The sequence below is a fragment of the Acidobacteriota bacterium genome (genome assembly GCA_033549365.1).
GTDB lineage: Bacteria > Acidobacteriota > Aminicenantia > Aminicenantales > Saccharicenantaceae > JAWSUF01.
The window spans coordinates 1-57,671 of the sequence record JAWSUF010000006.1; the positions used below are offsets into that span (position 1 = coordinate 1).

General features: G+C 59.1%; 48 protein-coding genes, 3 tRNA genes, 1 other RNA gene and 1 pseudogene (1 of these 53 running past the window's edge). 28 read left to right on the forward strand and 25 right to left on the reverse strand.

The genetic code is table 11. The features are described 5' to 3' along the window. Positions 1-384, forward strand: a 384-nt coding sequence (locus SCM96_09700; GenBank protein ID MDW7760899.1) for an ATP-binding protein, incomplete at its 5' end; no start/stop codon positions are given. 452 nt (positions 385-836) lie between these two features. On the opposite strand, the gene SCM96_09705 is transcribed toward SCM96_09700, so the two are convergent. Beyond that, positions 837-1,691, reverse strand: a complete 855-nt coding sequence (locus SCM96_09705; protein MDW7760900.1) for an ABC transporter ATP-binding protein — start codon at positions 1,689-1,691, stop codon at positions 837-839. Positions 1,692-1,983: 292 nt separating this feature from the next. Here SCM96_09705 and SCM96_09710 point away from each other — a divergent pair, with 292 nt between their 5' ends. From SCM96_09710 to SCM96_09725, 4 genes are all read left to right on the forward strand, one after another. Continuing rightward, the gene (locus tag SCM96_09710; protein MDW7760901.1) at positions 1,984-5,268 is read left to right on the forward strand and encodes an efflux RND transporter permease subunit; all 3,285 of its coding nucleotides are present in this window, start codon (positions 1,984-1,986) and stop codon (positions 5,266-5,268) included. Then, positions 5,265-8,351, forward strand: coding sequence for an efflux RND transporter permease subunit (locus SCM96_09715; protein ID MDW7760902.1), 3,087 nt, complete (start codon positions 5,265-5,267; stop codon positions 8,349-8,351). Before SCM96_09710 ends, SCM96_09715 begins: the two co-directional genes overlap by 4 nt. 1 nt (position 8,352) lies before the next feature. After that, a complete protein-coding gene (locus SCM96_09720) occupies positions 8,353-9,588 on the forward strand; it encodes an efflux RND transporter periplasmic adaptor subunit (protein MDW7760903.1) in 1,236 nt (411 codons plus the stop codon). A 96-nt stretch (positions 9,589-9,684) separates the two neighbouring features. Further along, positions 9,685-10,752: a D-cysteine desulfhydrase family protein gene (locus SCM96_09725; protein MDW7760904.1), complete on the forward strand. Its 1,068-nt coding sequence runs from the start codon at positions 9,685-9,687 to the stop codon at positions 10,750-10,752. Positions 10,753-10,762: 10 nt separating this feature from the next. Here the strand turns inward: SCM96_09725 and hflC are convergent, their stop codons facing one another. Together hflC and hflK are read right to left on the reverse strand one after the other, a co-directional pair. Continuing rightward, positions 10,763-11,707, reverse strand: a complete 945-nt coding sequence (hflC, locus tag SCM96_09730) for a protease modulator HflC (protein ID MDW7760905.1) — start codon at positions 11,705-11,707, stop codon at positions 10,763-10,765. Next, complete coding sequence (gene hflK, locus SCM96_09735; GenBank protein ID MDW7760906.1) at positions 11,704-12,684, reverse strand: FtsH protease activity modulator HflK; 981 nt, start codon at positions 12,682-12,684, stop codon at positions 11,704-11,706. Before hflK ends, hflC begins: the two co-directional genes overlap by 4 nt. Before the next feature lie 140 nt (positions 12,685-12,824). Between hflK and tadA the strand changes: the two genes are divergently transcribed. From tadA to nifJ, 10 genes are all read left to right on the forward strand, one after another. After that, positions 12,825-13,319, forward strand: coding sequence for a tRNA adenosine(34) deaminase TadA (gene tadA / locus SCM96_09740; protein ID MDW7760907.1), 495 nt, complete (start codon positions 12,825-12,827; stop codon positions 13,317-13,319). Positions 13,320-13,457: 138 nt separating this feature from the next. Then, positions 13,458-13,549, forward strand: a tRNA-Ser gene (locus SCM96_09745). Between the two features lie 109 nt (positions 13,550-13,658). Continuing rightward, positions 13,659-14,714, forward strand: a complete 1,056-nt coding sequence (locus SCM96_09750; protein ID MDW7760908.1) for a homoserine dehydrogenase — start codon at positions 13,659-13,661, stop codon at positions 14,712-14,714. A gap of 78 nt (positions 14,715-14,792) precedes the next feature. Then, positions 14,793-14,884 (forward strand) — tRNA-Ser (locus tag SCM96_09755). Positions 14,885-14,982: 98 nt separating this feature from the next. After that, the gene (gene rocD / locus SCM96_09760; protein ID MDW7760909.1) at positions 14,983-16,194 is read left to right on the forward strand and encodes an ornithine--oxo-acid transaminase; all 1,212 of its coding nucleotides are present in this window, start codon (positions 14,983-14,985) and stop codon (positions 16,192-16,194) included. A gap of 98 nt (positions 16,195-16,292) precedes the next feature. Further along, entirely contained in the window at positions 16,293-17,510 is a 1,218-nt protein-coding gene (locus tag SCM96_09765; GenBank protein MDW7760910.1) for a DUF6600 domain-containing protein, read from the forward strand. A gap of 63 nt (positions 17,511-17,573) precedes the next feature. Continuing rightward, entirely contained in the window at positions 17,574-19,139 is a 1,566-nt protein-coding gene (dnaX, locus tag SCM96_09770; protein ID MDW7760911.1) for a DNA polymerase III subunit gamma/tau, read from the forward strand. Beyond that, the gene (locus SCM96_09775; protein ID MDW7760912.1) at positions 19,136-19,447 is read left to right on the forward strand and encodes a YbaB/EbfC family nucleoid-associated protein; all 312 of its coding nucleotides are present in this window, start codon (positions 19,136-19,138) and stop codon (positions 19,445-19,447) included. The genes dnaX and SCM96_09775 overlap by 4 nt, the downstream gene beginning before the upstream one ends. A 1-nt stretch (position 19,448) precedes the next feature. Continuing rightward, positions 19,449-20,054, forward strand: coding sequence for a recombination mediator RecR (gene recR, locus SCM96_09780; GenBank protein MDW7760913.1), 606 nt, complete (start codon positions 19,449-19,451; stop codon positions 20,052-20,054). A 78-nt stretch (positions 20,055-20,132) separates the two neighbouring features. Continuing rightward, on the forward strand, positions 20,133-23,648 hold the full coding sequence (gene nifJ, locus SCM96_09785) for a pyruvate:ferredoxin (flavodoxin) oxidoreductase (GenBank protein MDW7760914.1): 3,516 nt from the start codon (positions 20,133-20,135) through the stop codon (positions 23,646-23,648). Between the two features lie 9 nt (positions 23,649-23,657). Here nifJ and SCM96_09790 read toward each other — a convergent pair whose 3' ends face one another. Then, the gene (locus tag SCM96_09790) at positions 23,658-25,010 is read right to left on the reverse strand and encodes an insulinase family protein (GenBank protein MDW7760915.1); all 1,353 of its coding nucleotides are present in this window, start codon (positions 25,008-25,010) and stop codon (positions 23,658-23,660) included. After that, positions 25,007-26,359, reverse strand: coding sequence for a pitrilysin family protein (locus SCM96_09795; GenBank protein ID MDW7760916.1), 1,353 nt, complete (start codon positions 26,357-26,359; stop codon positions 25,007-25,009). The genes SCM96_09790 and SCM96_09795 overlap by 4 nt, the downstream gene beginning before the upstream one ends. A gap of 131 nt (positions 26,360-26,490) precedes the next feature. Here SCM96_09795 and SCM96_09800 point away from each other — a divergent pair. From SCM96_09800 to SCM96_09835, 8 genes and pseudogenes are all read left to right on the forward strand, one after another. Continuing rightward, a pseudogene (locus tag SCM96_09800) lies at positions 26,491-27,762 on the forward strand (sigma-54 dependent transcriptional regulator). A gap of 29 nt (positions 27,763-27,791) precedes the next feature. Then, an RNA gene (rnpB, locus tag SCM96_09805) (RNase P RNA component class A) lies at positions 27,792-28,177 on the forward strand. Positions 28,178-28,271: 94 nt separating this feature from the next. Continuing rightward, positions 28,272-28,436 (forward strand): hypothetical protein, encoded by a 165-nt coding sequence (locus SCM96_09810; protein MDW7760917.1) that lies wholly within the window; start codon positions 28,272-28,274, stop codon positions 28,434-28,436. Positions 28,437-28,508: 72 nt separating this feature from the next. After that, positions 28,509-28,585: transfer RNA gene (locus SCM96_09815), tRNA-Met, on the forward strand. A 121-nt stretch (positions 28,586-28,706) separates the two neighbouring features. Continuing rightward, a complete protein-coding gene (locus SCM96_09820; protein ID MDW7760918.1) occupies positions 28,707-29,138 on the forward strand; it encodes a response regulator in 432 nt (143 codons plus the stop codon). Positions 29,139-29,266: 128 nt separating this feature from the next. Continuing rightward, positions 29,267-30,652, forward strand: a complete 1,386-nt coding sequence (locus SCM96_09825) for an aminopeptidase P family protein (protein MDW7760919.1) — start codon at positions 29,267-29,269, stop codon at positions 30,650-30,652. A 22-nt stretch (positions 30,653-30,674) separates the two neighbouring features. Further along, entirely contained in the window at positions 30,675-31,505 is an 831-nt protein-coding gene (locus tag SCM96_09830; protein ID MDW7760920.1) for a nitrilase-related carbon-nitrogen hydrolase, read from the forward strand. Between the two features lie 6 nt (positions 31,506-31,511). Further along, on the forward strand, positions 31,512-31,997 hold the full coding sequence (locus SCM96_09835) for a transcription termination/antitermination NusG family protein (GenBank protein MDW7760921.1): 486 nt from the start codon (positions 31,512-31,514) through the stop codon (positions 31,995-31,997). Here SCM96_09835 and SCM96_09840 read toward each other — a convergent pair. From SCM96_09840 to SCM96_09860, 5 genes are all read right to left on the reverse strand, one after another. After that, complete coding sequence (locus SCM96_09840) at positions 31,994-33,553, reverse strand: hydantoinase B/oxoprolinase family protein (protein ID MDW7760922.1); 1,560 nt, start codon at positions 33,551-33,553, stop codon at positions 31,994-31,996. The genes SCM96_09835 and SCM96_09840 overlap by 4 nt on opposite strands. Beyond that, the gene (locus tag SCM96_09845) at positions 33,550-35,580 is read right to left on the reverse strand and encodes a hydantoinase/oxoprolinase family protein (GenBank protein MDW7760923.1); all 2,031 of its coding nucleotides are present in this window, start codon (positions 35,578-35,580) and stop codon (positions 33,550-33,552) included. The genes SCM96_09840 and SCM96_09845 overlap by 4 nt, the downstream gene beginning before the upstream one ends. A 13-nt stretch (positions 35,581-35,593) precedes the next feature. After that, positions 35,594-35,812 carry a zinc ribbon domain-containing protein gene (locus SCM96_09850; protein ID MDW7760924.1) on the reverse strand — a complete coding sequence of 73 codons (219 nt, stop codon included), beginning with the start codon at positions 35,810-35,812 and terminating at the stop codon, positions 35,594-35,596. A gap of 5 nt (positions 35,813-35,817) precedes the next feature. Continuing rightward, complete coding sequence (locus tag SCM96_09855) at positions 35,818-36,201, reverse strand: RidA family protein (protein ID MDW7760925.1); 384 nt, start codon at positions 36,199-36,201, stop codon at positions 35,818-35,820. An 89-nt stretch (positions 36,202-36,290) separates the two neighbouring features. Further along, complete coding sequence (locus SCM96_09860) at positions 36,291-37,745, reverse strand: aminoacyl-histidine dipeptidase (protein MDW7760926.1); 1,455 nt, start codon at positions 37,743-37,745, stop codon at positions 36,291-36,293. A 99-nt stretch (positions 37,746-37,844) separates the two neighbouring features. On the opposite strand from SCM96_09860, the gene SCM96_09865 reads away from it, so the two are divergent. Genes SCM96_09865 through SCM96_09875 form a run of 3 tightly spaced genes read left to right on the forward strand, consistent with a single transcriptional unit; the run spans position 37,845 to position 40,347 of the window. Continuing rightward, on the forward strand, positions 37,845-38,783 hold the full coding sequence (locus SCM96_09865; GenBank protein MDW7760927.1) for a zinc ABC transporter substrate-binding protein: 939 nt from the start codon (positions 37,845-37,847) through the stop codon (positions 38,781-38,783). Continuing rightward, positions 38,764-39,531 (forward strand): metal ABC transporter ATP-binding protein, encoded by a 768-nt coding sequence (locus SCM96_09870; protein ID MDW7760928.1) that lies wholly within the window; start codon positions 38,764-38,766, stop codon positions 39,529-39,531. The genes SCM96_09865 and SCM96_09870 overlap by 20 nt, the downstream gene beginning before the upstream one ends. Positions 39,532-39,543: 12 nt before the next feature. Continuing rightward, a complete protein-coding gene (locus SCM96_09875) occupies positions 39,544-40,347 on the forward strand; it encodes a metal ABC transporter permease (GenBank protein ID MDW7760929.1) in 804 nt (267 codons plus the stop codon). On the opposite strand, the gene ftcD is transcribed toward SCM96_09875, so the two are convergent. The 3 genes from ftcD to SCM96_09890 are packed head-to-tail and all read right to left on the reverse strand — an operon-like array spanning position 40,337 to position 44,825. Continuing rightward, positions 40,337-42,028, reverse strand: coding sequence for a glutamate formimidoyltransferase (ftcD, locus tag SCM96_09880; GenBank protein ID MDW7760930.1), 1,692 nt, complete (start codon positions 42,026-42,028; stop codon positions 40,337-40,339). The two genes, SCM96_09875 and ftcD, sit on opposite strands and share 11 nt — an antisense overlap. Further along, positions 42,025-43,491, reverse strand: coding sequence for a pitrilysin family protein (locus tag SCM96_09885; protein ID MDW7760931.1), 1,467 nt, complete (start codon positions 43,489-43,491; stop codon positions 42,025-42,027). The genes ftcD and SCM96_09885 overlap by 4 nt, the downstream gene beginning before the upstream one ends. Next, positions 43,488-44,825: a pitrilysin family protein gene (locus SCM96_09890; GenBank protein ID MDW7760932.1), complete on the reverse strand. Its 1,338-nt coding sequence runs from the start codon at positions 44,823-44,825 to the stop codon at positions 43,488-43,490. Before SCM96_09890 ends, SCM96_09885 begins: the two co-directional genes overlap by 4 nt. Before the next feature lie 145 nt (positions 44,826-44,970). Here SCM96_09890 and SCM96_09895 point away from each other — a divergent pair, with 145 nt between their 5' ends. Next, positions 44,971-46,227, forward strand: coding sequence for an adenosylhomocysteinase (locus SCM96_09895; GenBank protein MDW7760933.1), 1,257 nt, complete (start codon positions 44,971-44,973; stop codon positions 46,225-46,227). A gap of 13 nt (positions 46,228-46,240) precedes the next feature. Here SCM96_09895 and SCM96_09900 read toward each other — a convergent pair whose 3' ends face one another. From SCM96_09900 to asnS, 8 genes are read right to left on the reverse strand one after another with little or no spacing between them, the layout of a single operon-like run. Then, positions 46,241-47,014 (reverse strand): tetratricopeptide repeat protein, encoded by a 774-nt coding sequence (locus SCM96_09900; GenBank protein ID MDW7760934.1) that lies wholly within the window; start codon positions 47,012-47,014, stop codon positions 46,241-46,243. Between the two features lie 11 nt (positions 47,015-47,025). Continuing rightward, positions 47,026-48,021, reverse strand: coding sequence for an NAD(P)H-dependent glycerol-3-phosphate dehydrogenase (locus tag SCM96_09905; GenBank protein ID MDW7760935.1), 996 nt, complete (start codon positions 48,019-48,021; stop codon positions 47,026-47,028). Next, a complete protein-coding gene (gene plsY, locus SCM96_09910) occupies positions 48,018-48,611 on the reverse strand; it encodes a glycerol-3-phosphate 1-O-acyltransferase PlsY (GenBank protein ID MDW7760936.1) in 594 nt (197 codons plus the stop codon). Before plsY ends, SCM96_09905 begins: the two co-directional genes overlap by 4 nt. Continuing rightward, positions 48,608-49,165 carry an RNA 2',3'-cyclic phosphodiesterase gene (gene thpR, locus SCM96_09915; GenBank protein MDW7760937.1) on the reverse strand — a complete coding sequence of 186 codons (558 nt, stop codon included), beginning with the start codon at positions 49,163-49,165 and terminating at the stop codon, positions 48,608-48,610. The genes plsY and thpR overlap by 4 nt, the downstream gene beginning before the upstream one ends. Continuing rightward, entirely contained in the window at positions 49,162-50,457 is a 1,296-nt protein-coding gene (locus tag SCM96_09920) for a competence/damage-inducible protein A (protein ID MDW7760938.1), read from the reverse strand. Before SCM96_09920 ends, thpR begins: the two co-directional genes overlap by 4 nt. Further along, the gene (locus tag SCM96_09925) at positions 50,454-50,903 is read right to left on the reverse strand and encodes a phosphatidylglycerophosphatase A (protein MDW7760939.1); all 450 of its coding nucleotides are present in this window, start codon (positions 50,901-50,903) and stop codon (positions 50,454-50,456) included. The genes SCM96_09920 and SCM96_09925 overlap by 4 nt, the downstream gene beginning before the upstream one ends. Beyond that, a complete protein-coding gene (rimO, locus tag SCM96_09930; protein MDW7760940.1) occupies positions 50,900-52,225 on the reverse strand; it encodes a 30S ribosomal protein S12 methylthiotransferase RimO in 1,326 nt (441 codons plus the stop codon). The genes SCM96_09925 and rimO overlap by 4 nt, the downstream gene beginning before the upstream one ends. 42 nt (positions 52,226-52,267) lie before the next feature. Then, positions 52,268-53,560 carry an asparagine--tRNA ligase gene (gene asnS / locus SCM96_09935; GenBank protein ID MDW7760941.1) on the reverse strand — a complete coding sequence of 431 codons (1,293 nt, stop codon included), beginning with the start codon at positions 53,558-53,560 and terminating at the stop codon, positions 52,268-52,270. 334 nt (positions 53,561-53,894) lie between these two features. Here asnS and SCM96_09940 point away from each other — a divergent pair, with 334 nt between their 5' ends. Then, on the forward strand, positions 53,895-54,437 hold the full coding sequence (locus SCM96_09940; protein ID MDW7760942.1) for a DUF4416 family protein: 543 nt from the start codon (positions 53,895-53,897) through the stop codon (positions 54,435-54,437). A 75-nt stretch (positions 54,438-54,512) separates the two neighbouring features. Here SCM96_09940 and SCM96_09945 read toward each other — a convergent pair whose 3' ends face one another. The 4 genes in view from SCM96_09945 to SCM96_09960 are tightly spaced (at most 56 nt apart) and all read right to left on the reverse strand, a layout consistent with a single transcriptional unit that may run on beyond the window. Next, positions 54,513-55,304: a dihydropteroate synthase gene (locus tag SCM96_09945; protein MDW7760943.1), complete on the reverse strand. Its 792-nt coding sequence runs from the start codon at positions 55,302-55,304 to the stop codon at positions 54,513-54,515. 14 nt (positions 55,305-55,318) lie between these two features. Next, on the reverse strand, positions 55,319-56,473 hold the full coding sequence (locus tag SCM96_09950; GenBank protein ID MDW7760944.1) for a cysteine desulfurase family protein: 1,155 nt from the start codon (positions 56,471-56,473) through the stop codon (positions 55,319-55,321). Between the two features lie 56 nt (positions 56,474-56,529). After that, positions 56,530-57,432 carry a hydroxyacid dehydrogenase gene (locus SCM96_09955; protein ID MDW7760945.1) on the reverse strand — a complete coding sequence of 301 codons (903 nt, stop codon included), beginning with the start codon at positions 57,430-57,432 and terminating at the stop codon, positions 56,530-56,532. Then, positions 57,429-57,671 carry the final stretch of an alanine--glyoxylate aminotransferase family protein gene (locus tag SCM96_09960; GenBank protein MDW7760946.1) on the reverse strand. The gene runs 903 nt beyond the window's last position, so only the last 243 of its 1,146 coding nucleotides appear in the window; the start codon falls outside the window, past its right edge — the gene reads right to left on this strand; the stop codon is at positions 57,429-57,431. Before SCM96_09960 ends, SCM96_09955 begins: the two co-directional genes overlap by 4 nt.

A 57,671-nucleotide genomic window follows, 5' to 3' on the forward strand; every position in this document is an offset into this window, starting at 1 on the left:
GCCTGCCGGGAAGGATACCGGGCCCAATACTACCGGATGCCCCGCCTGCTCCAAGCCCTGGCCGTCGCCCGCGTCGACGGCCGGTACGGCAAAATCCTGGTCCATCTGCTCAAGCTGGACGTTTTGGTGATCGACGACTGGGGCTTGGCCCCGCTGGACGATCCCAGCCGGCGGGATATGCTGGAAATCCTGGAGGATCGCTACAACTGCCGTTCGACGATCATCTCGAGTCAACTGCCGGTGGCGGCCTGGCACGAGATGATCGGCGACCGGACTCTTGCCGATGCCATTATGGACCGGCTCGTCCATCAAGCCTACCAATTCAACCTGAAGGGAGAATCAATGCGGAAAACGACGAAATCCTTGACCCAAGCCGGCCACTAAGGTACAAGATTGATGCCCGCCGTCGCTTCGCTCCGATGCCTGGCCGGCTTCCCTCGGAACACCTGGCCGAGATCATCGGAATATGCATCCTTTTGAGAATCTCAGCAAATAATTAAGCAATAATCATGCCATTTGAAGAGCACAATGCAATTGTATTATTATCATTGATATAGCAGGAATCCCTTTAAGTATGCTTTTTGGCAATATGTTACAGTAATCATTCTTTTTTGAAGCAGTGAGAAAGCCTTATCCTGCAGATATTAAATGATATAAACCATTTTCAATGTGTAAATATGGCATGTAACCTTGCTCCCTGAGTGTTACATGTTACACATATTTCCATTATCTTCTTTATTATTAGCCATATACGCAGTTTTTGTGTAACATCTCTTGTTTTCTTTCTCTTTCGCCATCCAGAAACAAATGGAATTGCCTGATCTCCTGGCCATCTTTCATATATTCGCAGTATTTGGCGCGGGGTGTTTTTCTATGATTCTCCCTTGGTCCACTACCAAGACTCTATTGCCCATTCGAATGACATCGGCATTGTGAGCAATAATGATACATGTCTTGTCCGCATATCCATCTGCTAAAGCGCCGTAGATCATTTCCTCTGAGCCGCAATCCAAATGCGTTGCCATCTCATCCACAATAATGACATCCGATTTCTTTATGTACGCACGGGCAATCGCGATTTTCTGTTTTTCTCCCCCTGAGAGCTTTTTCCCCGTTTCTCCAATCTCCGTATCAAATCCTTTCTCCAGCTTCATGATGAAGTCATGCGCACCGGCTTTTTTGGCCGCCTCGACGATCTCCTCTTCCCCGGCATTCGGATTGCCGTATCGGATATTGTTCCTGATAGTGTCATTGAAAAGAAAGCAATTTTGGGAAACCGTGCCGATTCTTTCCCTCAAGCTCGAAAGCGCCAAGGAGTTGATATCGTGGTCGTCAATGAATATCTTTCCCCAATCAACGGGATAAAGTCCCAATATCAGCTTGATGATCGTGCTTTTTCCCGATCCGTTCGGCCCGGCGAAAACGACGTTCTCTCCGGGATGGATGATGAAGTCGAAGAGCTCCTTGACCCTGTCCAAGGCGCTCAAGGCCGGCTGGATTGTCAGGCCCAGCGAAGCCACAATTTGGGTGGGGCCATAAAGCTTCCCGAGATACGCGACAAAGGCCACATAGCCTCCGATGGTGAAGTTGTCCCTGATCATCTCGCCTCCTCCGTACCAGAGAACAACAAAACCCCCCAAAGCCCCGAGCAAGGCAAGCCCTTCGCCGGAGAAAGACGAGATGGAGAGCATTGCGCTTTTTTCTAAGACATCCCGGCTTGCGATCCGGAGGCCCCGGGAGTACTGCTAACGTCAATTTCCAATGCAGATGAAGCAGAATCAGCAAACAGAAGATAAACTCAAAGCCTTGAGTGGGGATGATCTTGGATAGGGCCAAGTTCCAAACGTGACAAGCTGGGGCGTTTTGTGTTATACATTTTTTGATCGAGAGTCTCAGGGATATCGAGGTGATGATGCAACTCTCCGTGTTCGAGCGTCTTTGTATTGAGAGAAGGTCCGGAGGCGGCCTCCGGGCGAAAACGACATGAGACTGGCCCGAACCGCCATCGACCGCCCGGTGACGACGATGATGTTTTACATCGGCGTCATCCTGATCGGGTTTGTCTCCCTGCGCCAGCTCAGCGTCGATCTTCTGCCGGATATCAGCTATCCCCGGCTGTCCGTTCTCACGCGTTTTCCCGGCGTCGCGCCCGAGGAGATCGAAACCATGGTCACGGCGCCTCTCGAGGCCGCCGTCAGCCGCGTTCCCGGGCTGCGCAAGGTCGAATCCCTGTCCCGGGAGGGCGTGTCCTTCCTGACCCTCGAGTTTGTCTGGGGCACGGACATGGATTTCGCCATGCTCCACACCCGGGAAAGGCTCGACGCCGCCCGCTACGGTCTTCCCGAGGGCGCCGAGACGCCGACCCTTATCGCCCTGGATCCCCAGACACGGCCCATCATGGTCGCCGCCGTAAGCGGCCGGGCCTCCCTCCTCGAACTCAAGGAATTCTCCGAGGAGCTCGTCAAGCCGCGCCTCGAACAGCTCGACGGCATCGGATCGGCCGAAGTCGTGGGCGGCGCGGTCCGGGAAATCCACGTCGAGGCCGATCCCGGGCTTCTGTCCCTCTACGGGCTGACCATCGACCAGGTCGCCTCCCGTATCGACGCCTTCAACCGCAATCTCCAGGGCGGAACCATCCTCAAGGGCCGGTTCTCTTACGCCCTGCGCGTGATCGGCGAGTTCGCCCATGCCGGCGAGCTGGGCGACATTCCCCTGGCGACGACGCCCGGGCGCGGCGTCGTCCGTCTCCGCGACGTGGCCCGGGTCGAGGATTCCGTCAAGGAGCGCGAGGGCGCGACGCGGTTGAACGGCAAGGAGAGCGTCGGGCTTCTGATCCGCAAGGAATCCGGCGCCAACACCGTCGCGGTCACCCGGACGGCCAAGGACACCCTGAACCGGATCACCCGGGAATATCCCCAGGTCGAAATTTTCATCGTCTCGGAACAGGCGCGCTACATCGAAACGGCCGTTGCGTCGGTCAAGGACGAGGTCCTCCAGGGCGGCCTCCTGGCTTTCCTCGTTCTCCTGATCTTCCTCCAGCACTTGAGGACGGCTCTCACCATTTTCGCCGTCATCGGAATCTCCATCATGGCCGTGTTCAACATCCTCTTTCTCCGCGACATTACACTCAACATCATGTCCCTCGGGGGGCTGGCTCTGGGGGTCGGCATGCTCGACGACTGCGCCATCGTCGTCGCCGAGAACATCTTCCGGCACCGGAGCCAGGGGAAGTCGCCGGCCGACGCGGCCTATGTCGGCACAAAGGAAGTCGGCATGGCCGTCAGCGCAACGATCTTCACCGCGATCGTCGTCTTCCTGCCCGTGATCTACGTCCGCGGCGTGGCCGGACAGCTCTTTCGGGACACCGCGCTGACCGTGACCTTCTCCCTCCTGGCCTCGCTCCTCGTCGCCCTGACGCTCATTCCCATGCTGCTTTCGCGGGGCACGAAAACCGCGGCAAGTCCGCTCTCCGCCGAAGACCTTGCCGGAGAACCAGCTCCCGCCGGCGGACCGAAACAGCCGAAGTCCCGAGGACTGCTCCGCATCCCGGCGGCCGTCGTCCGCTTTGTGCGGCGCGGACTTCGTCTCCTCTTCAAGGGGATCGGCTGGTTGCTGAGTCTGCTTTTCGGATTCGTTCTTCAACTCGTCCAACTTGTTCTTCATTACCTGACTTTCCCCATAAGACCCCTTCTCAGGGCTGTCGGCCGGGGTTTCAATTCGGCCTACGGCCGATTCGCCTCCCGCTATCACGTCTTCCTTCTCTGGAGCCTCAATCACAAAGCCCGGATCCTCGGCGTCTCCGCCGTGCTTTTCGCCCTGACTCTCATTCTCGGCGCCTGGATTCCCCGGGAACTCATGCCGCGGCTCCGGGTCTCCGCCTTCGAAGTTTTTCTGCGGACCCCCGTCGACTATTCCTACGCACAGACCGAGGAATTCGTCGGTCTCGCCGAGGGATGGCTGGCCGCCGATCCGGCGGTCGAATTCTTCTTCTCGCAGATCGGTCTCGTCTCCGGAATGGAAAGCTTCAGTCCCGATGTCTCCCTCAATTCGGCCAAGATCGCCGTCCAATTGGATCATTCGCGGAATCTCAATCCGGCGATCGAGAGATTGCGCGCGCGATTCCGGGATTATCCCGATATCGAGTTGTCCATCGTGCGCGAACAGGCGACCATGGCCCAGTTCCTGGCCCTGGGTTCGGCCGAACTGGGCCTCAAGGTCCGCGGGGACGATCTCGACGTCCTGAAAGCCGTGGCCCTGGACCTGGCCGAGGAATTGCGCGGCATTCCCGGAGTCGCCGACGTCATCGCCGCCGTGGAGGAGGGAAAACCCGAATTTCTGGTCCGCATCCGGCGTCAGGCCCTTGAAAAATACGAGCTTTCTCCGGAGGCCGTGAGCACCTTTCTCGTCAATGCCGTTCGCGGCCGGACGGCCACCCAGCTCAAGGAAACCGATCGCAAGCACGATATCGTCGTCCGCATGGAGCGGGGGACAAGGGAAAGCGCCGACAGGCTTCTCGACCAGAGCCTGCCGTACCGGAAAGGATCCATTCCTCTCCGCGAGCTCGTCGATTGGGAGATCGGCCGGGGACCCAAGGAGATCCGGCGGGAAAACCAGCAGCGGGAAATTCCGGTCACGGCCAATCTCCGCGGCACAAGCCTCAGCCGCATTCTTCCCGAAGTCGAGGCGCGGGTCCGGGCGCTCGATCTTCCTTACGGCGTCCGCGTCGTTCCGAGCGGCGAGCAGGAGGAGATGTCGCGCTCCTTCCGGAGCCTGATCACGGCCTTCCTGCTGTCGGTTCTCCTCGTCTACATGATCATGGCCGCACAATTCGAATCCCTGCTCCATCCTTTTCTCATCATGTTCACGGTGCCGATGGGCCTGGTCGGGGCCTTTGGGCTTCTGGCCGCCACGGGACAGACGCTCAATATCGTCTCGATCATCGGCATCGTCGTCCTTGTCGGCATCGTCAACGACAACGCCATCGTCAAGATCGACTTCACGAATCAGCTTCGAAGAAGCGGACTCCCGCTCCGGCAGGCCGTTCTCGAGGGCAGCGCCGTTCGTCTCCGCCCCATCCTGATGAGCACGGCCACGACGATTTTCGCCCTGATCCCCCTGTCTCTCGGGCTGGGGGAGGGGTCCGAACTTCTGCGCCCCCTGGGCATCGCCGTCGTCGGCGGGCTTTTGTCCTCGACCTTTCTGACCCTCATTCTCATCCCCGTCATTTATGAGATCGTCGAAGGCTGGAAGGACCGGAGGCGGCGGTGAAAGCCTGCGTCGAACGTCCGGTTGCGACGGTCATGCTTTTTCTGGCCGCGGCCTTCCTGGGCGTCTACTCGTTCATGAACATCCCGCTGGAACTGGCTCCGAGCGAGAATTATCCCCGAATCAGCATCCAGACATTCTGGCCCGACGTTCCGCCCGAAATCATCCAGACCGAGGTCACATCCCTGCTCGAAGAGGTTGCGGTGGGGGTCAAGGGCGTGCGCAAGGTCACCTCGAGCTCGTCCATCGGAAATTCCCTGATCACTTTGGAATTCGACCTGAAGACGAACATGGAATTCGCCGCCCTGGCCCTCCAGGAAAAAATCGCCGGCCTCCGTCACGAGTTGCCGGTGAGCGCGACGCGGCCGCAGATCATTCCCTATGTGCCCGAAGATTTCAGCACCCGGCCCTTTCTCCAATACACGATATCCGGCGACTACACCCTGCAACAGCTCCGGACCATGCTCAAGGAATCCCTCGAACACAAGCTGGGATCCGTCCGGGGGGTCAAGGCCGTCGAAGTCAGCGGGGGTTCCGACCCCGAAATCCGGATCGAGATGGACCACGACAGGATGACGGCCCTGCGGATCCAGCCTTTCCATATGCAGGCGGCCCTCAACCGGTGGAATCAGACCTTCCCGGCCGGGAAAATCCGGCGGGGGGAACAGGAATACCTGTTCAAGATCGCCGGCTTTCTGGGCGACCGGAAATCCCTGGAAAACATGATCGTCGGACGTTCGGGCGGCGTGCCGATTCTTCTCCGGGACGTGGCCGCCGTGTTTCCGACCTACGGCGAAATCCGCAGCATCAACCGGATCAACGGACAGCCCACCCTCCGGCTGACCGTCCACAAGGAAAAGGGCGTGAGCACGCTCGGCGTTTCGCGCCAGGTCAAGGAACGCCTGGCCGAGGTCCGCCGGGAACTGCCCGCCGACCTGGTCTTCCGCCCCGTCGACGACGAGAGCGCGGAGATCCTGAAGAGCGTCCGCGAGCTCGGCCTTCTCGTCCTGATCATTTTCGCCGTGCTGTTCGTTCTGGTCCGGATCATCCTGAAAAACATCCGGCCGTCGCTTCTCGTCCTGTCCTCCATCGTCTTTTCCGTTCTTCTGACCTTCAATCTCGTCTACGGTTTCGGCGTGTCCATCAACATGCTGACGCTCGGAGGCCTGGCCCTCGGGCTGGGTCTGTTCGTCGACAATTCGGTCGTCGTCTTCGAAAGCATCCTGAGGCTCCGGGAGCGCGGCCTGCCCCCGGCCGAGGCCGCAATCCAGGGGCCCCGCGAGGTGTTCATCGCCGTCCTGGCCTCGACGCTGACCACGATGAGCGTTTTTTTCACCTTCCCGTTTTTCCAGGGCCGGTTGAAGATCTATTATCTTCCTCTGGCCGTCGTCATCTCCTCGGCGCTGGCCGTCTCCATGCTCGTCTCCTTCACGCTGATTCCCGCTTTGAGTCCCAAACTGCTGGCCATGCGGCGGGATCACCGAAAGGGGAGACTCCGGGAGACGACCGGACACCTGGTCGCATTCCTGGTCCGCCATCCCGTCGCGGTCATTCTCGTCGTCTCCGCCCTTCTCTATGGAAGCTACTCCTGGTTCAGAAAGGAAGTGCCCCTGGGCGAATTTTTCCGATGGTATTCCCGCGACCAGCTGAGAGTCAGCCTCGGCATGCCGCCGGGGACAAGCATCGAGACGACGGACGAGGTCATCCGGACCTTCGAAGCCAAGGGACTCGAGAAGCCTTACGAAAAGGACATCAACACCCAGGTCAGCCCCGAGAGGGCTTATCTTGTCGTCACATTCCCCCCGGAGATCGAAATGTCCTACCGCCCCTATCAACTGAAGGAGGAATTCATTCAAATCGCGACCCAGTTCGCCGGCATCTCCATCGGTGTCTCCGGATTCGATCCCCAGGCCTTTTTTTCGAGCATGGGAGCGGGAACCTATTACGATTCGAACATCAAGTTTTACGGCTACAACCTGAAGAAACTCAAGGAAATCACGGGCGATCTCGAAAGACGCTTGACTCAGAATCCCCGGATTCGTGAGGTTCGGACGGTCTCCAGCCGCTATGGCTGGTTTCGGGGGACCGATTCCTTCGAAAACGTGCTGATCCTCGACAGGCAGGCGCTCCAGGTCCACAACATCGATCCCGCAGGCCTTTTCTCTCACATCCAGTCTCTCCTTCGGGGGCGGATCCAGACGCCCGTCCGCTGGCGCACGGAGGGCCGGGAACTGGCCGTCTCCATCAAGTTTCCCAGGGCGGAAACGATGGACATTCCGGCTCTCATGGACAGCCTGATCACGGGCAGGAACGGCGAACACGTCCGGCTGGGCATGCTGGTCTCGCTTGAGGAGCGACCGATCGCCGGGTCCATCGACCGGGAGAACCAGCAGTTCCAGCAAACGGTCATGTGGGAGTTCCGGGGTCCCTCCAAGGCGGCGAGCAATTATCGGAAAGCCGTCTTTGAAAGCCTCACTCTGCCGCCGGGCTTCACGGCCGTCCTGGACGAGCCCTGGCGCATGACGGAAGAGGAAAAGCGCCAGATCGGGCTGGCCGCGATCGCCGCCCTCGTCCTCATTTTCATGATCCTGGCCGCCCTCTACGAATCTCTCCTGCAGCCGTTCTATATTCTTTTAGCCGTTCCCCTGGCACTCTGCGGGGTTTTTGTGGCTTTCGTCATCTCCGGCTTCGCCTTCGATTCCTCGGCTTACATCGGCGTCATTCTGCTCGGAGGCATTGTCGTCAACAATTCCATTCTCCTTGTCGATCGCATCAACCGGAACAGGCGGGAGGGACTCGGGCTGATCGAGGCCGTCGTCCAGGGTTCGAAAGACCGGGTGCGGCCCATCCTCATGACGGCGGGAACCACAATCCTGGCCATGCTTCCCCTGATCCTCATCCAGGTGGAGGTCGGGCGGCGCCGAATCTGGTCCTCGCTGGCTCTGGCGACGGTCGGAGGACTCACAAGTTCGACAATTTTCATCCTGGCGGTGATCCCCATATTCTATGTTCTGGGGGAAAGACTCCGGCTCTGGTTCAGAGCCAGGATGGCCGAGATTGCGTATCAAAGAAGGGAGCTGCTTTGACATGACATTCAAGAAAACAACTCTCCTCCTGGGGCTGGTCGTTCTCATCGCGGCCGCTCTCGTCTATGCCTTTGTCGTTCGGCCGAAATCCGTCGATAAAGCGGGCGAAACCGAAGCCGTATCCGGAGCCGGACGTTCCGCGGCCGAAGAGACGCCGCTTCCCGTCAAAGCTCTCCCGGTGAGAAGGGACGACCTCGTCATCCGGCTGAAATCGCCGGGCGAGGCTTTCACGGAGCGCCGCGTCACGGTCAAGGCCGAAACCACGGGAAAAATCCGGACTCTGGCCGTAGCCGAAGGACATCGGGCCCGAAAAGGGGATGTTCTCGTCGCTTTGGACGACAGCGAACTCGCGCTCCGCGTCGAACGGCTCGACGCCGTCCGGTTGAAGTATCTCTCCGAGCTTCTCCTCGAAAGCCGGTTTGCGCCCGCCCGGCGGGATGACGGCTCTCCGCCGCCCGAGAGCGTCCGGAAGGCCGAGGACGACATGAAAAAAGCGGCCGCCCTCTTCGAGTCCGGAATGATGTCCCAAAAGGAGTTCGACCGGATCCGGAGGGATTACGAAACCGCGCTCATCGAATCGGGCATCAAAAAAGACGACATCCAGGCCGCGGCCAAGGGTTTGACCCAGGCTGAAATCGACGTCAAGATCGCCCGCATGGACCTCGAAAAGACACGAATCCGGGCGCCATTCGGGGGAATCGTGACGGATGTCCGGATCTCGCCGGGCGAGCATGTCTCCGCGGGACAGGAGCTTTTCACGCTCGTCGACATTTCGTCCCTCAAGGTCCGGGCCCGGGTTCTGGAGAGCGAAGTGGGCAAGATCAGAACAGGTCGCGAAGCCGGGCTGAAATTCAGCGCTTATCCCGGCCGGATCTTCACGGGGCGGGTGCAGGCCGTGAGCCCGGTCATCAATCCCGAGGACAGGACGTGCGCCGTTCACATCGCCGTCGACAATCCGTCCGAACTCATCAAGCCCGGCATGCACGCCGAAGTTGAAATCACGTCGGAAATCCATCCCGGAAAGCTTCTTGTTCCCCAGGCGGCCGTTCTCGTCCGGGGCGGGCGCAAACTCGTCTTCGTCGTCGAGGAGGGGACGGCCAAGTGGCGCTACATCGAGGCCGGGCTGGAGAACGAGGATTTCGTCGAGGCCCGGGAGGGCGTCGCCGAGGGCGAAATGGTCATCGTCGAGGGGCACTTCACCCTTGCCCATGACGCCCGCGTCCGGATCGTCGAGTAAGCCCACCGACAATCGCTGGGCCGCAATACTACCGCTGTCGATCGCGGCTTTGCGTTCGGTGGTGCATTTTGATATCGTAAGCGCCGGAGGTTCCGCATGATTGCTCCCTATGCGATTTCCGACATAAAAAAAGTTCTTGATCGCTTGCCCCGCATCCCGCTCGTTCACGGTCCGACGCCGTTCTATAAGCTGGAGGCTCTCTCGGAATGGCTGGGCGGGCCGCCGATTTACGTCAAACGCGACGACCTCACGGGCATGGCTCTGGGCGGGAACAAGTCCCGGAAACTCGAGTACATCCTGGCCGATGCCAGGGCAGCCGGGGCCGATACCATCCTCACCTGGGGAGGCCGCCAGTCGAACTGGTGTCTTCAGACGGCTGCCTCATCCCGGATGATCGGCCTGGAACCCGTTCTAGTGCTGTTCGGTTTGGGCGATATCGAGCGGGACGGCAACCTGCTCCTCGACACCGTTCTTCAGGCGGATATCCGTTTTGTCGAGGGTGTCAAAGGCAAGGTCATCAAACCGGCCGAGGCGCTCGAAATTTTGAATCCGATCGCGGAGGAGCTTCGCGCTCGGGGACGGAAGCCTTATCTCGTCTCGGTCGGAGGGTCCTGGCTCGCCGGAGACATGACAAACCCGCTGGGTGCAGTCGCCTACGTCAACGCGTTTGCCGAGATGCTGGAGCAAGCCGACGCGGCGGGAATCGAGGTCGGGCATGTCGTCCATGCCACCGGGTCCGGGGGAACTCAGGCCGGACTTGTCGTGGGCGCCAAAGCCTTGGCCCCGGAATGCCGGGTCACGGGTGTCAGCGTGTCCGATCCCGCGGTCTCATTCAGCCGCGAGGTTATGACGATCGTGGTTCAAACAGATCAATTCCTGGGGCTCGGACTGAATGTTTCCGCCGCCGACATCATTGTCGACGACACCCACATTGGAGAAGGATACGGCATTTTGAACAAAGCGACATCGGAGGCGCTCCGGGCGGTCTTCATCCGCGAAGGGCTTGTGCTCGATCCGGTCTATACGGCCAAAGCCATGGCCGGACTCATCGATTTTGTACGCGCTCGAACTTTCCCTCCCGGCAAGGCTGTCGTCTTTTTCCACACCGGGGGCACGCCGGCCCTCTTCCCTTACCGCGAAGCGCTCCTGGATTTTCTCTCTTGAGGCGCGCTTCCTAGCGGCCGGAACTCTTCAGGTACTTCAGGAACTCACTGTCCGTCGAAAGCACGAGCCAGGTCTGCTTGGACAGGGTCGTCCTGTATGTTTCCAGGGTTTTCATGAATTGGTAGAATTCAGGGTCGAGATTGTAGGCCCGCGCGTAGATCGAAGTCGCCTCCGCGTCGGCCTTACCCATGATTTCCTGGGCCCTGCGATAGGCTTCGGACGTGATCCGCTTGAGTTCGCGCTCTTTCTGCCCCCGGATTTCGGCGCTCCGGCCGTCGCCTTCCGAGCGGTACTTCGAGGCGATCCGCTGCCGTTCTGCGATCATCCGCTCGAAGACCTTGCGCTGAACGTCGTCGACATAGTTCACGCGCTTGATCTGGACATCCTTGACTTCGACGCCGAACTCGGTGGTGATGGCCGCGGATTTCTCGAGAATGATCCGGGCAATCTGGTCGCGGCCCAGCTTGACCTCTTCGAGCGGCTCGATAATGTCGAGGATCACGGCTTCCTCGGTTTCCTCGAATTCCCGGTTCGACGTCCGGACGATCTCGATGAGGTCTTGTCTGGCGATGGCGTTCCGCGTCTCGCCGTCGATGATGTCGTCGAGCCGCGATTGGGCGCCGCGTTCGTCACGCACCCGCTGGTAAAACACCAGGGGATTGCTGATGCGCCATCTGGCATAGGTGTCGATCCAGATGTATTTTTTATCCCGGGTCGGCACCTGGTTGGGGTCGCCGTCCCATTCCAGCCAGCGTTTCTCGAAATAATGAGCTTTCTGGATGAAGGGAGCCTTGATATGGACACCGGGTGCCGTCACGGCATCGCCCTTGGGTTCGCCAAATTGGGTGATGATCACCTGGTCGGTTTCCGTGACGATAAACAGCGCGTCGGAAAGAACGAGGATCAGGCCAATGGCGAGAACCGCGATGATCAGGGTTTGTTTGGAGCCCTTCATTTTTTCACCTCCTCGCCCAGGTTGAGAAGGGGCAGGATATTTTTCTGGCTCTGGTCGAAAATGATCTTTCTGTCGATGGTCGATAGGACATCGTTGAGGGCTTCAAGATAAAGCCGTTTGCGGGTGACCACGGGCGCCTTGGCGTATTCCCTGTACACGGACATGAATCTCTCCGCATCGCCGAGGGCGTTGTTGACTCTTTCGGCCAGGTATCCCTCGGCCCCCCGGATCATCTGTTCCGCTTCGCCCGAAGCGCGGGGGATTTCGTTGTTGTATTCCGACCAGGCTTCGTTGATTTTTCTCTCTTTTTCCTGGATGGACTGGTTGACTTCGTTGAAGGACGGCTTGACGGGGTCGGGAGGATTGACGTCCTGAAAGATGAGCTGGTTGATGTCGATCCCGATTTCGTAGTCGTCGCAGAGCTCTTGCAGAGTAATCTTGCCTTCCATGGCGATCCGGGCCCGGCCCACGGTCAGGATTTCGTCGACCGAACTGTCTCCGACCACGCGGCGAATCATGGATTCGGTCATGGCTCGCAGGGTGTTTTCAGGGTCCCGCATCTTGAAAAGGTAATTGTAGGCGTCCTTGATCTTGTACTGGACGATCCATTCGGCCACGACGACGTTGAGGTCGCCGGTCAGCATGATGGATTCCATTCGGGCTTCGGCGGGAGTGGCATAGTCCGAGCGGATGCCCACCCGTGTCGTCCGAAAGCCGAACTCCATTTTGAGCTGGCGCTCGACGGGCACTTTGGTCAGACGCTCTATGCCCAGGGGGATCTTGATGTGAAGCCCGGGGTCGGTCGTCCGGACGAATTTGCCCAATCTCAGAATGACGCCGATTTCCTCGGGGCTGATCTGGTAGAGGGATCCCGCGAGGAGGACCAGGACCACGATGCCCGTAATGACGGCTTTAATGACCTTGGGACTTATTTTGGGAAGCTCCAAGTTGATTTGGGGGCGGTATTCGCGATTCATCCGCACCTCCTTTCTCCAATAGTGTTTTTATGTTACCACACCGCATCAGGCCGGTAAAGGCATTCCGTAAGCGACGACATCCAAGGGGGATGATGGGCCGTTGCGCCGGAGAGGCCGGAGGCGGTAAAATCATGAGGCCCATGAAGACATTCGTGTTGAGCGCAGAGGAACGCTTCATGCGCGAGGCCCTTATAGAAGCCTGCAAGGCCCGCGTCAAGGGTGAAGTGCCTATCGGCGCCGTCGTCGTTGCGGAAGGCCGCATCGTCGCCCGAGGTTCGAACCGCCCGGTATCGACACGCGACCCGTCGGCCCATGCCGAAATCGTCGCCTTGAGAAAAGCGGGGCGCAAACTGGGAAATTACCGGCTTTCCGGATGCGATTTGTATGTGACCCTTGAGCCGTGCGCCATGTGCCTCGGCGCCGTGGTTCAGGCCCGGATCGATCGCCTGGTCTATGGGGCCGCGGACCCCAAGTCCGGCGCCGTGCATTCGATCATGAATTTTCCGTTCGACAAACTCAATCACCGCCCTGAAATCACGGGCGGGGTTTTAGCCGATGCCTGCGGCGCGGTTCTCAAATCGTTTTTCCTCGAAAGGCGGCGCCGGCCGCCGAAAACGCGGTCGGAGACACCTTGACAGGCTGACCGGACTTTTTGCTTCCGCGGGCCATTCGCCTTGACTTCTCTTTCCGGACAGGCTTCTCAAGACAATCTTCTCAATCATGTCGCTTGCCCGTTCGTGTCGGAATCGTTATAATACCCGCCTCGCGATCGCGGAGAGGTGGCCGAGTGGTTGAAGGCGACGGTCTCGAAAACCGTTATTCCGAGCAATTGGGATCGCGGGTTCGAATCCCGCCCTCTCCGCCAATGATTCCCCTGATTCGACAGGCCGGAAATCCGGCCTTGTTTTCCAAAGACCCTCCGGCGGGGCGCGGATTGAAGAGGGGCGAAGCGAAATGAAGGATTGGGGAGTTCAATGATGATCTCGAAAGACACAACTCCTGTCGTCCGGATGCCTTTAGTTCTGGCCGGATTCGGCCGCGTCGGCCGCGCCTTCTTCAGGCTTCTCGAGGAAAAGGCGGAAGACTGCCGGAACCGCTACGGCATCGAACTTCCGGTCGTCGCCGTGCTGAGAAGCGGCGGCGGCTATCTGTCTCCTGCAGGACTCCGTGCCGAAGACGTCTTCGACGGCGATAGACCGGCTCCCGCGTCCGCGGAAACATGGAAGGAAAAAATTCGGCTCGACGGGATCTTTCGTGAATCCGACAGGGGATGCCTTGTGGAATGCACCCCGACCGATCTCGAAACGGGTGGTCCGGCTCTGGCCTACTGCCGGTCCGCTCTCCGGTCCGGATGGCACGTCGCCTCCGCAAGCAAGGGCGCCCTGGTCACGGCTTTCCGGGAACTCCGGGATCTTGCCGCGACCAACGGGTCGGCCCTCAAGTTCAGCGGCGCGACGGCGGCGGCACTGCCCACGCTCGATACGGGACGCTTTGCCCTGGCCGGCGCACAAATCGAATCCATTGAGGCCATTCTAACCGGAACGGCGAATTTCATTCTGACTAGAATAGGGGAGGGGCTTTCCTTCGAAGACGCGCTCGAAGAGGCGCGGGAGAAGGGCATCGCCGAACCCGATCCCTCTCTCGACATCGACGGCGGAGACACATCCGCGAAGCTTGTTCTGATCGCCAATTCCGTTCTGGACCTGGCCTTTTCTCTCAAGGACGTCCCCACGGAAGGCATCCGGCGGATCACCTCCGAAGATATCGCCGCCGCCCGGAAACAGAATCTCGAACTCAAGCTGATCGGCTCCTGCCGGAAAGACTCCGGCGGAAACTGGAGGCTCCAAACGTCCGTTCGATCCGTCGATGCCACGCATCCCCTTTTTCACGTCCGGGGAACGGAGAAAGGGATTGCCTACCATACCGACACCATGGGATCAGTGGTCGTCACTGGGGGGCGGTCCAACCCCCGCGGAACGGCGGCCGCGCTGCTCAAGGACATTCTGAACATCCGCCGGGGCATTCTCTAGACTCGGAATTGACCCCCGCCGCCTTTTCTGATAACGTTAGGCGTCGCTTCGGCGAAACCGGGCGGCCGGTCTTCGGACGGAGAGGTGTCCGAGTGGCTTAAGGAGCACGCTTGGAAAGCGTGTGTGTGTTGCAAAGCGCACCGCGGGTTCGAATCCCGCCCTCTCCGCCACTCAACTCAGCATGAAAACCCGATGGGAATTGTCTTCCTTCCGGCCTTTTGATAAGATAACAAACGTTGGAATCATATTCATTTGAGGAGCCGTTATCATGGACAGCAAAGATCTTATCCTTCTCGAAAACCTTTACGGCGCGCACAACTATCACCCCCTGGATGTTGTTGTAGAAAAAGCCAAGGGGGTCTGGATGTGGGACGTCGAAGGGAAAAAGTATCTGGACTTCCTGAGCGCCTATTCCGCCGTCAATCAGGGACACTGCCATCCCCGGATTGTTCGGGCTCTCCAAACCCAAGCCAAGCAACTGACTCTGACATCGAGAGCTTTCCGAAACAACCAGTGGCCCATGCTGGCCAAGGAATTGTGCGATCTCACGGGCTACAACATGGTTCTGGCCATGAATTCGGGCGCTGAAGCCGTCGAAACCGCCGTCAAATGCGCCCGGAAATGGGCCTACCAGAAAAAAAACGTCCCGGAAGACCGGGCCGAAATCATCGCCTGCTGCAACAATTTTCACGGCCGGACGGTGACGATCATCAGTTTTTCCACAGAAACCCTTTATCGGAACGATTTCGGTCCGTTCACGCCCGGATTCCGGATCATCCCTTTCGGCGATGCGGCGGCTCTCGAGGAGGCGATCACGCCCAATACCGCGGGGTTCATTTTCGAGCCCATTCAGGCTGAAGCCGGCATCCTCTTTCCTCCTGACGGATTCCTGAAACAGGCCAGAGATATCTGCGCCGAACGCAACGTTCTGTTCATCGCCGACGAAATCCAGACGGGACTCGGCCGCGCAGGGCGCATGCTGGCCTGCGACTACGAGGATGTGCGTCCGGACATGATCATTCTGGGCAAATCGCTGGCCGGCGGATGTTATCCGGTCTCGGCGGTTTTAGCTTCTCAGGAAATCCTGGGTGTTTTCAAACCGGGAGAACACGGATCGACTTTCGGAGCAAACCCGCTGGCCTGTGCCGTGGCCCGGGAAGCGATGTGCGTGATGCGAGAGGAAAAACTCCTCGAAAATTCCGCAGCCATGGGCGCCTATTTCCTGGAGAAACTGAAAACCATCCGAAGCCGGCATATCAAGGAAGTCCGGGGGAGGGGCCTGCTCATCGGTGTCGAGCTCAAGCCCGAAGCCGGCGGAGCCCGGAGATTCTGCGAAGCCCTGGCCGCCGAAGGCCTGCTCTGCAAGGAAACACACGATCATGTCATTCGATTTGCCCCTCCGCTGATCATCACTCAGCGGGAAATCAATTGGGCTTTCAAACGCATCAAGGCGGTATTCAAAAAACTTGAAAACAGCTGAATGCCCACTTTTGAGGACACCTTGAATTCGATTCAAGGCAAAGAGCGGTCGTAATAAATTGGCACACAATTTGCATAAATGTGGGTCAGGAGGAAAAGATGAAAACTTGGAAAATGACGATCCTGGTTATGGGGATGATCCTTGCTTTGGGCTGCATCATTTATGTTCCCGTCGACGAGCAATCCCCCCGGCGGCCGCCCAGACCGGCGGACGAAAGATATGACGAGAGATACGACCGGGATTATTCCTCCGACAGGGGTTTTGATACTTCCTATTTCTACGATTATCTGTCTCCCCATGGACACTGGATTGCCTACCGTCCCTATGGGTATGTCTGGATTCCCCGATACGTAGGTCCCCAATGGCGGCCCTACACTTACGGTCGCTGGATCTGGACCAATTTCGGTTGGACCTGGGTCTCGAGTTATGAATGGGGCTGGGTTCCCTTTCACTACGGCCGCTGGGGTTGGGACAACCGTCTGGGATGGTATTGGGTTCCCGACACGGTCTGGGGTCCGGCTTGGGTTACCTGGAGATACGGCAATAATTATGCCGGTTGGGCGCCTCTGCCTCCGGGTGTGAGATACACCCCGGGTTACGGAATTCGAGGCCGCGATTTCCATGTCCCCGGCAATTATTGGGTGTTCCTGGACCGCCGGCATTTCATGGATCCTTCCCTGAATCGCTATATCCTTCCTCCCGAACGAAACCTCACCGTCGTCAATCTGACCACACTGCGCGAAGGGTTGCGTGAAAGGGACGGCCGCATCTTCAATGAGGGGATCGACGTCAATCAGATCCGCAGAGACACCGGGCAGAACATCTCTCCCGTTCAACTGCGTAACGCGGAAAAACCCGGACAGTCCCGGGTGGAATCCGACGGCGTCGTCGTCTACAGACCGTCCGTGACGAAGAACGAATCCGCCCGGCCCAAGACCGTCTTACGCCGCGAAGACGCCGAAACTCAAATTCAGAGAGACCGGCGCATCGGCGGGCCCGTCCGCGATCCGGAGTCCGAAGCTGTTCCCATCCGGGAGATTCATGAGCGGGAAAGCCGTCTCATGAAGGAAACCCAGGAAGATGAAATCCGGGTTCTCCGCAGGCAGGCCGAAGAAGACAAACGCACCGTGCGCAGCGAGACGGAAAAGCGGCGTCTCGACCGGGAAGTCCAAACCAGGGAAACCGAGCTGAAGAAAAAACACGTTGAGGAGAAAAGCCGCCTGGAGCGCCGTCAGGCCGAGGAAAAGAAAACCGTTGAGAAAAAGGGAGAGGTCGAAAAGAAGACCCTGAAAAAGAAGGACGATCCCGACCGCTGAGCCGTCCGCTCTCAAATTGACGCCGGGCGACAGGTTGTGGTAAGGTGATCTCTGTGAAATTCCATGGTTTACTTGATATTCGCCCGGAAATACCGCCCTGCCTCATTCGATGATGTCGTCGGGCAGAAAGCCGTCGTCCAGACCCTCCGGAATGCCCTGAAAGGGGACCGGGTCACTCAGGCCTATCTGTTTTCCGGAATGCGGGGGGTCGGAAAGACGACCGTCGCCCGCATCCTGGCCAAGGCTTTGAATTGCGTCGACGGGCCGACGGATACGCCCTGCAACATTTGTGAATCCTGCCTGGCCGTCACAGAAGACCGTTCTCTGGACATTTTGGAAATCGACGGCGCCTCGAACAGGGGAATCGACGATATCCGGGCGCTTCGGGAAAGCTTGAAATACAAACCGATTCAGTGCCGCTATAAGGTCATCATCATCGACGAAGTCCATCAGGTTACGGACCCGGCCTTCAACGCTCTTCTCAAAACCCTGGAGGAACCGCCGCCGAATACGGTCTTCATCTTCGCGACGACGGAATTTCACAAGGTCCCGGCGACCATCGCCTCCCGCTGCCAGCATTTCGAATTCAAGAAAATCTCCCGCCGGGAAATCACGGAGCATCTGGCGGAGATCGCCTCGCGCGAAAGTTTGACGGTCAGCCCCTTGGGATTGAATCTGATCGCCGAGGCGGCCGACGGAAGCCTGCGCGACGCCCAGAGCCTTCTCGATCAGGCCGTGGCTTTCAGCGGCGAGAACATCCGGGACGACGATGTCAAGGAAATCCTCGGCGCCATGAGCCGGGATATTCTGTTTGAAACCTCGACGGCCATCCTCGAAAACAGGCCGGCCGACATCTTTCCCATCATCGAAAAGGTCACGGTCAACGGACACGACTTGAGATTTTTCCATAAGAAGCTCATGGAACATTATCGCGAGCTGCTTTTGGCCGCGACGGTGGCCCGCCCCGAAGACTTCATTCTCTTGAATGACGAAGAGCTGGAGACTCTCAAAAACCAGGCCGTCAAGTCCTCCGCCGAGGATCTTCTGCGCATTCTCCTGGCGCTCCAACAGGGGGAGACGGGCTTGCGATACGCGTCGCATCCCCGCATTTTTCTGGAGGCGCTTCTAGTCAAGCTCTGTCATTTTCAAAAACTCGTCTCGTTCCAGGAAATCCTGAAAGATATCGAAGATTTGAAATCCGAAAACCCGGCCTCCGGACCGGGCACCGCGGCAACCCCTGCGCCGCCGCGTTCGCTTGACGCCAAGGATCTGATGTCCGGAGTCCTTCTCAATCTCGGTCGAAGAAAGGCCGCCCTGGCCGCCGTCCTGGCCGAACACGTGTCCACGAGGATTCGGGAGGGCGTTTGGGAGATCTTCTTCGACGGTGCCAAGACGATTCTTCTGGATACCGTCCGCAAGGACATCCGGAATATCGAAAAAGCCGCGGCCGAGGTCGCCGGACATCCCGTGGAAATCCGGGTGCTCGAGGATGTCTCGCATCCCCCCATCACGCGCGATAAAAACGTCGCCCGGGCTCTCGAAGATCCGAAAGTCCGGACCTTTGTCGACGAATTCAAGGCTCAGGTTCTATTCGTCGAACCGGTCAAGCCATCGAAGGAACAATCATGAAGAACATGGCCGAACTCCAGAAAATGATGAAAATGGCCCAGGACATGCAGGAGAAGCTGCGCCGGGACATGGCGGAAATGTCCGTCGAGGGTTCGAGCGGCGGAGGCATGGTGACACTGACCATGAACGGCGAGAAAGCGGTTCTCTCGTTGAAGATCGATCCCGAAGTCGTGGACAGCGAGGATGTCGGCATGCTGGAAGATCTCATCACGGCCGCCTTCAGGGACGCCTCGTCCAAGGTTGACGAGCGGTTGTCGGAAAAGCTGGGCGGACTGGGCGCAGGACTCAAGATCCCGGGACTTTCCTAGAATGTTCGAATACGCCCGGCCGCTGCACGATCTGATCGAGGAGCTGCGCCGCATTCCCGGGATCGGCGCCAAAACCGCCCAGAGAATCGCTTTTCATATTTTGGGCCTGCCCCGGGAGGATTCGGAGCGTCTGGCCGAAGCCATCCGGGAGGCCAAGCGCAGCGTTTTTTACTGTTCCCAATGCAACAACATCACTCATGCGGATCCCTGTGCGATCTGCTCGGACCCAAACCGGGCCGACGACATGATGTGCATCGTCGAAGAACCGTTCAACATCTCTTCGATCGAGAAGACCGGGGTGTTTCGCGGCCGTTACCATGTGCTTCTGGGCACCCTGTCGCCCCTCAAAGGGATCGGGCCCGATGAACTGCGTCTCGACAAGCTCGTCCGCCGCTTGAACGGCGGAAACGCGCGGGAAGTCATCATCGCCACCAACCCAACGGTAGAGGGTGAGGCCACCGCCATGTTTCTTTTGAAGACGCTGAAACCTCTGGGTTTGAAAATCACCCGTCTGGCCATGGGCCTGCCTGTGGGTTCGGACATCGATTTCGCAGACCAGGTGACGATAAAAAAATCTCTGGAAGGACGGACGGAACTGAAGGATTAACCCGCGGTCGAACCCGCGGCCGACAGATCATATCCGATATCATAACAGGCTGCCGCCCTGCGGCAGAAAGGAGCCAACATGAAAAAGCAGTACAAGGCCATCGACGGCAACACCGCGGCGACCCACGTCGGTTACGCCTTTTCCGAGGTTGCCGCCATTTACCCGATCACCCCGTCGTCGACGATGGGGGAACTGGCGGACGAATGGGCCGCCCAGGGACGGAAGAACATCTTCGGCCTGCCGCTATCCGTCATCGAGATGCAATCCGAGGGCGGGGCGGCCGGAGCCGTGCACGGGTGTCTGACGGCCGGAGTTCTGACGACGACCTTCACCGCATCCCAGGGGCTGATGCTGATGCTCCCCAACATGCACAAGATCGCCGGCGAAATGCTGCCGACGGTCTTCTATGTCTCGGCGCGGTCCCTGGCCTGCCAGAGCCTGTCGATCTTCGGCGATCACTCCGACGTCATGGCCGCCCGAAACACGGGCTTCGCGATGATCGCCGCAGGTTCGGTCCAGGAAGTCATGGACTTGGCCGTCGTCAGCCAACTGGCCACGCTCCGGACGCGGATTCCCTTCCTCAACTTTTTCGACGGCTTCCGGACATCGAGTGAAGTCCAGAAAGCCGACATCATTCCTTACGAAACCCTGGCCGGGCTGCTCGAACCCGAACACCTGGAAACCTTCCGCAAAATCGCCCTCAATCCCGAACGCCCGATGGTCAAGGTCGGCCAGCAGAATCCCGATGTCTATTTTCAGGGCCGGGAAACCGTCAATGCACACTACCTGGCCGCTCCGGAGATTATTCAGGGTTATATGGACAAAGTCGGCCGGGTGATCGGCCGCTCCTACCGCCTCTTCGATTACATCGGCGCCCCCGACGCCGAATCCGTCATCGTGATCATGGGATCCGGCACCGAAACCGTCGAGGAAACACTGGCCTATCTCAACGCGCGGGGGCGCAAGCTCGGTGCCGTCAAGGTCCGCCTTTACCGGCCCTTCGACGCCCGCGCCCTGAGCGCAGCTCTCCCAGCATCCGTCAAGCGCATCGCCGTTCTCGACCGAACAAAGGAACCCGGATCCCTCGGCGAACCGCTCTATCTCGACGTGGCCGTCGGGCTGGCCGATCGCAACCTCAAAATCATCGGCGGCCGCTACGGCCTCTCCTCCAAGGAATTCACACCGACCATGGTCCGCAGCGTCTACGACCACCTCGAAGGTCCCGGCACCCACGGCTTTACGGTCGGCATCGAGGACGACCTGACCCGCACATCGCTCCCTCTCGGCGAGGAACTCGCCGCCGAACCCGAAGGCACCGTGAGCTGCAAGTTCTGGGGATACGGCTCGGACGGCACGGTCGGCGCGGCCAAGAACTCCATCACCATCATCGCCGACAACACCGACATGTACGGCCAGGGTTACTTCCAGTACGACTCCAAAAAATCCGGCGGCGTGACGATATCTCATCTCCGCTTCGGCAAGAAGCCCATTCAGTCCCAATACCTGGTCCGGAAGCCGTCTTTCGTCGCCCTGCATAAAATCTCCTACATCGGCCGTTACGACATCCTCGAAGGCATCCGCGAGGGCGGCGTTTTCCTGATCAATTCCAGCTGGCCGGCCGACGAGGTCTTCAACCATCTGACCGAGGACATGCAGAAGACCATTATCGAAAAGAAGATCAAGGTCTACAATGTCGACGCCCTCCACCTCGCGCAGGAACTGGGACTCGGCACACGGATCAACACCATCATGCAGGCCTGCTTCTTCAAAATCTCGGGCGTTCTGCCCGAGGACCAGGCCATCGACCTCATCAAGGCGGCCATCAAGAAGACCTACCTCCGCAAGGGCATGGAAGTCGTCGAAAAGAATTGGGAGGCGGTCGACCGGGCGGCAGCCGGACTTGTCCAGGTTCCCGTTCCTGAAACGATCACGGTGTCGGCGCCCCTCCCGCGTCTGGTTCCTGAGGACGCCGATGAGTTCACACGGAACATCATCGAGCCCATCATGCGTTTCAAGGGAGACACCATTCCCGTGTCCCATATGCCCCTTGACGGAAGCGTTCCCTCGGGAACGGCCCGGCTCGAAAAAAGGGGAGTCGCTCCCGAAGTTCCCGTCTGGATTCCGGAAAACTGCATCCAGTGCAACCAGTGCTCCCTCATCTGTCCCCATGCCGCGATCCGGGCCAAACAGATCGATCCGGAGAGTCTGAAAGGCGCGCCGGAGGGATTCACGACACTCAAGTCCAACACCAAGAACGCCCGCGACCTGCAGTATCGAATCCAGGTTTACATCGAGGACTGCCAGGGGTGTTACAACTGCGTCGAGGAATGCCTGGCGAAAAACAAGGCCCTGAAAATGGTCCCGATCGAAGAGTCCCGGGCCGCCGGTGAAAACGCCCGGGAGGAGTTCTTCGAAAACCTGCCCTATGACGTCACCGAAGGCACGCGGACCGACACCGTGAAGGGCAGCCAGCTTCTGCGCCCGTATTTCGAATTCAGCGGCGCCTGCGCCGGCTGCGGCGAAACGCCCTACGTCAAGCTGGCCACGCAGCTCTTCGGCGACCGGATGATGATCGCCAACGCCACGGGCTGCTCTTCGATCTACGGGGGGACATTCCCGACCATTCCTTACTGCAAGAATGAATTCGGCCAGGGGCCCTCCTGGGCCAACTCTCTCTTCGAGGACAACGCCGAATACGGATTCGGCATGCGCCTGGCCGTGGACGCCGCCCGGGCTCAGTTGAAGATCGCTCTCGACAAGGTTCTGGAGACCGGAACAACGCCGGCCCTGGCCGACGCCCTGGCCCGGTTGAAGGGACTCTGGACATCCGTCACGGATGAAGCCAAGGACGCCGCCCGGGCGGTCAAGGCCGCCCTGCCGGAGGCTATGGCCAAGGGCGGCGCCGCCCGCGAAGCGGTGCTGAAAATCCGGGAACTCCAGGACTTTCTTGTCGACAAGAGCGTCTGGTGCATCGGCGGCGACGGCTGGGCTTATGACATCGGCTACGGCGGACTGGATCACGTCCTGGCCTTCGGGAAAAACGTCAACATGCTCGTTCTGGACACCGAGGTCTATTCCAACACCGGGGGCCAGGCGTCCAAGGCGACGCCCATGGGGTCGGTGGCCAAGTTCGCCGCTTCCGGGAAAAAAACGATCAAGAAAGATCTCGGACGCATGGTCATGACTTACGGCTATGTCTATGTGGCCTCGGTGGCCATGGGCGCAAACGCCAATCAGTGCCTCAAGGCCTTCCACGAGGCCGAAGCCTATGACGGCCCTTCGCTCATCATTGCCTATTCCCCCTGCATCAATCACGGGATCGACATGACCAAGTCGCTGAAACAGGAAAAGCTGGCCGTGGATACGGGCTATTGGATCCTCTACCGCTACAACCCGCTCCTTCATGAACAGGGCAAGAATCCGTTCATTCTGGATTCCAAGGAGCCCAAGCTCGGCTACCGGGAATTTTTGGACAACGAGATCCGCTACCGGCAGCTGGTGCAGAATTACCCGGATATCGCCAAGGTGCTCTTCGCTCAAGCCGAAAAAGAGGCCCACAAGCGCTGGGAAGCTTACAAAAAAATGGCTGAATAACGGAGATCGTCAAGGGGACGGCGCGGCGGCCGGCGGGACGGATGTTTCGTCCGGTTCCGCCGCGACCGGACCGACGACGATCCGCAGTTCTCTTTCGGGATCGAGAACGTCCCGGAGAAAATCGACCATATCTTCGAGGGCGGCGGCCTCCAGCTCCTCGGGAAGCGAATGGAAGAATCCGGCTTTGAGTCCCAGGATTTCCAGGATGGCCATGGTCATGGCCCGGGATTCCTTGCTCTCGTTGCCTCTCAGAAAATGGGAACGGGCCGTCATCCGAGCCGCCTCGAACTCGTCCCGGGTCAGGCCGTGTTCCCGGAGCCGCCTGAGCTCGCCATCCAATGCCGCCGCCGCTACACCGGATTTGGCGTTTTGCGTTTCGATATAGGCAATCAGGACGCCTCCGCCTCGGTTCGGCGTATAGACGGCGTCCACGCTGTAAGCCAGCCTGTCCCGGACGCGAAGCGGCCACAACCGGGAACCGGGGCCTTTTCCAAGGAGGGCTTCCCCAATCAGCGCCAGAACATGGGACCGGAGCGAAAACTCCGGAATCGGATAGGCCCGGCCGACATAAGTCTGTTGTGTTTCCCGAACCATTTCGAGATTCGGGTTTTCCGGGCCATGCGCCCGATCCTGAAAGCCGTCGGCGGATTCGCGGGTTCCTAAAGCCACTCGAGTGAAACTCTTTTCCAGAAGGTCGGACACTCTCTCAAACGGAAGGTCGGAGACGGCGGAAAAAAAGATTCGGTTCGAGACAAAATGTTCTTCGTAGAAACCGACAACGGTCTTCCTGTCCAGCGATTTGAGGGAAGGGGCATTTCCGTACAGCGCGCCGCCGTAGCCGCGACCCCCGTAAAAAGCCTCCAAAACCGCCTGATGGGCCAGGACCGCGGAATTGTCTTCCTGTCGTCCGGCCTGGGGAGTCATCATGGTTTTGATGCGGTCGATGCGGATCGATGAAAAGATCGGGTCCTGAATGATGGCTGCGGCCGTTTTCAAAGTCGGTTCCAGATACTCTGAAAGACAGTCGATCTTGATCAAGGCCCCGTCCTCCAGAATACTGACCGAAAAGCGGCCGGCCTGGGACAGCATGTCTCTCGCCTTGCGTTCGTCCGGAATATCCACGGCCAGCCGGGTGACCAGATAAGCCAATCCGTCCCGGCCGTCCGGAACAGCCCCTTTTCCTCCACGGGTCGTCAACACCACCGATGTCGATGACGAGGAAAGATCCTGCTGGAAGTGAAGCGGGATTCCCGAAGCGAGAATGGTTGTCGTCACTTCGGGCGTTTCGGCAAACAGGGCGGGCGGGAAGGCCGGAACGAGGGCCGCAAGCAGAGCAACGACGGCCGCCGGAATCGGCCTCACCGCGTCTTCTCCATGGGAACGATCGTCACCATCACGGGCCGCCCCCGGCTGATGTGTTCGGCGGCGATCCGCCGGAGATCCATCGATCGGACGGAATCGATCATTTTCAGATGGTCGACCGCGGGCCGGTCCTCCATCGTCAGGAGATGCCCGGCCAGCGCCGTGGCCAGATTCAAACCGTTTTCCCGGCCCTGTTCGTTCGCCAGGCGGATCCGGTTTTTTGCGCTTCCGAGAAAATCGAAGGCTTCGAACCGGGCCTCGCCCAAGACGTCGTCGGGCGAAAAGTTTTCGTTCCGCAGGCGCCGGAGAGCGTTCAAGGCCTCTCTCCGTGCGGACTTGAGATTCTTGGGATCAAGAGTCAGGGACGCGATCAGAGCACCTCCATGGGCCAGGCCCAAATAGTTCACGCCGGCGCCGTGGACGAGATTGCGCGGTCCGCGCAGGGCGAGGAACAGAAGAGGGTAGACGCCGCGGCCCAGGACTTCGGCCATAACCTGGAAAGCGAAACGGTCGGGGTGGCGGGAGCCGGGAACGGAAAACCCGATGAACACATAAACCTGGCTCACGTCCATGGCCTGTTCGATCTCGATATTCCGCGGCGGCGGAGCGGCCTGGGGGAATGGCGTTTCCTGAATCGGACGGTCCGGAACGCCGCCGAAAATGCGCCGGACGTGGGGCTCGATTTCGTCGATTGAGAAATCGCCGACAACGGCCAGGGCGGCATTTCCGGGCGTGAAAAAACGCCGGTAAAACTCAAGCATCCGCTGAGTCGTCAGTCCGCTGAGGGATTCCGGCCGGCCTTGAACGGGAAGAGCGTAGGGGTGCCCGGAAAACAGATTTTCGAGGACAAGAGCCGTTCCGAAACGCACGGGGTCGTCTTCGAGGAGGCGCATTTCTTCAAGGAGAATCGACTTTTCCTCCTCAAGGCGGCCGGCGTCGAGGGCGAGATCGAAGAGAATGTCTTTCTGATTCTCCAGACCGAAGACGGCATGCTCCGAGGGCAGTGTCATAACGAAGAGAGTCATGTCGTGTCCGGTATGGGCGTTGATGGCGGCGCCGTGCCGGCGGATGTCCCGGGCGACCTCATCGCCCGAGCGGCTGCCCGTGCCCCCAAAGAGAATCGCGTGCTCCAGAAGATGGGAAATTCCCGAGATTTCGGGAGCTTCATCCTTTGAGCCGGCATTGACGGCGGCCGCAAGGTGAACAAGCGGAAGGCCGGGACGTTCGAGAAGAAAAACCTTGAATCCGTTGTCGAGGACGAAGTATTGAGAGGCCGGAGCGGTCTCCGCTCCCGCCATGGCCGTGCAGAGAACCAGCGGAAGAAGCAGGAGAAACCTTATGACCATCATGTCCGTCGAAGACGATATCATTTTAGCATAAATGTGTTACAATTCCAGAGAGGACGAAATTCATGACTCCGGACCGTAAAGCCCGAATTCTTGTGACGGACGATGAAGCCAACATCCGCAATTCCCTGAGGATGATCCTGGAATATGAAGGCTATGCGTTCCTGGAAGCTTCGGACGGCGATGCGGCCCTGGACATTCTGGCCGAAAACCCGTCGATCGACCTCGTGCTTCTCGATATCCGCATGCCGGGACGAGGCGGGCTGGAGATTCTTGAGGAAATCCGAAAAAAACCTTTTGCACCCGAAGTCATCATGATCTCGGGCCAGGGGACGATTCAGGCGGCCGTCGAATCCACAAAACTCGGCGCCTTCGATTTTCTGGAAAAGCCCCTTCACAGGGAGCGCGTCCTCCTCAGCATCCGCAACGCCCTTCAAAAGTCCAGGCTGAGCCGGGAATGCCTGGATCTTCGCAAAAAAGCCGAGAAGCGATATGAACTCGTCGGCGAGCACCCCTTGATGAAGAGTTTGTGGGCGGAGATCCTCAAGGCGGCGCCGACTCATGCCACCGTCCTCATCCACGGCGAGAGCGGCACGGGAAAGGAACTCATCGCCCGGGCCGTCCACGCCCGAAGCCTCAGGGCGGGCGAGAAGTTCATCCAGGTGAACTGCGCCGCCATTCCCGAGGAACTCATCGAAAGCGAGCTTTTCGGACATGAAAAAGGAGCGTTCACAGGCGCGACGGAAAAGAAGCCCGGGAAATTCCAACTGGCCGACGGGGGCACGCTGTTTCTCGACGAGATCGGTGACATGAGCCTGAAAACCCAATCCAAGGTCCTGCGGGTCCTCGAGGAAGGGGAGGTTCAAAAAGTGGGCTCCAACAAGGTCGGCAAGGTCGATGTGCGGGTGATCGCGGCCACGAACAAGGACCTCAAAAAAGAGATGCATGAGCAGAGATTCCGCGAGGACCTCTTTTTCCGTCTGAACGTCGTGCCGTTGTTTTCTCCGCCTCTTCGTGACCGAAAGGAAGACATCCCGCTTTTGATCGAGTACTTTTCCCGTTCGTTTTCCGAGGAAAACAATTTCCGACCCAAGCGTTTTTCCCGGGACGCCGTCGAGGCCATGGTTCAGCATCCCTGGAAAGGCAATGTCCGGGAGTTGAAAAATACCGTGGAACGCTTGCTCATCATGACGGATAACGATAAAATAGAAAAGGACGATCTTCCGGAAACGTTCCGGGAGGCGAAGAGCGTGGGAATTCCCGAGGCCGGCCGGGCCGACACCCTGCGCGATTTCAGGGAACTGGCGGAAAAGGAGTTTATCCTGGCCCGCCTCGAGGCCAACGGCTGGAACATCTCCCAGACGGCCAGGGAAATCAACACGCCCCGAAGCAATCTCTATAAGAAACTGGAACAGTATGGAATAAAAATAACGGCCGGAGTGGGCGAGGCGGTTGCCGCTCCGTCCCGAAAGGGACATGGAGAGGAGGAAAGTCCGGACTCCGCAGGGCAGGATGGTCGCTAACGGCGACACCGGGCGACCGGGGGAAAGTGCCACAGAAAACAAACCGCCCTCCGGGATCGGCGCAGCCGTTCCGGGGAGCAAGGGTGAAACGGCGAGGTAAGAGCTCACCGCCCCGATGGCGACATCGGGGGCACGGCAAACCCCATCCGGAGCAAGGCCAAGCGCACCCCATTTTGGGACGGCCCGTCCCAGGGGGGAGGTCGGCCGCTCGAACTTCCGGGCAACCGGGAGGCTAGTCAAATAACCGCCCCCGCCCGAAAGGCGGGAACAGAATCCGGCTTATGCCCCGCTCCGGCCGTTAATATCATTCTGTGAGGGTCCCATCGTCCAAACCCGCCGATTGACACCGGATATCATCTTGACCTATGCTTCATGCAAAGGAGGCAACCGAGATGAAAAAACTTAAATTGACGAAGAGCCTGGGCATGATCTTGCTGGGCATCTGGCTCATCCTGACCGGTCTGATCCCATTGATCAATTTTAATTTTGAGGGATTGTCCTTGATCATGGGAGTTTTAGCCATTGTCTCCGGTGTTTTGATCCTGCTCGGCCGGTAATTCGGAACAAGGACGTTCGGTGAAATTTCCTTTGACAGGATGGTGTTTTTTATCTATAATCATTCACGGTAACGCGGGGTAGAGCAGTCTGGTAGCTCGTCGGGCTCATAACCCGGAGGTCGCTGGTTCAAATCCAGCCCCCGCTACCACCCCCATATTTTCCTTCCTCCTTCATATCCTTTGCGCGGCATTTTTGTAACCGGATAATTTCAGCGGGACGGGTTCAATCTTTTTACGGCAACTTCGACTAATACATTGAGAGCAACAGATATGTTCACAAAAACGGCAGGGAGCAACGGCCGCTATCGGGTTCTTGTCGTCGAGGACGAAGCCCTCGTGGCGACGGATATTCAGAACACTCTTGAAAACATGGGACACATCGTGCTGGGCAGAGCCGCGACAGGCGAGGAAGCCGTCCGGAAAACCTCGTCTCTCAGGCCCGACCTCGTTCTCATGGACGTCAAACTCAAAGGCGACATGGACGGCATCCGGGCCGGGATTGAGATCCGGGCTCTCTATCAAACGCCGATCATCTATCTGACGGCCTACAGCGATCCGTTTCTCCAGGGAAAATCCACGGGGTTTCTGATGCCTAAAAATCCCGTTCTTTCCAAACCCTTCGACGTTGCCGAGCTCCGGTGGGCCATCGACACATGCCTGAACAGCCGATCCTCGACCGACCGCAAAACCTGCCACGCCTGATTCCTCCATCCATCGTGATTCCCGGAAATCCCGTTTCCGGCGAAGTCCCTCCCAAACCTTGAAGACGGACGTTCGATCTGGTATACATGAACAGGTAACAACATTCCGCCGGAGAGGAGACGATCGACATGTTTGAAGCCAAAGTTTACCAGGAACGCCGCAAACTTCTGAAAAAGCAGTTGAAGTCGGGGATTGTTCTTCTGCCCGCCAACGACGAATGCCCGATGAACTACGCGGCGAACACGTACAGATACCGCCAGGACAGTACGTTTCTTTATTTCTTCGGACTGAATATTCCCGGCCTGGCCGGAATCGTGGATATCGACGCCGGCAAGGACATCCTTTTCGGCGACGACATCGGAATCGACGACATCATCTGGATGGGCCATCTGCCGAAGATGAAGGACCGGGCCCGTTCGGTGGGCGTCGCCCGGATTGCACCGCTGAAGGACCTCGAAGTTTATCTGAAAAAAGCCCTTTCCGGGAAGCGGACGATTCATTTTCTCCCTCCCTACAGGCCCGGAATCGCAGCCAGGATCGAGAGTCTTTTGGGGTTGAAACCCGGGCAATCCCGGGAACGTGCGTCCGTCGACCTCATCCGGGCCGTCGTCGAACAGAGATCGGTCAAATCTCCGGCCGAGGTGGCCGAGATCGAAAAAGCCCTGGCGGTTACGGCCCGGATGTACGACGCCGCGTTTAGGATGACCAAACCCGGCCGCATGGAAAGCGAGATCGCCGGGACCATGGAGGGCATCGCCCTTGCCGCAGACTGCGCTCCCGCCTTTCCCCTGATCGTCACGATCAACGGCCATATCCTTCACAATCATTATCACGGCAACAAACTCAAAACCGGCCGGCTTCTGGTGGCCGATTCCGGCGCCGAGACGGCCGGCGGCTACAGCTCCGACATCACCCGGTCCATTCCTGTCGGAGGCCGGTTCAATCCGCGACAAAAGGACGTTTATTCCATCGTCCTGGCCGGCCAACTGGCCGCAATCAAGGCCATGAAACCGGGCGTCTCCTTCAAGGATGTTCATCTCCTGGCCGCCCGGACGATCGCCTCGGGACTCAAGGATCTCGGCCTGATGAAGGGCGATATCGACGAGGCCGTGGCCCAGGGCGCCCATGCCCTGTTCTTCCCCCACGGCCTGGGTCACATGCTCGGCCTGGATGTTCATGACATGGAAAACCTGGGAGAAAATCATGTCGGATATAATGGGACCGTCGAGCGCAGCCGCCAGTTCGGACTCGCTTATCTCCGCCTGGCCCGCGAGCTCCGCCCCGGTCATGTCGTGACCGTCGAACCCGGCATCTATTTCATCCCGGATCTCGTCGCCCTGTGGAAAAAAGGCAAAAAAGCGGCGGCGTTCATCGATTATGCCCGGGTTGAAAAATTCCTCGACTTCGGCGGGACGCGCGTCGAGGACGATGTCCTGGTGACGGAAACCGGACGCCGTGTTCTCGGGAAACCCATCCCCAAGACCATCAAGGATATCGAAAAAGCTTCGGCATAGAACGGATTTCAGGACTCGACCCATGACAACCCGGGTGGCGCTGGTGCAGCAATCCGCCTCGATCGACGAGCGGGCCAACCTCGAAAGGGGAATTTACGCCGTCAAGGAGGCGGCCGGTGCAGGCGCCCGGATTGTCGCGTTTGCCGAGTTGGCTTTTCAGCGATTCCATCCTCAGGTTCCGGCCGGACCCGACATTCTCTCGAAAGCCGAAACCATCCCCGGACCGACGACGGAGATTTTCCAGCGGCTGGCCGGGGATCTCGGCGTTGTCATCGTGCTCAATATCTTTGAAAGACAGGGGACGGACACGTACGATGCCTCTCCGGTCATCGACGCCGACGGACGGCTTCTCGGAACAACCCGCATGGTCCACATCATGGAAGGGCCGTGTTTTCATGAACGCGGCTATTACCGTCCCGGCGACGGGCGTGACATTGTCTTCGAAACCCGGGCCGGGAAAATCGGCGTGGCCATCTGCTATGACCGGCATTTCCCCGAATACATGCGGGCTCTCCGCATCCGCGGGGCCGAACTCGTCCTCATTCCCCAGGCCGGGGCGGTGGGGGAGTGGCCTGAAGGTCTGTTCGAGGCCGAGGTCCGTGTCGCGGCTTTTCAGAACGGATACTTCTGCGGCCTCGTCAACCGCGTCGGTCCCGAGGAGAAACTGACGTTCGCCGGCGAATCCTTTATGGCCGATCCCGACGGACGCATCCTGGCCCGGGCGGCGGCGGGCCGGGACGAGATTCTCTATGCCGACTGCGATCTGGAGGAGACGCACCGTTGCCACGCCGCCCGCCATTTCTGGCCCGACCGGCGGCCAGACCTTTACCGCACATTCAACAGGGGAGAGTGACCGGTCGTGAAACGCTGGTATGTCGTCAACACCAAACCCAAGAAAGAATCTCACGTCGAAAAGATTTTCCGTGAGGCCTCCTTTGACGTCTACAACCCCCAATACAAGTTTGAAAAACGCATCCGGCCCTTTTTTCCGGGATATGTCTTCCTCAAGTACGACGACGATCAGCCGTTCCGGCTCGTCGGCTACACACGGGGCGTCAAGAAAGTCGTGGGCAACCGCAACGGTCCGATTGCCCTTCCCGATGAGATCATCGACGGCATCCGATCCAGGGAAAAGAACGGGTTGATCGAGCTCGAAAAATTCGGTGAAACTCCCGCCGAGGGCGACGAGATCGAAGTCGTCGAAGGACCGCTCAAGGGTTTGAGGGGAATCTTTCTGAAAACCGTTTCCGACCGGGAACGCGTCATGATTTTAATGAACTACGTGTCCTACCAGGGCACCCTGCTCATCGAGCTCGGCAAGCTCAAGAAAACCCTGCCGCATTAACGGCCGAAACCGCCTCCACCCGGAGTTTCCATTCTGAAGACGTCGCCCGGATTGAGCAGGACATGAAATTTCGAACCGAGATTGCGGCGCCTTCCTCCGGAGATCAGAATGTTTTTTCCGGCCCGGCCCGGTTGCCCTCCGGATAAACCGTAGGGTTCAAACCGGCGCCGTTCGGAGATGACGGTCAATGTCACGGGAACGAAAAATTCGTATTCCCGGACGAGGCCGTTGCCTCCGGAGTTTCGGCCCGCACCGCCCGATCCCCGGCGAAGGCCGTATTTTCGGATTTTGACCGGGAGATTGTTTTCCAGGGCCTCGATGGGGGTATTGAGAGAATTCGTCATGTGGGAGTGGGTTCCGTCCACGCCGGGACGGGAGGGACCGCCGCCCGTTCCTCCTCCGATTGTTTCGTAATAAGCGAAGGACCCGCCCCGGGACGGATCGCAGCCCCCGAAAGCGATGTTATTCATGGTCCCCTGACCGGCCGCGGGAATCCGATCGGGAACGGCCTTGGCCAGGGCGCCAAGAAGAACATCCACGATCCTCTGGGACGTTTCGACATTACCGCCGGCACAGGCGGCCGGAAAATCGGCATTGACGACGAGCCCGCGGGGCGCCCGAATGGAGAGCGGCCGCATCAGGCCCGTATTGAAGGGGATTTCGTCGTCCAAGAGACATCGGAAAACATAGAGAACGGCCGAAGTGGTGACGGCCAGGTTGGCATTCACTCCGCCACGCACCTGAGGGGCCGAGCGGCTGAAATCCACGACGGCCCGGTCTCCGCGGACGCTGATTCGGACGTGGATGCGGATACCGGTTTCGCCGAATCCGTCGTCATCGAGGCGGTCTTCGAATTCGTAGGCACCGTCGGGAAGGGCGCGGATGGCCGCCCGAAGGAACGATTCCGAATAATCCTGGATCCGGCCGGCGTACCATTGAGTCTTCTCCAGGCCCTCCCTGTCAAGGACTTCCTTGATGCGGGCACAGCCCGTGCTGTTGGCCGCGACTTGAGCCAGGAGATCGCCTCTGCGTTCATCCGGCGTCCGTACATTGGCCAGGATGAGGTCCATAATCCCGTGATTCAGGCGGCCACGGGACACCAGTTTCAGCGGAGGAATGATCAGACCTTCCTGAAAAATCTCCTCGGCCAAAGGCATGGAACCCGGCGTCATGCCCCCGACATCGGCGTGGTGGGCTCTGTTGGCCACAAGGAAACACAGCGTTCCGGAATGAAAAACCGGCGAGATGCAGGTGATGTCCGGTAGGTGCGTTCCGCCGCTGTAGGGATCGTTGAGAACAACGAGATCGCCCTCCTCGAAGGACTGCGCTTTCAAAGCCGCCCGCACCGATAGCGGCATGGCTCCCAGATGCACCGGGATGTGCGACCCCTGGGCCAAAGTTTCGCCCGCGGGCGTAAACAGGGCGCAGGAAAAATCCCGGCGTTCCTTGATGTTGGGCGACAGCGCCGTCCGGCCCAGAACCGCGGCCATTTCTTCCGAAATGGAAATGAACATGTTCTTGAAAAGTTCGAGTTCAATGGGATCGAAGGAGATCAAGGCGCCGGTGTCCTCTCGATGAGCAGATTGAGAAAGCCGTCGATCCGGCCCGCATATCCCGGAGGAACGAAAGCCGTCGATTCGGCGTCCACGACAAGACAGGGTCCGGGAAGACAATCCCCCGCCTGGAGAAGCGAACGGTCGTAGACACAGGCGGAAAACGTCTTGTTATCGAAGTGTAAAGACGTCTTTCGAACGGCGGCGCTCCCGGGGATTCCACGATTTCTCATGCGTCTTCGGATCAGACGCGGCTTGGGCGAGGAGGCCACGGCCTTAATGCGGATGTTGACGATCTCCACCAGGCGGTCCGGATGATGGTAGGCGTAGTGTTGCTGATGCAGGCGATGAAAGGCCTCGGACAGTCCGCAGCCGGGCTTTGAGACCGGATCCGGCACAAGATGGATTTCGTAGGATTGGCCGACATACCGGAGGTCGAAAGACCTCTTCATCGTCACATCCCCGGACGAAAAGCCGTCGGCCGCCATGTCCGCCGCGGCTCTTCGCTCCAGTTTGTTAAAAAGGCGTTCCAACTCGACCGCCGTCACCCGGCTTTCCGGCTTGAGCAGCGAGGCGGAATAGTCCTTGATGGCGTCGGCCATGATCAGGCCGAAGGCGGACAGAACCCCGGCGAAGGGGGGAATGACGACCCGGGGCATGCGAAGACGCTCCGCGATCTCGACGGCATGCATGCCTCCTGCGCCGCCGAATGAGAACAGGGAAAAATTTCTGGGATCGGTCCCGCGTTCGATCGAAATCACTCGGATGGCCTTTTCCATGTTGGCGTTGGCGACGGCCACAATCCCCGAGGCGGTCTCCTTGACGTTTTTTCCGATTTTTCGGGCCAGGCGTTCGATCGCCATCCGGCTCCGGTCCGGATGAAGGGCCATGCGACCGCCCAGAAAAAAATCGGGGTCGAGACGGCCGAGGACAAGGTCGGCATCCGTTACGGTGGGCTCTTCGCCCCGGCCGTAACAGGCGGGCCCAGGATCGGCTCCGGCGCTCTGAGGACCCACGCGGAGCGACCCGCCGCGGTCCCGATAGGCCAGAGAACCGCCCCCGGCCCCGACAGTGTGGATATCGATAACGGGCGTGCGCACGGCAAAGTCGCCGACACGGCATTCCTGAGCTCTTCGGATTCCACCCGCAATCAGGGACACATCGGTTGATGTGCCGCCCATGTCGAAGCTGACGATATTCCGCCAACCGGCGGCGCGGGCGAGGTGATGGGCGCCCACGACGCCTCCGGCCGGTCCGGACAAAGCCGTGCGGATGGGCTCACGTCTCGCCCCGCTTACGGAGATGTACCCCTCATTGGACTGCATGATGCGCAAGGCGACGCCCCGGAGTTGTTTTTCGAGATCGGCCAGATAACGTTCCATGACGGGCATCAACCAGGCGTTGACCGCCGTGGCCAGCGTCCGTTCGTATTCCCGGTGTTCGGGAAGAAGCCGGCTGGAGATCGAGGCCGGAATTCCGGCCCGGCGCAGTTCCCGGGCCACGATGTTTTCGTGGGAGGCATTGGCATAGGCATGCAAGAGGGAAACGGCGGCGGCGTCGACCCGGAACTTCCGGATCCGCGCAACCAGTCGCTTCGCGTCCTTCGGATCGACGGCGGTTTCCACTTTTCCTCCCGCCAGGATCCGCTCCCGGAGACCGAAGCACAAACACGGTGCAACGGGAGAAAACCGCGGTTCGGGCTGGAGATCGTAAAGATTCCCGCGCGTCTGGCGGCCGACGGCCAGAAGATCCTCGAAACCGGCCGTAACGATTAGAGCGATTCGGCCGCCCTTTTTTTCCAGGAGGGCGTTCGTGGCCACGGTCGTTCCGTGAACGACGAACAGGGATTCATTGAGAATATCGCGAAGGCCTTCGACAACGGCCCGGGACGGGTTGCCGGGTGTGGAGAGGACCTTGCGGACGGAGAGAGTGCCGTTTTTCCAGATGACAAAATCTGTGAACGTGCCTCCCGTATCGATCCCGACACGCAGAGACGGGGCGGGAACCGGACGGGCGCCGCGTTTATTCATGGGAATCGAGCGTTCAGCGGCAGGTCGAGCAGGAATGGGATGAGCAGGACGAACAGCTGCTTGAGGCGGCCTTGATGCGGCCGCCTCCGCCCCCGATGCCGAACGTCGAGGGCTTTTTTTCGACGTCCGCCGAGCCGCATTCCGAGCACGATACCCCGTGAACTCCGTTCAGGGAGACAATGCGTTCAAAAAGCGTCCCGCAGCTTCGGCAGAGAAACTCATAAATCGGCATCAGCGTCAGGACTTGAGAACCGCAATCGCCTCGATTTCAACTTTGACGTCGCGCGGCAGGCGTGCGACCTGGACGGCGGCCCGGGCGGGGTAGGGCGGCTTGAAGAATTCGCCGTAAACGGCGTTCATGCGGGTGAAATCATTCATGTCTTCGAGAAAAACCGTCGCCTTCACGACCTCGGAGAAAGACACGCCCGAAGCCTGGAGAACGGCGCCCAGATTTTGAAGAACAAGACGCGTCTGGTCCTCGATGCTCCCGGTGTTGAGGTCTCCCGTGGCCGGATCGATGGGGATTTGTCCCGAACAAAAGAGAAATCCGCCGGCCGCGACGCCTTGAGAATAGGGTCCGATGGCTTTCGGCGCCTTGTCCGTTTGGATGGCCTGTTTCATATCTTGGCTCCTTGTCGTCTTGGGAAAAATTCCGGCGGCCAGAACCCCCAGAAATCCCAGGGCGAAAAAAACTTTTCGTCTTTCCATGCCTATTTCAGCGCCGCCAACGCTTCAACGATGAACTTCCAGAATTTTTCCACCGACCGGATGTGGACCTTTTCGTCCGGGGAGTGCGGATTGCGCATGGTGGGGCCGAAGGAAATCATGTCCATGCCGGGATGCTTTTCGCCGATGATCCCGCACTCCAGACCGGCATGCACGGCGGCGACGCCGGCTTGCTTTCCGAAAGTCTTGGCATAAACCTCACGAAGAGTCTTCAACAGGGGAGAGTCGAGTTTGGGCATCCAGCCGGGGTAGCCGTCAGGCTGATGGGTCTTGGCGCCGGCCAGCTCACAGGCCGCCCGTATGGTCAAACGGGCGGCGGCCAGAGCGGATGCGATGGAGCTTCTCGAGCTGCAGACAATCTGGATGCGCGACTTCGTTGTCCTGACGATGGCCAGGTTCGTCGATGTCTCGACGAGATCCTTCATTTCGGGATGCATGGCCAGAACCCCGTGGGGAAGAGCCAGCAGAAGGTGCACCAGGGCCGACTGGGATTCCGAGGTCAGGGGAGCCTCCCGGATATCCGGATTCTTCTTCAAAGACCAGGCGGCTTCGGTTTCCACGGCCTTGTATTCCGTTTGAATATCGGCAAACGTCTTCTTGAAAAATGCCGTCAGCTTTTTGAGCTGGGCGGGAGGGATCTTCAAATCAGCCCAGGCTTCGCGGGCGATGGCGTTGCGCTTGCTTCCGGCTTCGAAAGATACGATTTCGAAACGGAACTCCAGAAGGGCCAAACCCAGCATCCGGGCCAGAAGCTTGATGGCGTTCCCGCGGCCCTGATTGATGTCGAGCCCGGAGTGCCCGCCCCGGAACCCCGTCAGCTTGAGCCGGTGAACATCCCGGGACGCCGCACTTTTTCTTTTGATCGGCAGGAAAATCTCGGTGTCCGCTCCGCCGGCGCAGCCGATGGTGAAAACGCCTTCGTCTTCACTGTCCAGATTGAACAGCTTCTTGCCCTTCAACCATCCTTTTTTGATACGGGTCGCCCCGGTCAATCCGGTCTCTTCATCCACCGTAAAGAGGAACTCGAGCGGAGGGTGCTTCAGGTCGTCGGATTCCATGACGGCCAGGGCGGCGGCCAGTCCGATGCCGTTGTCGGCGCCTAGCGTTGTGCCTTCGGCCTTGACCCATTCGCCCTCGACATAAGCCCGGATCGGGTCTTTGGCGAAGTCGTGAACCGTGTCCGAATTTTTCTCACCCACCATATCCAGGTGGCCCTGGAGAATCACGCCCTCGGCATTTTCGTAACCGGGCGACGCTTTTTTCTCGACGACGATGTTGCCCACCTTGTCCCGGCGGGCGGATAAATTGTGGGCGGCCGCAACGGAGAGGACGTAATCTCCAAGTTTTTTTTCGTTACCGGAGCAGTGAGGAATCTCCAGAATCTTTTCGAAATGTTTCCATAAATGGGAGGGTTTCAGATCGTTCAGACGCGTCGTCATGAACAACTCCTTTCGCGGATTTTTCAGGCCGAAGGGCCTGAATCATCATGCCACAAAAAACACATGGATTCAATACGGGTCTTGAATTATAATGCCGTCATGAGAAAACTCCCTCTCCGGAAACAAACGGCCGCCGGGATCCTTCTGGCATCAGGGTTTCTGATTCAGGGACTCGCCGCCGCCGAACTCAAAATTACGGCGACGATTTTTCCGCTGTACGAGTTCGCCTCCGTCGTGGCCGGAGACCGGGCCGAGGTTCATCTCCTTCTCCCTCCCGGGGCGGATATTCATGTCTGGCGTCCCAAACCCGGCGACCTGCTGAATCTTTCCAAAAGCGATCTCCTCGTCTCCGTCGGCCGCGACCTCGAACCCTGGGTTCGGGATCTCACAGCCGGCTCGATTGCAAAAAACCTCCGGGTCTTCGAAGCCGCCCGGGGCCTGCCGCTGATCCGGGCGGATCATGATCACGACGACCACGGCCATGGCCATGATCACGGACATGGAGAGAGATATGATCCTCATGTCTGGCTCGACCTGGATCTGGATGTCCGGATTGTGGAAGCCCTGGCCCGGGAATTGTCGGCTCTCTCTCCTGCCGACGCCGGCGTTTTTTCGTCCAATGCCGAAACATACATCCGGAAGCTTCGGAATCTTGACGAGCGATATGTTGAGACACTGGCCTCCTGCCGGCAACGCCTTCTGGTGGTCGCCGGCCATGCGGCTTTCGGTTACCTGGCCCGGAGATACGGATTGGAACAGGTGTCGCTCTACGGGCTCAGCCCGGATGCTCAAGCCACCCCGAAAAAGATGATTGAAATCGTCGAGTTCGTCAGAAAGCGCGGCGTCTCCGCCGTCTTCACGGAAACCGCGGTTTCCGGCGCCCTGGCCGAAACCCTGTCGCGGGAAACCGGCGCCAAGCTTCTGTTTTTGAACCCGGGTGCCGCCCTCACCCGAAGCCAGATATCCCAAGGCGCAACGTTTCTAACTTTGATGGAAGACAATCTCAGGACTCTTGCGGATGGACTCGACTGCCGCTGAATCGGACATCCTTGTCTCCGTACAAGACGTCTCGTTTTCTTACTCTTCGTTTCCCGTTCTTGAGGACATCCATCTGGATGTTCTACGGGGCCATTTTCTCGCCGTCCTCGGCCCCAACGGCTCCGGCAAGACAACCCTGATCAAACTCATTCTGGGGCTCCTGAAGCCGGACTCGGGCCGCGTCCTCGTCATGGGCCGGCCCATCGAATCTTTGAAGGACAGAGGCCGCATCGGATATGTCCCTCAGAAAGCCACCCACATCGATACTTATTTTCCCGCTTCAGCCGCGGAGGTCGTGGATATGGCCTTGAAATCGACGGCCGGAACCGTCGGCCGGATCGCCGGCGTCCGGTCCGGAGCCGTCCGGGAGGCCTTGGACCGGGTAGGTATGGCCGATTTTGCCGGCCGGAGGATCGGAGACATGTCGGGAGGACAACAGCAAAGGGTTTTTATCGCCCGGGCTCTTGTCACGCGGCCCGACATCCTTTTTCTGGACGAGCCGACCGGAGGCGTGGACGCCGGGACCCAGACCCATTTCTACGAAACGCTCGGCGATCTCAACAAGTCGGAGAATTTGACCATCGTCATTGTGACTCACGACATCGGAATCGTCAACAAACATGTCAATACCGTGGCCTGCTTGAACCGGACTCTTGTTTACCACGGCACACACGAGGAGTTCTGCCGTTCGGAAACGCTCGGCCAGTTTCTCAAGGGGGGGCATCATCTTGTCGCCCACGAGCATTAAAAGGATGTGACGATGGAGGCGTTTTTCGAGTACGGGTTTCTTCAGCGGGCGCTTCTGGCCGGAATCTTCATCGGTCTGGCCTGTGCCCTGCTGGGGCTGTTTCTGGTGCTCCGCAAGGATGCCATGGTCGGACATGGATTGTCCCATCTGGCCTTTGCCGGCGTCGCCGTCGGTCTGTTTCTCAGCCTCCCTCCTTTGGCGGCGGCCCTGGCCGTCTGCGTGCTGACCGCTTTGATCATCATGAAAATCAAGTCCGTAGCCGGCCTGCACGGCGACACGGCCATCGGCATTTTCAGCAGCGTGGGACTTGCGGCGGGAATTCTGCTTGTTTCCCTGGCCCGGAATTTCAATGTCGATCTCATGGGTTATCTTTTCGGCGAAATTCTGGCCGTCACGCATTTCGAAGTCTGGCTGTCCGTGGGACTGGCGGGAGGCGTGCTCGCGGCCCTGCTGCTCAATTACTCCCGGCTTCTCTATATGACATTCGACAGGGAATCCGCTCAGGCTGCGGGCGTCAAGGTTCAGAGGCTGGAGACTCTACTCACCGTTCTCACGGCCGTGACGATCGTTCTGGGAATGAAGGTGGTCGGGATCATGCTTGTCGCCGCACTGCTGGTCATTCCGGCGGCCGGCGGGCTTCAGGTCGCCCGAAATTTCCGGATGGCCATGGCCGTCTCCGCGGCCGCGGCCGTCGTCTCCATCGCCGCGGGAATGGCGGCCGCCCTGGAATTCAATATCCCCGCTTCAGCGGCCATCGTTCTGATCTCCTTCGCGGTTTTTATCGGACTCCTGATTCTCGGAAAAATCAGGAAGTGAGATCGGGCTTGGGCTCGAGATCCTTTTCCATGCGTCGTTGAAGCGTCGCACCCATGCGCAAGGCCTTCCGTTTCAGAGTGGCGGCCCGGCGGACCGTTTTTCGCCGGAACTTTTCGTCTTGGATCTGGGGCAGGTTGATGCGGACGTTGTAATAGGCGCCTACGGCCGCTGTCTGGGCCGCAAGGCCCGCAACCCCCGCGTCGCTGAGAGAATTCCTGTTTCCTTTGTCCGCCGCGACGGCCGCCAATTTCAGAAGCTCCACGGCCATCTCCAGGACGCGCAGGGGAACCTCCGTGGCTTCACGCGTGGCTTCCTCGACGGCTCGGTCCCGCTCTTCAGCCTGCTCGGCGGAGCCTTTGGGCAGCTTGACGGCCTCCATGACCTTGTTGAAAGCCCGGGTATCGTCATCCACGGCCTTGAGCATGCGGTCCTTGAGATCCTGTGACTTCAGGGAAACGGTTTTCATGTCGTCGAGAACGGAAAGATACTCCTTCTTGCCGTAGGTGAGATTGGCCACCATGGCGGACAATGCCCCGGAAAGCACGCCGCAAAGGGCGGCCGCGCTGCCTCCGCCCGGGGCGGGGGAGTCCATGGACAGCTCATTCGCGAATTCCTTCAACGTCATGTCTTTCAGGGCGGGTCCCTGGTCCCGGAACCAATTCTCGATAATTTTCTTATCCGGCTCGAAAGGGCTGAGGTCCGAAAGCCCGAGAGAAAGAACGGCCGTTCGAATCAGCTCATCTTCCGGAACTCCGGGACTTTTTCCCTGTTTCTCCAGGTAATAACGGCCGGCTCCAAGGAGCGCGTCCTTGGGAATGAGGCCGACGAGTTCGCTTCCGGTCACGCGAAGGCCGAGCTTTTCCGCCTCCCGCACCACGTCATCAAAAACGATATGGGGCGGCGTGATTTTATAATTCGTGAAATTGATCGAGACTTGAGCGATCCCGTAATCGTCGATATACCAGCCGACGGCCTTGACGGCCTGAAACTTGCCGGGGATCTTCACCGCGGTTCCATCGGCCTTCCGGATGATGCGGCCGTCCTTGTCGCGTTTGGCCCGGCCTCCCTCACGGATATTCAAGGCGATCTCCTGGGCCAGGCGCCGCTCCCGCGTATTGAGATTGATGTTGTAGGCGATGAGAAACTCCCGGGCGCCGATGACCGTCGCCCCGCTTTTCGGATTGAAAACGGGACGGCCGAAATCCGGAGCCCAATCGGTCCGTCCGAGTTTTTCCGCTAACCCTTCGTATTCGCCGGCCCGGATGGAGGCCAGGTTTCTGCGTTCCGGCCGCCGGGCGGCTTCTTCGTAGAGATAGACGGGGATATCCAATTCGGAGGCCACGCGGGCGCCGAGTTCTTCAGCCAAACGGACGCAGTCCGACATCTCGACACCCGTCACCGGGACAAAAGGACAGACATCGGTCGCGCCGATGCGACTGTGAGCGCCTTTATGTGTTCTCATGTCGAGGATCTCGGCGGCTTTGCGGACGGCCCGGAATGCGGCCTCTCCGGCGCTCTCCGGAGTGCCGACGAAGGTTACGACCGTCCGATTCGTGGCTTCACCCGGATCGACGTCAAGAAGCTTGACTCCCGCAGTGGCTTCAATCTCGCGGACAATGGCCTGGATCTTGGCGGAATCGCGACCTTCGCTGAAATTGGGAACGCATTCGACAAGTTTCATTTTTCGACTCCTTTGACAATGGTGGATCTGAGAGTGCCCTTGGCGTCATAGATCTGCACAACCTCGAAGTTTCTCAGGGTGTCCACGATCCTATCCCGGCTTCCGGCGATCACGGCGATCGGCGGAAGTTGGAGATAATTCCGGGCGACGTCGCGGACGGCGTTCAGGTTCACCCGCCTCATTCCGTCGTAGTAACGGTTCCAATGGTCCTCGCCGAGATTGAAAAGGGCCATGAGAGCGGCCCGGCGGGAGACGTTTTCCAGGGACTCGATGCGGAGGGGAAAATTCCCGATGAGAAATGCTTTGGCCTGTTCGATATCGAAGGGCGTGACGGTTTCGTCGACCGCGGCCTGAAGTTCCTGCAGGATTTCCCGCAAGGCCGGCGATGCCGCATCCGGGATGATGCGGGCCCGGGTTCTGAAGACACCGCAGGTCCTGAAAAATTCCGTTTCGCTGAAGGCGTAGTAGGCGTATTGATTGGTTTCGCGGAGATTCAGAAACAGGCGGCTTCCCGTCGTTCCGCCCAGAACATGATTGAGGACCAGAAACGGGAAGAGATCGGCGCCCGTCGGCGGCATGATGACGTTCGCGGTGGAAATCACGGCATCCCGCGACCGGGGGACATCGATGAAAGCCACACGGAGTTTTTTGTTCGGCGGCGGAGGCGGAATGAAGTCTCTTTCAATTTTGCGGGATGCCCAGGTGTTGAGATGATGGCTGACTTTGCGTGAGGCCAGGCCGAGATTCAAATTTCCGGTCAAAACAAGAATGGCATTGTTGGGCTTGTAAAAGTTCTCGAAAAACGCCGCGATATCCTTTTGGCCGATCGCGGTCAGGGCATCCTCAGAATAGGCGATTTTGGCATAGGGATGGTCTTCGAAGAGAAGACGGAACATATGGCGGTTGGCGACAAATTCGGGGTCCCGGCTTTTTTCCACGAGCTCGTAATACATGGCCTTCTTGGCCGACTCCACCTCCCGGGCGGAAAACGACGCCTGAAGAAGCAGTGTTTTCAACAATTCCAGGGCGTCGTCAAGGTGCTCTTCGAGAAATGTCATGGAAAAGGACGAATAATCCATATGCGCGGAAGCCTGAAAAACCGCACCGAGCCCCTCAATGCGCTCCTCGATGTCGGCTGCGGAGAGCGCAGCCGTCCCCCTGTTCAAAAGAGCCGCCGTCAAAGCGGCGACACCGGGGCGGTTTTCGGGGGAGTCGACTTCTCCGGCCTGAATGATGAGGCGCAGGTGCATAAACGAGCTGCGCGGGCGTGGGACGACCGCAAGCTGAAGACCGTTGGACAGGGTGTGACGTTCGATCGGAGGCAGGCGAAGTTCGGGCAGCGGTTCGGGTGCCGGAGGGGATTTACGGAATCGCTCCTGACCGGCGGCGTCGGTGCCCCCGATCAACAGGATGAAGAACAGGCATGCCGCGGCGGTTTTCACGAAGGGCTGGGAACGCATCATCGAATCCTGATATTCAAAAGAACGGTTTTTTCCGTCAAAAAGTGCCTGTTGGCGGCGCTGATGATCATGGAAGGTGTGACCCTCATGTATTGGTTCAGGTCATCGTCCGGAGAAGAGAACGTCCCGCCGTCAAGAAAATGTTCCACCAGATAAATCGCCTTGTCCAGACTTGTCGATGTCCGCCCCAGATAATCGGCCCGGAACATGTTTTTCGCCCGCTGAAGTTCGGTTTCCGAAACCAGACTCGTTTTCAAACGGTTGATCTCTCCGGTAATGGTTTTCTGGCTGCGCTCGGCCATGACCTCGTTGTTGACCAGGGCGAAAATCCGGTAAGCGTGAACACCGGCCCTTTCCTCCAAGCCGCCTGAGAGATAAAGGACCAGCCTGTCCCTGCGGACGAGGCGCCTGAAAAGGCGCGACCCCCGGCCCTGAAGAAGCAGATAGTCGATGATCCCCAACGTGTGGATATCCCCCGGCTGGAGAGCGGAAAAACGAAAACCCATATGAAATCCCGGCGTCGAGGCCAGAGTCTCCGTCAATGTCTGAGACGCGGCTGCGGCTTCATAGGGGGGAGGGGGCGGTGTCGGGCCGCGAAGACCTCGCGGGATGGTTTCGAAATAGCGCGCCACCAGTTCGCGCGCCTTGGCGGCCCGGAAATCTCCCGAAATGCAGATCACGGCATTGTTGGGAACATAGAAAGTCCTGTGAAAGGCCGTCACATCCTGGTAAGTGATCCGATTCAAATCCTCATTCGTCCCGGACAGCGGGTGGGCCCGCGCATAATCCCCATACAGCATCCGGTCAAAGACCTGGGCGCCGGAAAGATGGGGATCGCCGCCCAGTCTCTGTCGGTTTTCTTCGATCAGCGCTTCCCGGGATCTTTCCACAGAAGCCGGAGACAGGGAAAGGGACAACATCCGGTCGGATTCCAGCCAGAGCAGAAGAGCCAGGTGCTGGGAGGGCGCCGTCTGAAAGAACATCGTGCGGTCATAAGCGGTCATCGCATTGAATTCGCCGCCGATCTTTTCGATGTAATGAATGTGCTGCATCGGGCTGATATTTTCCGAGCCCTGGAACATGAGGTTACCCATGAGATAGGCCAACCCCGACTTGCCGGGCGCATCATGAATGGAGCCGACACGATAGGCGACGACGACCGAAACCAGAGGCAGAGAATCATCCTCGGCCAGAATGACCTCCAAGCCGTTCCGCAGCTGATAACGTTCAACCGGAAAGGCCGGCGCACTTTGGGGCCGGACCTGCGCGGCCGGGGCTAACGCGGCGGTCAGACCGAGAAGGATCGCCGCCGCTTGAAGTCTCCATGTTCTGTGCATTCAAGGTTTTCCGTTCGAGTTGCGGAACACAAACAATATCACAAGGAAAATCGAAATATCAAATGCGCGTTGCATTGGCCCCCTGAAATGTGCTATCAATGAAGGCTATTCCGCTGATCATCGCCTCAAAGGAGACAACGACAAGATGGACTACGATGTCAAGGACTTGAAACTGGCCCCCAAGGGCAAGCTCCGTATGGAATGGGCGGGCCGCTCGATGCCCGTGCTCCGGCGGATTCAGGAAAAATTCGCCAAGGACAAGCCCCTGCGCGGCTTGAAAATCTCGGCCTGTCTGCATGTCACTTCCGAAACGGGCCGCTTGATGGAGGTTCTCAAAACCGGCGGAGCGGATGTCCGGCTTACGGCCTCAAACCCCCTGAGCACGCAGGACGATGTCGCCGCTTCCCTCGTCCGCAACACCCGGATCCCGGTTTTCGCCGTCAAAGGCGAGGACAACGCCACCTACTACAAGCATATCAACCAATCCCTCGATCACGGACCGCATATCACCATGGACGACGGGGCTGACCTCGTTTCGATATTGCATTCCAGCCGAAAGACTCTTCAGTCCGGCATTATCGGAGGAACCGAGGAAACAACGACCGGTGTCATTCGTCTGAAAAGCATGGCCCGGGAAAAAGTTCTCGCTTATCCCATCATCGCCGTCAACGACGCCCAGACCAAGCATTTTTTCGACAACCGTTACGGAACGGGGCAAAGCACCCTCGACGGCATCCTCCGGGCGACCAACATCCTTTTGGCCGGGCTGAGCTTTGTCGTCGCCGGCTACGGCTGGTGCGGGAAAGGTCTGGCCATGAGAGCCGCCGGAGCGGGGGCCCGGGTCATTGTTTGCGAAATCGATCCCGTCAAGGCCATCGAGGCCGTGATGGACGGTTTCACCGTCATGCCCATGGCCGATGCCGCGAAGATCGGCGACGTGTTCGTGACCGTCACCGGGAACAAGGGCGTGATCCGCCGCGAGCATTTCCTGAAAATGAAGGACGGCGCCATCGTCGCCAATTCCGGACATTTCAATGTCGAAATCGACATCCCTTCGCTGGCGAAGGCCGCCGCCGCAAAGCGTCCCATCCGCGAGTTCGTTGATGAATACCGACTGAAAAACGGAAAGCGGATCTATCTTCTGGGCGAAGGGCGTCTCATCAATCTGGCCGCCGCCGAAGGGCACCCGGCCATGGTCATGGACATGAGTTTCGCCAATCAGGCCCTCAGCGTTTTGTACCTTGCCGAAAAGAGCCGGTCGCTGGAAAACACCGTGTATCCCGTGCCGGAATCGATCGACCGCGAAATCGCGCGGCTGAAGCTTTCCTCCATGGGGATGCGGATCGACCGCTTGACGCCGGAACAGAAACGTTACCTGGCCGATTGGAAGGAAGGCACCTGAGCCGGGCCGAGGCTCAATCCCGCCGGTCCCGGATGGCCTTCAGATAGGCACTGAGCTTTTCCTGGGTTTCCAGATCGGTCACCCGCGAGATGATTTTCTCAAAAATCTCACGGGCTTTTTCCCACCGGCGGTTGTTGAAATAAGCTTCCCCGAGGTTCAAGTTGAACATCAGGTCGTCGGGGACGATTTTGACCGCCTGTTCATATGACGCAATGGCTTCGGAAAGATTGTTCCTTTTTTCGAGAATGAGGCCCTTCAGGTTGTGGGCCAGGGCAAATCGGGGTTGGATCTGGAGCGCGGACTGGATGTTTTCAAAGGCCTGATCGTATTGTTCCCGCGTAAAATGAAGACGCGCCAGGTTGTAGAAGGGGAGTTCACGCGATTCATAGGCGGAGTCGAGGATGGCTTTGCGGAATTCCGTCTCGGCTTCGTCGAGGCGGCCCATTTCCTGATAGATCGTGCCGAGATTGTTGCGGGCCTCCGTAAAACGCGGATTGATTTCCAGGGCTTTCTGGAAATCCTTGATGGATCTCTCGAAATCCCCCTTCATGGAGTTAGCCAGACCCATGGCGTTCCAGGCAAGATGGAAGCGGGGATTGAGGGCGAGGCACCTGTTCAGAGACTTGACGGCTTCATCCAGATCGTTGTTGTTGAGATGAAACAGGCCGACATTGTATTGATATTGAGGATCCTTTTGACGCGCCCTCTCGGTTTTCTGGGGAGACGAGGCGCACAGGGCCAGGCTCAGGCAAACGATGGGAATCAAAGCGGTTCTGAGCGGCATCATGAGTTCCTCCTTCATTCATTTTTCAACGAACGCGACATCAAGTCAACAAGGGCCCGGCGGGCGGATTTCCGCCGGTAGAGAACCCGGTCAACCTGTTCACAGATCGGCATTTCCACTCCGGCTTTTGCGGCCAGTCGTCTTATGGAGCGGGTCGTCCGGACTCCCTCCGCGACCATGGCCATGCCGGCCAGGATATCGCCGACGGGACGGCCGCGGCCGATTTCCATGCCGACGAACTTGTTGCGGCTGAGGTCTCCGGTGCAGGTCAGGACCAGATCTCCGATCCCCGCCAGCCCGGCAAAGGTCTCCGGACATCCGCCGAGGGCGACCCCGAGGCGCTTCATTTCCACAATGCCCCGCGTGATGAGCGCGGCCCGGGAATTGTGTCCGAACTCGAGGCCGTCGCTGATTCCCGCCGCAATGGCGATCACATTTTTCACGGCGCCGGCGATCTCGACGCCGGCGACATCCCGGGACACGTAGACCCTCAGCCGGATTCCGGAAAGAAGGGCCTGGATCCTCAGGGCTTTTTTCCGGTTTTGACAGGCCAGGACGACCGCAGTCGGATGACCCAAGGCGACTTCCCGGGCGAAACTCGGACCCGAAAGAACGGCCGTTGCCGGATCGGCATACGGGCCGATCGTTTCGGCCATGATTTCGGTCATGCGTTTCAGGGAACGTTCCTCGATTCCCTTGGTCAGGCTGATCAGCGTCTGACGGCTCGAAATTCCCGGCACGGCCCGGCGCATGACGCTCCGGCTGAATTGGGCGGGCACGGCAAAGAAGACGACATCGCCGAAAGAGGCGGCGTCGGCCGGGTCCCGGGTGAATGACACGTTTTCGGAAAAGCGGAACCCCGGCAGAAATCTTCGGTTTTCCCGCGACGCCAGAACTTCGCCGAAGACATCCTCTTCTCGGATCCAGAGCCGGACTGGAAGGCCCAGGCCGCCGAGATAACGGGCGAAAGCCGACCCCCAGCTTCCTCCACCGATGACTCCGGCTTTCACAGCGGTTTCGTCCTTCCCAGACGCCGCTCCTCCCCGCGGAGAAGACGTCCGATATTATCCCGATGTTTGAAAACGACGAGGATCGCAACGGCGGCTCCGGCGATAATGGTCGCTGAAGCCCCGCCGAGAATCAGATTGACCAGAGGGAACAAGGACACACCGATCATGGATCCCAGGGAGACAACGCGTGTCGACGCGACGAGGATCAAAAAGGCCAGCAGACACAAGGCTGCGGGACCCAAAGCCAGTGCGGCGAAAACGCCCATGGCCGTGGCCACGCCTTTGCCGCCGCAAAACCCGATATAGACCGGAAACATGTGTCCGACAACGGCGAAAAGACCCGCCGCCGCCGCCCAAGTCAGGTCTCCCTCGAGACGAAAAATCAGAAACGGCGGCAAAAAACCTTTCGCGACATCGATCAGCAGAACGGGAACCGCCCAACGCCAGCCTTTCATGCGGAGCATATTCGTGAAACCGGTGTTTCCGCTGCCCGTTTTGCGGATGTCCTGTTTCTCCGTCCATCGATAGAGAAGATACCCCGTCGGGAAGGCCCCGGCAAGATAAGCGGCGATAAGATAAAGAATCGTCATGGCAGACGGACCTCCCTGAGCACCGCATATTGAGCGCCCGACGGGTGGAGACGGCTTTCAAAAAGGGTGACCGTCTCGGCCGTCATGACGCCGAATTCGCTGTCCCGGTGCTCTTTCAAGAGCTCGAGAATCCGGCCGAGCCCGGCAGGTTTTCTGACTCGGCCCAGAGTGAGATGGGGATGAAAAGCCTTGGCTTCGCGAGGGAAACCGGCTTTTTCCAGGGTCGACTCGACATCCTCCTGAAAACGCATCAGAGAGGGCGACGGATCGATTTCCGCCCAGAGGATCCGGGGCCGGGATGCGCCCGGGGGAAAAACGCCCGTCCCTTTCACGGAAAGAGGAAATGTCCCATGGCGCGAAGCGATCTCTTCCAGGCATCGGCCGGCTGCGAGGGCCCGGTCGTCCGAAACCTCCCCCAGGAATTTCAGGGTCAGGTGCACGGCATTCGGACGAAGCCAACCGACGCCTTCCCCCCGGCTCCTCAGCCTGCCGACGAAATCAATAAGAGAGGCCTTGATTTCGCTGTCAATGGCGATGGCAACGAAAGCTCTCAAGCTGTTCGTCCTTGCCCGAGGCTTGTCCGCCGCAGGATTTTTTGGAGGTGGAGGCGGAGAATGTCCAGAGCTTTTTGGGAGGCCTGGGCCTTGATCTGGTTTCTGTTTCCGGGGAAAACATTTCGGACAACGTCAACCTTTCCTTCATCGGCGAGGGCGATGAAAACCAGGCCGACAGGTTTCCGGAGCGTTCCTCCCGAGGGTCCGGCGATGCCGGTGACGGCCAAACCGATATCGGCCCCCGATGTCTTTCGGATTCCCTCCGCCATGGCCTCGGCAACCGGCCGGCTGACGGCGCCGTATTTTTCAATGACCGCGCGGGGAACGCCGAGTCTCCGGATTTTCGAGGTATTGGCGTAGCTGACAACGCTTTCCAGGAAAAACGCCGAACTCCCGGGAACATCCGTCAGCCTGTGGCCGATCAGACCTCCCGTGCACGATTCAGCACAAGCCAGAGTCAATCCCGATAGACTGAACAGTTGCGCCACGGCACTTTCGAGCCGGATATTGTCCCGGGCATAGACGCAGGATCCGAGCCGGGATTCGATCATTTCCGTCACTCTGTCCATGGCGGAGACTGCTTCGATGTCGTTATCCCGGGAGGCCATGGACAATTGAATTTCGATGTCGCCGGGAGCCGCCAGGGTGGTCAGAATCATGTTCGGGGGAACGGCGGGATAGACGTCGCGGAGACGTTCTTCCATGGTCGACTCGCCGAGCCCGGCCGCTTTCAAAACCCGGCGGATGAGGCATCCCTGCTTGGCCTCCTCCAAGCGGGGGAGGATATGGTCTTCAAACATCGGGATGAGCTCGCGCGGCGGTCCCGGAAGAAGAGCGATCATTTTCCGTCCCTGCCGGATCCACTGTCCGGGGGCTGTTCCGTGGGGATTGGGCAGGATTTCAGCACCCTGGAGAAGATAAGCCTGTTTCCGGTTCGACGGCGGCATGGGAAGCCGGCGCTTCCGAAAACGTGCTTCGATGTTTTTCAGGATTTCCGGACGAAAGATCATTCGACGCTTGAGACAACCGGCCAGCGTTTCCCGGGTGCGGTCATCCTCCGTTGGACCCAACCCGCCCATGATCAGGATCAGATCGGCCCGCCGGAGAGACGAGCGGATAGCCATCCCGAGATCTTCCGCTTCGTCGCCGACAACGGTTTTAAAGGACAGGCGCAATCCCCAATCGGCCAACCGGCGGCTGAGATAAAGCGAGTTGGTATCCTGGAAGCGATCCGTCAGAAGTTCGCTGCCGACGGCGATCACTTCGATCCGGGGCGCTCTCGCTTTTTTCATAACAGACGCAGGGCTCCATGAACACAGAGGGCGGCGAGGATTCCGGCGGCCATGTCGTCGGCCATAATACCCCAACCCCCGGGAAGAGACTCCAGCTTTCCGATGGGAAACGGCTTGAAAATATCAAGAATCCGGAATAGGAGAAAAGCCAGGGCGAGGGGAAACCATTCCGAAGGAACCGCCGTCAAAGCGGCCAATTGACCGCAGACCTCGTCGATGACGACAGGGCGGGGGTCGCTCCGGCCGATGGAACGGGCATAGGCGCCGGCCGAGATGACGCCGACGGCGAAAACCGCAGTGATGATCAGAAGCAGATACGGAACACCAAGGCGGCTGAGGCAGACATGATAAAGAAGAACCGTCAGGAGGCTGGCCAGGGTTCCGGGCGCGACGGGAAAACGGCCGATGCCGAAAACCGTCGCCGGAATCGCCCACAAGGTTTTCATGATGCCGGCCTTCCGGTGAGATCATAAACATCGGCGGCTTCGATCCGGACATTGACGATGGGGTTTTTCCTGCTTGTGCCGCCTCGTCCCGTCTTGATGAAAATGACCCCGTCCACCTCCGGGGCTTGAAAACGGCCTCTTCCGATCGAAAGATCCGGCGCTTCCCGGGAAACACCTTCTACCAGGACGGCTTCCGTCGAACCGATACGCGCGCGGTTGCGTTCGAAGGAAATTTCCGTCTGGAGCCGCATCAGCGAAGCCCGCCGTCCCGTCTTCGCCGCGGAAGACACCGGATCGCCCAGGCGGAAAGCCGCGGTTCCGGGTTCCGGAGAATAGGGGAAAACCCCCAGATGATCGAAACGGGCTTCTTTGACAAACATTTTGAGCTTCCGGAACTCCCGGGATCCCTCCCCAGGATAGCCGACGATGAGGCTCGTCCGCAAGGCCACACCGGGAACCCGGCTGCGGATTTTTTCGATCAGGGCCACGGCTCGGGCGGCGTCCATCGTCCGGCCCATGCTGCGGACGACGGCCGGATCGGCATGTTGAAACGGGAGATCGAGGTAAGAGCAGATCCGGGGGTCTTTGAACATGTCCAGGAGCTCATCCGTCACACCTTCGGGATATCCATAAAGGATGCGGATCCAGGCCAATTTCCTGATGGAAAGAAGGGATTTCAACAAACCGGGAAGTTTTCTCTTTCCGCCGCGATCCATCCCAAAAGATGTCGTATCATGGGAAACCAGGACGATTTCCCTGACGCCGGACGACACAAGATTTTCGGCTTCACGTACGATGGAGGCCTCGGTTCGGGACCGGAGGGGCCCCTTGATGATGGGAATGGTGCAGAAACCGCACCGCCGGAGACAGCCTTCGGAGATCTTGAGGTAGGCCCAGGAGCGAGGTGTCGAGATCAACCGGGGAGTCGTATGATTGTAAAGAAACGCCCTGTCGCACGATCGGAAGGGACGTCCGGCGGCCGCCGCCGCGATTTTGGCATAATCCCCGACATCCAGCCAGGCGTCGACTTCGGGAAACCGGCGCTTCAAGGCTTCGCCGTCCTTCCGCACATAACACCCGGCGACCACGAGTCGCTTTCCGGCATCGGCCGCTTTCAGAGCGGCCGCCTTCCGCAGGACGGACAGACTTTCCTCCCGGGCGGGCTGAATGAAACCACAGGTGTTGACGATGATGACGTCGGCCTCGTCGGGGCTGGGAACCGGATCGTAGCCGGATGTCTTCAGGATTCCCAGCATGACCTCGCTGTCCACGAGATTCTTCGCGCAGCCCAGACTGATCAGTGCGGCCGTTTTACGATTCATGGTTCCGATCCCGAGGCCAATGAATATCCCGGGACCTCCCTCTCAAGGATAAATCCGGTAGAGAAGCCGGGGAAAGGGAATGGTTTCCCGGATGTGCCGGATACCGCAAAGCCAGGCCACGGTCCTTTCAACCCCCAGACCGAACCCCCCATGGGGAACTGAGCCGTATTTTCTGAGATCCAGGTACCATTCATAAGCCGCCTGCGGCAGATCGTGTTCCCGGATCCTCTGTTCCAGGAGTTCATGGTCGTGAATGCGTTGCCCTCCGCCGATGATTTCGCCGTATCCCTCGGAAGCCAGAAAATCCACGCCCAGCGCCAGTTCGGGCCTCTCGGCATCGGGCTGCATATAAAAGGCCTTGATTTGGGAAGGAAAGTGGGTGACACAGACGGGGGAGTCGTAGATCTGGGAAATCAGGGTTTCTTCGGGAGCGCCGAAATCGCCGCCCCATTCGATGGCCGAGCCCCGGGCCTGCAGCATGGGCAGAGCCTCATCGTAGGTGAGACGGGGGAACGGCCGGGCGATTTTCTCCAGAGGGGCGCAGTCGCGTTCCAGAGTCTCGAGATCGCCGCGTCTTTTTTCGAGAACACGTTTGAGAATGAACATCACGAGATCTTCGCCGAGAGTGATGACATCCTGAAGTGTCGCAAAGGCGACCTCGGGTTCGACCATCCAGAATTCGATGAGATGGCGGCGCGTCTTGGATTTTTCGGCCCGGAAGGTGGGGCCGAAACAGTAGACCTTGCCGAAGGCCATGGCCGTCGCCTCGTTGTAGAGCTGTCCGCTCTGACTGAGGTAAGCCTTCTGGTCGAAGTACTGGGTTTCAAAGAGGGTGGTCGTCCCCTCACAGGCGCTGGGCGTCAGGATGGGAGTGTCCATCAACCGGAAACCGCGGCCGTCGAAAAAGTCCCGGATGGCCCGGATGACCTCGGTTCGGACCTGAAGAACGGCATGCTGTTTCTGGGACCTGAGCCAGAGGTGGCGGTGTTCCATCAGAAACGGCGTGCTGTGTTCCTTGGGAGTGATGGGATAATCCTTGGCGACCTGAAGAATCTCGATCTCCTCAAGGGCGATTTCATATCCCCCCGGTGCACGCGATTCGGCCCGGACGCGGCCCCGGGCGATGAGCGAGGATTCCTGAGTCAGGGTGTCGAAGGCGGCGAAGAGAGGGTGATCTTTCTCCCGCCCGAAAACCGTAGCCTGGACGATTCCGGTTCCGTCCCGGATGACCAGAAAGCGGACCTTGCCGCTCGACCGTTTGTTGTAGAGCCAGCCCCGGATTTCGACGTCCTGGTCGACCGCCCCGGCCAAATCCTCGATATAAACCCACTTCATGATTTTCAGATTATACGGTAAGCTCAACCCGCACACAACCCCAAATCCGGAACTGTGCGGAAAAAACGCAGGCTCTTGCTTCTTTTCCTTAGTGCGTTTTTTCCCTTTCAGGCGGGCCGATATCACCACATCGATTTCGTCGCGGCCTGCTCGACGTAGCTCAACTACGCCTGCGCAGTCCGCTCCTCATCGCTGCGGCAATCCCGTCCCGCGCACAGCCCCGGAGCCGGGGTCGTACGTGAAAAAAACGTTTTCACCCTACGGGCGAGTCGATCTCACCATTCCGACGAAGCGCCGCTTGAGTTTTTGAAGGGGATGGATTAAGGTGAAATCCATGGCCGTTCCCCAACCGTTTCAGCCGGTTTTGCTCATCTGCGGAATCATCTCGGGGGATGATGTTCTTTTCCGGAGGGCGGAAGACGGGCTCGTCGAGTCCTTCGACGCCGTCGACCTGACCGGCCCGGCGATCCCGTTTGATCTCACCGAATACTATGCCGAAGAAATGGGAACCGGGTTGCGACGGAAATTCCTTTCCTTCGATAGACTGATCGCGCCCCAGGATTTGAGCGGGATCAAGATCAGAACAAACGCTCTGGAGGAAGCTCTGAGGGATAATAGCGGGGGATCCCGCCGTCCGGTCAACATCGATCCCGGATATCTCACATCCGCGGCCTTGATCATGGCCACGGCCAAGAATTTCGCCCACCGCATCCCTCTCGACAAGGGCATTTATGCCCACCTCGAATTCCTTTTCGGAAAACACGGCATCCGGACGCTGGACTGGACCTATCCGGATTTCCGCCGGCCCGACCACCACGCGTTCTTCCAGGAAGCGAGGAAGCGCTACCTGAACCGGATTCGCGCTCCGGAACTTTAGAGGCGAGTTTCGCCGGGAGCTCAGGACTCCGAGCGGAACTCTGCACGTGTCTATTCGCGGAAATCCAGACGCGGATCACTTGGGAAGGCGCCGGGCCGCTTTCAGATAGCCCGCGAGATCGGGATCCCGCCCGAGCAGGGCTTGTCCCGCGGCCAGAGACGCCATGAGATCTCTATCGAGAGGATCGCAGATCACGGCGTCCAACCCCGCCTGAGCGGCAAGAATGAGAAGGGTCCTGTTGACAAGACGGCGGTGGGGGAGACCGAAGGACACGTTGCTCAATCCTGCGATCGTCCGGACTTCCGGGAGGTGTTTTTTAATCAAAGCTAAACTGTCGAGAAAAAGCTTTCCGGCCGCCGGATCCGCTCCGACGGGCCTGACCAGAGGATCGACCAGAATATCTCCGGCGCCGCAGCCGTTCGCGGCCAAGACTTCGATGGTCCGCCCGGCCGCCGCCAACGCGGCTTCAGGGGAATCGGGGAGACCGCCGTCATCGAGAGAAAGAACAATGACGAGCGGCCGGTATTCCCGGACGAGAGGCAAAACCGCCTGCAGCCGGCGGGATTCTCCGGTCAACGAGTTGAGAACGGCCCGTCCGCGATGGGCTTTGAGCCCGGCTTCCAGGGCCTCGGGGTTGGGGCTGTCGATGGCCAGAGGAACGTCTGCGGCCGCCTGAACCAAGGGCACGGCCCAGGCCATGGCTTCGACTTCCGTCTCAATGAGCGCTGCGGCATTGAGGTCGATGTAGGATGCGCCCGCCCGCACCTGATCTCCGGCCGTCGATTCGAAGAAGGTCCGGTCCCGGCTCTCGAAAGCCTTGCGTACGGAACTCCGGGTGGAATTGAGCCTTTCCCCGATAATGATCACGGGCGCCTCTTCATTCAATCGTCCGCGCTGAAGGAGGAAATGCTCCGGAACTTGGCCACGATTTCCGGCAATTCCCGAAGCATGGCCGCGACGTCCTCTTCGGTCGTGAAACGGCCGAGCGAGATGCGGATGCAGGACCGGGCGATCTCCGGTTTGAGTCCGATGGCCATAAGAACGTGGGACGCCTCTTCGGAGTCTTCGCTGCAGGCCGACCCCGTGGAGACGCAGATGTCCTTGGTAGCCAGGGCCAGAAGAATGGCTTCAGATTCGAGGCCGGGAAAGGCGAAATTCAGCGTGCTTTTGATCCGACGCTCCGGATGGCCGTTGAAACGGACATTCGGAATCCCCGATTCAATTCCCTTTTTCAGGGTCTCGGCCAATTTTTCCAGCCGGGAACGGTCTTTCCGGCCTCTGTCTTCGAGAAGACGGACGGCTTCGCCGAAACCGATGATTCCGGCCGTATTTTCCGTCCCGGCTCTCATGCCGCGTTCCTGATGTCCGCCGTGGAGATAGGGATGGATGACGGTGCCTTTGCGGACAAACAATGCGCCGACGCCTTTCGGTCCGTAGACTTTATGGGCCGAGATCGTCAGAAGATCGACGCTCAGCTTCTCGACGTCGACATCCATTTTGCCGAAGGTCTGCACGGCATCGGTGTGCACCGGGATGTCTTTGTCATGGGCGATTTTCACAATTTCTTCGAGCGGCTGAATCGTGCCGATTTCGTTGTTGGCATGCATGATCGAGACAAGGGCCGTGCGCGGCGTCAGGGAATCCCGCAGAAAATCCAGGTCGACCGTTCCGGCGGCGTCCACCGGCACATAGGAGACATCCAGACCTTTCTTTTCCAGGTACCGGGCCGCTTCCAAAACGGCCGGATGTTCACTGGCCGAAACGACAACGGCATTTTTTTCCGGCCGGGCGTTGACGATCCCAAAGATCGCGGCGTTGTCGGACTCTGTTCCCGAACCCGTGAAGACGATCTCCGATCTTTGGGCGCCGATATAACGGGCGATGCGTTCCCGGGCTTCCGTGATCCTGTCTCTTACGGCGCGTCCGATCGGATACAGGGACGAGGGATTGCCGAAATGGTCCCTGAGGAAATGGGACATGACCTCGGCAACAGCCGGGTCCACGGGTGTCGTCGCATTATTGTCCAGGTAAACCATGGCAACTCCGTTTTTGCCGCCGGCGGCTCAGCGCCGGCTCTGAAATGTCGATCTCTTTATCCGCCGAGCTCCCGGATGATGATCGAAGCAACCTCCAGACCGGCCCTTTTCTGACCCTCCGCCGCAGCCGCTCCGATATGGGGCACGGCCGTAACCCGGGGATGATCGATGAGGGTGAAGTCTTCCGGCGGTTCCTTTTCAAAAACGTCCAGGGCCGCGGCCCGGACTTTTCCGGAGTTCAGCGCCTCCAGAAGCGCTTTTTCGTCCACGACGCCGCCCCGGGCCACATTGACGACGATGACGCCATCTTTCATTTTGTTGAACTCGGCTTCCCCGATCAGGGGCTGTTTCAGTTTGGGCACATGAAGGGTGAGGAGATCGGCCCGAGCCAACACGTCGTCCAGAGGCACCTGCTCGACGGCGAGATCGGTTTTGATCTCGATCACGTCAAAGGCCAGGACGGTCATGCCGAAGGCCAGGGCGCGCCGGGCGACTTCCAGGCCGATGCGTCCGCAGCCGATGATCCCCAGGGTCTTTCCGTAGAGCTCGGTTCCCGAAAAGGCCTTCTTCTCCCATTTGTGCTGCTTCATGGAAAAATTGGCCGGACCGTGGTGCCGGACGGCGCCCAGCATCAGACCGAACGTGTGCTCGGCCACCGTGATGGATGTGGCGGCGGGCGTATTGGCGACGGCGATGCCTTTGGCCTTGGCCGCGGCGACATCGATGTTATCGAGTCCGATTCCGGCCCGGACGATCAATTTGAGCGAGTCGGCGGCGTCGATGACCGGCTTGGTGATCCGGGTTGCGCTTCGGACGACCGCGGCATGAAAACCGGGGATGGTGCGCACGAGTTCGGCTTCATCCATGCCCGTCTTGACCACGACTTCGAAACCGGGAACGGCCTGGAGATTGGCCAGAGCTTCCTTGTCGAGCGAATCGGCGATCAGAATGCGAGTCATTGCCAACCCTCCTTGAGAACGGTCTGTGCGGCCCTGGCCGAGGCGCCGTATTCCACCTTGTATCCGAGGTCGTCCAACGTCATTTCCAGGGCGGAAAGGGCCGTCACGACATCGAATCCGCCCATGTAGCCGAGATGGGCGATCCTGAAGAACTTTCCTTTGTTGGGATCCTGAGCCCCGGCGATATAGGCCATATACTTGGACTGCATGACCTTGACGAGCTTGACGCCGTCGACGCC

Excerpts from the sequence above, each read along its gene's own strand:
- asnS (MDW7760941.1), bottom strand. The coding sequence starts at position 53,560 with ATGAAGTGGGTTTATATCGAGGATTTGGCCGGGGCGGTCGACCAGGAC.
- hflK (MDW7760906.1), bottom strand. The coding sequence starts at position 12,684 with ATGAATCGCGAATACCGCCCCCAAATCAACTTGGAGCTTCCCAAAATA.
- SCM96_09825 (MDW7760919.1), top strand. The coding sequence starts at position 29,267 with ATGTTTGAAGCCAAAGTTTACCAGGAACGCCGCAAACTTCTGAAAAAG.
- nifJ (MDW7760914.1), top strand. The coding sequence starts at position 20,133 with ATGAAAAAGCAGTACAAGGCCATCGACGGCAACACCGCGGCGACCCAC.
- tadA (MDW7760907.1), top strand. The coding sequence starts at position 12,825 with ATGAAGACATTCGTGTTGAGCGCAGAGGAACGCTTCATGCGCGAGGCC.
- SCM96_09830 (MDW7760920.1), top strand. The coding sequence starts at position 30,675 with ATGACAACCCGGGTGGCGCTGGTGCAGCAATCCGCCTCGATCGACGAG.
- SCM96_09890 (MDW7760932.1), bottom strand. The coding sequence starts at position 44,825 with ATGCACAGAACATGGAGACTTCAAGCGGCGGCGATCCTTCTCGGTCTG.
- SCM96_09845 (MDW7760923.1), bottom strand. The coding sequence starts at position 35,580 with ATGAATAAACGCGGCGCCCGTCCGGTTCCCGCCCCGTCTCTGCGTGTC.
- SCM96_09810 (MDW7760917.1), top strand. The coding sequence starts at position 28,272 with ATGAAAAAACTTAAATTGACGAAGAGCCTGGGCATGATCTTGCTGGGC.
- SCM96_09720 (MDW7760903.1), top strand. The coding sequence starts at position 8,353 with ATGACATTCAAGAAAACAACTCTCCTCCTGGGGCTGGTCGTTCTCATC.
- SCM96_09860 (MDW7760926.1), bottom strand. The coding sequence starts at position 37,745 with ATGACGACGCGTCTGAACGATCTGAAACCCTCCCATTTATGGAAACAT.
- SCM96_09870 (MDW7760928.1), top strand. The coding sequence starts at position 38,764 with ATGGACTCGACTGCCGCTGAATCGGACATCCTTGTCTCCGTACAAGAC.
- SCM96_09855 (MDW7760925.1), bottom strand. The coding sequence starts at position 36,201 with ATGAAACAGGCCATCCAAACGGACAAGGCGCCGAAAGCCATCGGACCC.
- dnaX (MDW7760911.1), top strand. The coding sequence starts at position 17,574 with ATGGTTTACTTGATATTCGCCCGGAAATACCGCCCTGCCTCATTCGAT.
- recR (MDW7760913.1), top strand. The coding sequence starts at position 19,449 with ATGTTCGAATACGCCCGGCCGCTGCACGATCTGATCGAGGAGCTGCGC.
- ftcD (MDW7760930.1), bottom strand. The coding sequence starts at position 42,028 with ATGAAACTTGTCGAATGCGTTCCCAATTTCAGCGAAGGTCGCGATTCC.
- SCM96_09950 (MDW7760944.1), bottom strand. The coding sequence starts at position 56,473 with ATGGTTTACCTGGACAATAATGCGACGACACCCGTGGACCCGGCTGTT.
- plsY (MDW7760936.1), bottom strand. The coding sequence starts at position 48,611 with ATGACGATTCTTTATCTTATCGCCGCTTATCTTGCCGGGGCCTTCCCG.
- SCM96_09820 (MDW7760918.1), top strand. The coding sequence starts at position 28,707 with ATGTTCACAAAAACGGCAGGGAGCAACGGCCGCTATCGGGTTCTTGTC.
- SCM96_09885 (MDW7760931.1), bottom strand. The coding sequence starts at position 43,491 with ATGATGCGTTCCCAGCCCTTCGTGAAAACCGCCGCGGCATGCCTGTTC.
- rocD (MDW7760909.1), top strand. The coding sequence starts at position 14,983 with ATGGACAGCAAAGATCTTATCCTTCTCGAAAACCTTTACGGCGCGCAC.
- SCM96_09765 (MDW7760910.1), top strand. The coding sequence starts at position 16,293 with ATGAAAACTTGGAAAATGACGATCCTGGTTATGGGGATGATCCTTGCT.
- SCM96_09705 (MDW7760900.1), bottom strand. The coding sequence starts at position 1,691 with ATGCTCTCCATCTCGTCTTTCTCCGGCGAAGGGCTTGCCTTGCTCGGG.
- SCM96_09895 (MDW7760933.1), top strand. The coding sequence starts at position 44,971 with ATGGACTACGATGTCAAGGACTTGAAACTGGCCCCCAAGGGCAAGCTC.
- SCM96_09900 (MDW7760934.1), bottom strand. The coding sequence starts at position 47,014 with ATGATGCCGCTCAGAACCGCTTTGATTCCCATCGTTTGCCTGAGCCTG.
- SCM96_09940 (MDW7760942.1), top strand. The coding sequence starts at position 53,895 with ATGGCCGTTCCCCAACCGTTTCAGCCGGTTTTGCTCATCTGCGGAATC.
- SCM96_09865 (MDW7760927.1), top strand. The coding sequence starts at position 37,845 with ATGAGAAAACTCCCTCTCCGGAAACAAACGGCCGCCGGGATCCTTCTG.
- hflC (MDW7760905.1), bottom strand. The coding sequence starts at position 11,707 with ATGAAGGGCTCCAAACAAACCCTGATCATCGCGGTTCTCGCCATTGGC.
- SCM96_09955 (MDW7760945.1), bottom strand. The coding sequence starts at position 57,432 with ATGACTCGCATTCTGATCGCCGATTCGCTCGACAAGGAAGCTCTGGCC.
- SCM96_09795 (MDW7760916.1), bottom strand. The coding sequence starts at position 26,359 with ATGATGGTCATAAGGTTTCTCCTGCTTCTTCCGCTGGTTCTCTGCACG.
- SCM96_09750 (MDW7760908.1), top strand. The coding sequence starts at position 13,659 with ATGATGATCTCGAAAGACACAACTCCTGTCGTCCGGATGCCTTTAGTT.
- SCM96_09775 (MDW7760912.1), top strand. The coding sequence starts at position 19,136 with ATGAAGAACATGGCCGAACTCCAGAAAATGATGAAAATGGCCCAGGAC.
- SCM96_09875 (MDW7760929.1), top strand. The coding sequence starts at position 39,544 with ATGGAGGCGTTTTTCGAGTACGGGTTTCTTCAGCGGGCGCTTCTGGCC.
- rimO (MDW7760940.1), bottom strand. The coding sequence starts at position 52,225 with ATGAATCGTAAAACGGCCGCACTGATCAGTCTGGGCTGCGCGAAGAAT.
- SCM96_09920 (MDW7760938.1), bottom strand. The coding sequence starts at position 50,457 with ATGAAAAAAGCGAGAGCGCCCCGGATCGAAGTGATCGCCGTCGGCAGC.
- SCM96_09725 (MDW7760904.1), top strand. The coding sequence starts at position 9,685 with ATGATTGCTCCCTATGCGATTTCCGACATAAAAAAAGTTCTTGATCGC.
- SCM96_09710 (MDW7760901.1), top strand. The coding sequence starts at position 1,984 with ATGAGACTGGCCCGAACCGCCATCGACCGCCCGGTGACGACGATGATG.
- SCM96_09925 (MDW7760939.1), bottom strand. The coding sequence starts at position 50,903 with ATGAAAACCTTGTGGGCGATTCCGGCGACGGTTTTCGGCATCGGCCGT.
- SCM96_09850 (MDW7760924.1), bottom strand. The coding sequence starts at position 35,812 with ATGCCGATTTATGAGTTTCTCTGCCGAAGCTGCGGGACGCTTTTTGAA.